This window comes from Lysinibacillus sp. 10T31, from assembly GCF_056394365.1.
The window spans coordinates 57,672-115,342 of the sequence record NZ_JBFTHS010000007.1; the positions used below are offsets into that span (position 1 = coordinate 57,672).

Consider the following 57,671-nt stretch of genomic DNA (forward strand, 5'->3'; position numbering starts at 1 on the left):
TTTTTTTGTGCAAGCAAATCCAATAAACTTTCTCCAAATAATATAGAAAGGGAAGACGGCAATTTAGCATTAGTTTCGATTAACCTTTCCATAAGTAAATGCGGTTTATGAAAAGAACCACCTAGAACGTTGGAGTGTCAACGTTTTAGGTGGTTTTCATTTATCCAAATTCAATAATGTCAGTTTTTAATAAAGGAGGGTAGTAACTTTTGTACATCTTCTAATGTTGAAAAGCGATTTTCGTTTGAAAAAATATCTGTTATTGGAAAGACACTTTTATAATTCCGCCTGAAATTGCTTCTTAATCGCATAGGCAACACCATTTTCACTAAAGCAAGTTGTCGTGTAAGTACTCCGCTTTTTTATCTCTTCTTCTGCATTCCTCATAAAGAAAGCTCAAGTAAAACCCCATAATTTTTTTAGCTATTTCTTACTTTTTAAAACCTGTTTATTTTCCCTGTCCGAATCGGTGGATGTTCAACTTTCGATTAAAAAAATGCAATGGTTCTTACCTTGATTACGGGAAGTGCCATTTTGCTAATTCGATGATTAATGATAAAGGCTGCTTACTTTTTTTATTTACAAAAAGGGTTTCTTAACTTTCATAAACTATGAAAACGGTTTTCATCCGAATATGATAGACACGTAACAAAGCAAAGGGAGATAAAAAATAGTATAACATGCGAGAAAATTGGAACCGCTTTCTGCAATTAACGGAGAAATTGGTAAAATAATCGATTCAATCGAAGTTATAAAACTATTTTAGGAGGGGTAAAAATGCAAATTCCAATTAAGAAAACGCTTGATAAAATTCCAGGTGGAATGATGGTTGTCCCACTTTTTTTAGGGGTATTAACAAACACATTTTTTCCGGAAATTTTAAAAATAGGGAGTTTTACAACAGCATTATTCAGTAAAGAAGCATCATCAACTATTTTGGCATGTTTTATGTTTTTAATTGGTTCACAAATTAATTTCAAATTAGCACCTAAGGCAATAAAAAAAGGTGCAATATTAATAACAGGAAAATTTATAGTGGGTGCTGGAATAGGTATAACTGTAGCAATGGTTTTTGGGCCTGCTGGAATACTAGGATTATCACCATTAGCCATCCTAGCAGCGTTATTAAATGCTAATGGTGGATTATATGCATCTCTTGCCTCATCGTATGGTGACGAAACTGATGTAGGCGCATATGCTGTATTTTCTTTAAAAGATGGTCCGTTTTTTACATTAGTTGCATTAGGTGCATCTGGCCTTGCCACAATTCCTTTTCAAACACTTATAGGAGTATTAATTCCAATAGTAATAGGAATGATTTTAGGGAATATTGATTCTGATATGAGAGAGTTCCTTGGAAGCAGTAAATTATTATTAATCCCATTCTTCTCATTCCCATTAGGTGCTGGGATGGATCTTTCAACTATTATTAAAGCGGGAGGTCCTGGCATACTACTAGGATTAATAGCTGCATTCACTGGAATAGGAGCTTACCTACTTTTGAAGTTATTTAAAGAAAACCCTATAGTTGGACTAGCAACAGGATCAACTGCAGGAAATGCTGTAGCTACACCAGCTGTTGTTGCAGCAGCAGATCCAACCTTAGCTCACATAGCACCAGGAGCTACCGCACAAGTTGCAGCAGCATGTGTAATATCTGCAATACTCTGTCCGATTATTGTTAATTATGCATATAAAAGATCCGAAAAGAAAAAAGCTAAAGAATCAATTGCAAGGGCGACATGACAATAAAGTAAAGTTTACGGTTATCCCGGCCATTAAAATGAAACAAAGCAGTCAGCGGTTTCACTGTCTGCTTTGTTTAGTTCAAAAAAGGGTCATTATGTTAACAAAATAATGGATAAGGAAAATTTTATTAACATGGTTGCAGTATTGTCGGAATAGCTATTTTAAGATAGAAGGAAGGAAACACCATGAATATACCTAATAATGTTATTATAACTACAATAAAAGGAAAAGAAGTTCTCTCCAATCCTTTTTTGAATAAAGGAACAGCTTTTACGAAAGAAGAAAGAGAAGACCTTGGACTTGAAGGTCTGTTACCGCCACAAGTACTCACCCTTGATGAACAAGTTAATAGGGTCTATGAACAATATTCGACGCGTACGACGAATCTGTTCAAAAACGGTCTGCTTTTTGATTTATATAACCGCAATGTTGTCTTGTTTTACCGTCTTTTGAAAGAACACCTGGCAGAAATGCTCCCTATCATCTACACTCCTACTGTCGGTGATGCAATCCAGTCATACTCTCAAAGCTACAGTCGACCAGGTGGCTTATATCTTTCCATTGATGATCCTGAGGGCATTGAAAAGGCATTTTATAATTTAGGGAAACAAAAAAATGGTATTGACTTAATCGTCGTTACAGACTCTGAAAGCATTCTTGGTATTGGAGACCAAGGGATAGGCGGTATTAATATTGCGATTGGTAAACTTGCCGTGTACACGGCTGCAGCTGGCATTGATCCAAGCCGTGTTCTGCCAATCGTGATGGATGTTGGCACGAACAATCAGGCTTTGATTGCAGATCCTATGTATATCGGAAATAAAATTGCACGTGTCCGCGGTGATCGTTATGATCAATTCATTGATTTATTCGTTCAGACTGCAAGAAAGTTCTTTCCAGAGGTTCTCATTCACTGGGAGGATCTTGGCAATGTCAATGCGCGAAAAATCTTGGACAAATACGGTGACAAAATCCTTACCTTCAACGATGACATCCAGGGGACAGGTGCTGTTACTCTGGCTGCTATTATGTCTGCTTTGAAAGTAACAGGAGGATCCCTAAAGGACCAGCGCGTTGTTATTTTTGGACCAGGAGCTGCCGGCATTGGTATCGCAGACCAAATGGTAGATGCCATGGTTCTAGAAGGGTCTACCAGAGAAGAAACCTGTGATCGTTTCTGGGCTGTAGACTATCGGGGTCTACTAACAGATGAAACACCAGATGTTCTTAACTTCCAGAAGCCTTTTACAAGAAAGATGGATGAAGTTAAGGACTGGGATAAGAATGAGGAAGGGATCATTTCATTAACGGAAGTAGTTCAAAGGGTGAAGCCGACCATCCTGATTGGTACTTCCGGACAAGCCGGCGCGTTCACTGAGGAAATTGTTGAAGAAATGGCCAAGCACGTTGAGCGTCCTATCATCTTGCCTATGTCCAACCCTACAGCACTGACAGAAGCAGTGCCGGAAAACCTGATGAAGTGGACCGATGGCAAGGCTCTGATTGCAACCGGCAGCCCGTTTGCCAATGTTGAATACAAAGGTGTTTCCTATGAAATTGGACAGTCAAATAACGCATTTGTATTTCCGGGCCTAGGCTTGGGAGCGATTGTTGCAAAAGCTGAACTGGTCTCAAAAGGAATGTTTGCAGCTGCTACTTATGCGGTTGCAAGAATGTCAGACACCAGTAAACCTGGAGCCTCCCTGCTGCCATCTATTGAAAAGCTTCGTGAAGTTTCAAAATACGTAGCCATCGAAGTAGCTCATGCTGCAATACACGAAGGAATTGCAAAAATAGATATTCAAGATGTTGAAAAAGCTATTGAAGATTCTATGTGGAAACCTGAGTATAAAGAAATTAAGAGTGTAGGTATTTGGACAAAGATTAATTCCCAAGCATATTAAATAGTTAAATAAAATGCCTGTTCTCCTGGTAATTTATCGAACTTTCGGTATTCCAGGCAGTGACAGGCATTTTTGAAATGAACAAGATTAACGGGGTCAATCTTTTTTGGGGGAAGTTTTTCATTTATACGGATTATTGTTGAGTCTTGGAACGTGAATGACGCGAAAAAAGATAATAGCATGTCATGGCTAGCGGGAGTCTCTAGCATAAATCCTCAAACTCCCACCATTCATCTAAAATCGCTATTTTGATTTTGGAACACCTCAACATTTCATTAATTGGTGAATCCCTTTTTCAGTTTGATCGAGTGGAATACCGCCATATCCGAATAAAAAAGTTGGACATTGATATTCAATTGGACTAAATAGATAATCGCTTACCGGGTAGATGACAATATTGTTTTTTCCGCCATCGCTCATGTAGTCAGCTAAAATATGTTAGTATATTGGCGCAATGGTACAGGCAACACGTCAATGAGGTTTTTAATGTTCTAGATAGAAGTCAAAGGAAAAGCTAAAAACAGGTAGTCCTGCATAATAAAACAGAGCCTAAATATTTAATAAAAAAAAATAAAGATGGAGCAATAGTTTTACGTTGACTCCATCTTTATTTCTATACCATACCTTGCTTACCCCAATCATGACGGTGCAATTTTTCTAATAAGATGATTTAATATTGAGATTGAGACTGCAAAGCTCTTCCAGAAAGCTTCGCTGTCTCTATGAATGTAATGGATAAAACTTATTCATAATATAATTAAGCAGATAACCTGGAGGAGATTATGAAAAAGGGCAGATTTAGTTTACAAGTCATCATTATTATTTTTGTATGCCTTGTCGTCGCTTTGTCACTCGGTATAACCGATTTGCTAATTAGTAAGAGAATTACCTCCAGTGTTGAAGAGACACAGAAAGAAAAGGCACTCAATATTGCAAAGATGGTTTCCATTAGCCCGCAAGTGATTAGGTCTCTTGAGGAGGAAACAAATCCGAAAGAAGTACAAGCTTTTGCCAATCAAATAAAAGTTTTAACGCATGTTAACTTCGTTGTTGTCATGGATATGAAAGGAATCCGACTTTCTCACCCGGATCCAGGTGAAGTGGGAAGGAAGTTCAAGGGAGGAGATGAAGGACCAGTCCTTCATGGGAAAGAGTATGTATCCATCTCGAAGGGTATTCTCAGCCCCTCCATGCGGGCATTTACCCCAATAAAGAATTCACTTGGAAAACAAGTCGGCGCAGTTGCTGTGGGAATTTCTTTGGAAAACGTAACGGAGGCTGTACATAAAGGTCGGATGGGTATGGTGATTGGGACATTAATCGGAATACTTATCGGAGTAACAGGTGCAGTGGCCTTGTCCAGGGTTATCAAAAAAATCCTTTTGGGACTCGAGCCGTTCGCTATTGCCAGGCTGCTTGAAGAGCGGAGTTCCATGCTCCAGTCTGTACGTGAGGGCATTATAGCCATTGACCAAGAAGGAAAAATTACACTTGTAAACAGGGCAGCCAGAAAGCTTTTTAAAAAAGCTGGTTTAGAAGGGAATCCAATGGGACTCAAAATAGAAGATTATTTACCTAGTACCCGATTAACCCATATTTTAAAGTCTGGAGGAACTGAGTTTGACCAGGAACAGGATCTGCATGGGGTTACTATTTTAGTAAACAGGGTACCGGTAGTAGTGGATAATCAGCCGGTTGGAGCAATCGCTACATTCCGTGATAAAACAGAAGTTCAGTTATTGGCCGAACAGCTCACAGGTGTACGTAATTATGCGGATGCCCTACGTGCCCATGCCCATGAATTCATGAATAAGCTGCATGTTATTCTTGGACTTGTCCGTACTGAGCAATATAATACACTTGCGAACTATGTGAGTGAAACGGTTAACCACCGGGAAACGGAAATGGGTTTTGTAACCGAGAATGTCCAAGATCCAGTTCTAGCCGGATTTTTGATTGGCAAGCAAAGCTTTGCAAGAGAATCAGGTGCATCACTATCATTTGATTGCTCCAATAAGCTTCCCAAGCCTGTGAACCAAGAAATCACCAATGACATGATAACGATTATTGGAAATCTCGTCAATAATGCAATGGAAGCGATAGCGGACAGTCCTATCAAAAAAGTTGACTTAAAGCTCGATTACGCAGAGGATATTTTAACAATTGAGGTTAAGGATACAGGGATGGGAATGACGAAAGCCATGCAAAATAAAATATTAGATAAAGGCTTCTCTACGAAAGGAGATAACCGTGGGCTCGGGCTATATCTTTTAGCTCAGGCTATTGAAAGACTAGAAGGGGACCTACTCATTTCTTCAAAGCCGGGAAAGGGAACGAATTTTGCGGTATATATACCTTATAAAGCAGAGGATGAAGAGGCATGATCAATGTAATGATTGTCGAAGACGACCCTATGGTGGCAGAAATCAATAAACGATACCTTTCTAAGATTGGTGGGTTCCGTTTGGCTGCAATAGCCAATTCAGTAGATGAGGCTATTTGTTTGCTCGGAAAGGAGGAAATACAGCTTATACTTCTGGATATTTTTATGCCGGGTAAGCAGGGCCTGGAGCTATTGACGTATCTCCGGAAAAATGAACTTGAAATCGATGTAATCATTATTTCCGCTGCATCGGATCTGGAACGAATCAAGAGGGCAATAAGGTACGGCGTTATAGATTATTTAATAAAGCCTTTTAAATTTGAAAGGTTCAACGCTGCTCTTGTCAGCTATCAGCAAAAGTCCCGGCTTACTGGAAAACTGGAAGCGGTCAGCCAGCAGGAGCTCGATAATTATTTTTTGCACAGGGATGAAGTTGCAACAGTTGAAGAGCTCCCAAAAGGGTTGACTAAAGATACCTTAAAGCAAGTCTGGGAAGCGGTTCAGGAATTGAAAGAAGGGCCGTTTTCCACCGAAGAAGTGGCAAATGTTGTGGGCATTTCAAGGGTCTCTGCGAGAAAGTACTTAAATTTCTTAAAGGATATAGGAATCCTTAATGTCAAGGTTATATATGGGACCATCGGAAGGCCTGTTTACCAGCATGAATATAACCAAATTAAAGAGTATTTAATAAAAAACTTTCTTTAAAAAAGGGATTCCAATGAATGTTCTTGAAAATGTAATTCTTACAACATTAAAAGGAAAAGAGGTTCTTTCAAATCCTTTTTTGAATTAAGGAACCGCTTTACTAAAGAAGAAAGGAGAGAGTTTGGACTCGACGGCCTGTTGCCGCCTCAGGTACCGGAGAACCGAATCATAAGTAAATGAGTTTTTTTGAAAAACAGAGAGACAGCACCATTCCATTACATGTGGATGGTGCTGTTTTTGGTAATCAGCTTCAATCTATCATTTAATTCATCATCGTGCAATTCTTTTCATGGAATGTTACAAAAAGAACCTCTAGTAACAAATGTTTATAAAAAATAAAAATAAAATCAACAGTAAATTAACATTCATATAGTTTAATAGAACTGTAGAAAAGAAACCTACTAGGGGGATTAATTAGATGATTAATAACAAACTTGTGAAAAAAGGTGCTACTTTAGCACTTGCACTAGCTATTACAGTTCCAGCATTGTTACCGACAGCAGTGAATGCTCAGAAAAATATAACAATTGAAGCTGTTAAATTTAATGGAATGAAGTCACCATCTACTATTGAAGAAATGGTAAAAACGTATACAACCGCAACAGTTGATGTGAAATATAGCAATGGAAAAGTAAAAACATTTCCTTTGTCGTACAACTACCTATTTAAATCAGAAGATAAGGTAGCAACTGTAAAAGGGAAAAAAATCCCTGCAGGTACACCAATTGATGTAAAAGGAAATCCAATTAAGGATCCAAGCAGCACAGACGGAAAATACTTTGTTTCCGATGCTCCGGATTCAAACAGCTTAATGCTTCCTATTAATGGAAAACTTTATATGGTTACACATTATGAATATCAAACCATTGATGCTGCTGGAAAATCTGCATACGGTTTAGTTCCTGCATCTATGTCTTTAACTGAGTTGGAACAGGACAAAAAAACAGGTGAATTGAAACCTATAAAAGTAGAAAAAATTGATTTTAAATCAGTAAATGGACTTTGGATTCCATGTAACGGATCATTATCCCCTTGGAATACACATTTAGGTTCTGAAGAGTACGAACCAGATGCACGTCTTTTCTTAGATCCAACTTCGAAAGTAAGAAGTCAAGTTGAAACATTCTCTCAATTCTATTTTGGAGATAAAGCAAAGGCTAATCCTTATTTCTATGGGTATACTCCTGAAATTACAGTAGAAAAGAACGGGAAAACATCAGTTGTAAAGCATTATAGTACAGGACGCTTCTCTCATGAGTTAGCGAAAGTCATGCCTGATAACAAAACTGTTTTTTACGGGGATGATGGCGCTAATACAGGAATGTTTATGTATGTGGCAGACAAAGCAAAAGATTTATCTTCAGGTACATTATATGCAGCCAAATTTAAACAAATTGGTACTGAAAAAGGTGGTTCAGGAGATTTACAATGGATTAATTTAGGACATGCAACCGATAAAGAAGTGAAAGCTACTATTGATAGCGGCATTACATTCAATGATATTTTTGAAACTTCTGATGTTCCTAAAGAAGGTTTCACAGCTATTAAAACATACTCAAATGAAGGAAAGGTAGAGTACCTAAAACTTAAACCGGGGAAAGAAAAAGCAGCAGCCTTCCTTGAAACTCGCCGTTATGCGGCTATGCTCGGTGCAACTACAGAATTTAACAAAATGGAAGGTGTTGCACTAAACGAAAAGGATAAAAAAGTATATATCGCAATTTCCGATCAAAGTAAGGCTATGGAAAAAGATTCAACAGGAAAAGACCCAGCAGACCATATTCAATTACCAAAAATTAAAGCTGGTGTAACTTATCAATTAGATTTGCAAGGTGGTCAAAAGGATAGTAGAGGGCAGGCAATTAATAGCTCATATGTAGCACAATTGATGTCTGGATTAGTTGTTGGTGAGGATTTAAAAGAAGCTGATTCATTTGGTAACACTGCGAATGTAGATAAAGTAGCAAATCCAGATAACTTAAGTTACTCTGAAGCAATGAGAACCCTCTTTATTGGTGAAGATAGTGGAGCTCACACTAATAACTACGTTTGGGCTTATAACGTTGATACGAAAGAATTAGATCGTATTCTATCTGTTCCAGCAGGAGCGGAAGCAACTGGATTATTTGCTGCAGATGACCGCAATGGATTCTCATACATTCTCAGTAATTTCCAGCATCCTGGTGATGAAGTGGATGCTAAGTCAATTACAGCTGTAAATAAAGATGAATTACTTAAAGCTGTTGACGAACAAATTGGTATTAATAAAACAGGCGGTATTGGTTATATCTCTGGTCTGCCTTCTTTTACAAACATGCCAAATTTCACTGCACCTGATGTTCCTAAAGTAGATAAAGTAACAGAAAAATCTAAATCAGTTACAGGTACAACTGAAAAAGATGCTACTGTACAAGTTTATAACGGGAAAACATTATTAGGGGAAGCAAAAGCAAATTAAAAAGGGGAATTCACTGTGAAGATTAAAGCCCAAAAAGCAGGCATAAGCCTAACTGTTGTAGCTAAAGATAAGGATGGAAACGAAATTGAGTCAACAGTCATAGAAGTTGCTTCTAAATAAATGTAAAAAATGAAAAGGGCTGTCATAAAAGTGACTTTTGTGACAGCCCTCATTCTATCCCATAGTTTTCCATAAGAATGGATTAACTCCAGAGAATTCTATAATGTAGTTTTAGATATCGAACAACTTGAACAAAGAATAGAATTGCATTTTGAAGTACCGCTTTGATCGGACTCTTATAATGGAAAAAAGGTAGCTGACGAATTCATCAGCTACCAATCTTATTTTTCAAGTTTCGTTAATGTTTTACCGGTCCAACCAAAAATAATCGTCAAAATTGGCCCGAGTAAACAGAAGAAGGTAAATGGTAGGTAAGTTGTTGTTGGTATATCTAGTACACTAGCAATGAAAATACCACAAACACTCCACGGAACAAGAGGATTGACTACAGTACCTGCGTCCTCCATGACACGGGATAAATTTTTAGGGGCAAGCCCTACCTTCTCAAATTGTGCTTTAAATGCCTCACCAGTAAGTAGGATGGATAAATATTGCTCACCAATTAATGTGTTAACACCAATCCCCGTAATGGCAGCTCCTGTAATAACAGAGCCGGCACTTTTAAAGAGGCTCTCTACCTTCGCTAAAATACTTTGAATAATGCCAAGCGTAAACAATAGACCGCCCATTGTTAATGCTAATAAGACTAAGGCAATTGTAAATAGCATACTGTTCATACCACCACGACTCAATAATGCATCCACACCTTCATTACCCGTACTAGATACATAGCCTTCAAAAAGGATTTTAAAGACATTTGATAATGCAATCGGTTCTTGTATATAGGCAAGCCCAACACCAATAATAGAGACGACTGCGAGTGTGATGAGTGCAGGCGCTTTATAAAAAGTCATAATAACAAGGACAACAATTGGTAATAATGTATACCAATGAATAAGTCCAGTTGACAGTAAACCTTCTTTAAATTGCTCAACTGTTTCAAAAGAAGTATTTGCATCTGTTGGCGATAATATTGCATAAAGAACGAATGAGATTGCGAATGCTGGAATCGTTGTCCAGCTCATATTTTTAATATGCTCGAAAAGATCAACGCCAACCGTACCAGATGCAAGATTTGTTGTATCCGATAGCGGAGACATTTTATCCCCAAAGAAAGCTCCTGAAACAATCGCACCAGCCGTTATCGCTAAAGAGATGTCCATTGCACCAGCAATTCCCATAAAGGCAACGCCCACAGTTGCTACAGTAGTTAAAGAACTACCAACAGAAACACCAACGATACTACAAATCAAAAATACGATTGCAAAGAAAAAGCTTGGTGAAACCGTTAAAAAACCGTAGTAGATAAGTGTTGGAATCGTGCCGCCCATAATCCAACTCGAAATTAAAATACCAATAAAGAAGAAAATAAAAACTGCTCCAAGTCCAGCACTTGCACCTGCAACCATCCCAGCTTCAAGCTCACGAAAAGGAACTTTTTTTAGTAATCCATAGGTAATTAAAAGTGAAATGATAAGTAAAATAGGTATATGGGGTGTCGCTTTTAAATACCCAATACTGAATGCCATCGTGGCAATTATTAATATAATTATAAAGCTTGCCTCAATAAATCGAGGGTTACTCTTTGCTTCTATCCGAAACATGCTAATCCTCCTAATACTTACTTCTTCGCTTCAACGCGGTGAAGCCTAAAAGTATTATAGCACGCTAATAAATTTTGTCAATTGGCTAATAAATTTTTGTTGATGAAAATGGTAATATTCCACTTAATGGATGCTGAAATAATCCCATGCATTTTTGACAATTAATGTACAAGTCATAATGATAAAAATAATACGCATCATTTTTGTCCAACGTTTCAGCGCAAATTTTGAATCCTTTATCGCACCGAAAATCATGACGAAGCCCATCGGTAGACCGTATAAAAAATTAACTTTTCCTAATAGTAAAAACATAGCAAGCGCGGCTAAGTTCGACGTGAAATTAAAGGCTTTTGCATTACCCGAGGCCTGCAAGAAATCATTTCCTATCATTAATAAAAGGAAAATAAAAAAAGAACCAGTGTCAGGTCCGAAGAAACCATCGTAAAAGCCATTAGCAGCAAAAACCCAAAGGCTATTTTCTTCACAGTACTTAATGTCCGTTCTTCAGACTGCTGACCCCAATCTTTTTTGAAAACCGTATAAGCTGTTACTAGTACGAGCATAACAAGCATTAGAGGCTTTAAAATAGCTGGCGATACGAGATGCACAGTATATGTACCAATAAATGAACCAATAAAAATAAAAGGCATTATTTTCTTATTTTTCTTAACATCAACCCTGCCAGCTCGTAAAAAAGTTAACATGCTAGTCCCATTGCTAATTGTATTGGCAAGTTTGTTTGTAGCAATTGCTGTACTTGGGGATAAACCAACAGCCATAAGCGCAGGTAATGAAATTAATCCTCCGCCACCAATCGCGTTTAACTTCTTTCAGCAAATGTCTTTTGTAGCGAAAGCAAAGTGTCAGTTACAGGTTTTAAGTCACTTTCCAGTGGGTGTCCAAACAGCTGCTGAAAGAAGTTAATGCCTCCGGCGGATGTCACGGAATCGGAAAGGAGTTCATAAAGGATGTTAGCCTAAAAATCATCGCATCCATGCGATAACGGCTAACTGACCTGCATCGGTAAAAACGCCACGTCCTGTGGCATTACCGAAATGACCGACATCGTGTCGGCCCTCGTGCAAGCCCAAGCACAAAGCCGATTCCAGACGCAATTATGCCGAGGCATAATTGATATAAGATGCGATAAAGCCAAGTACTAGAAGGTTTACAAGTGATAGTAAATCGATGTCCATATGTACGATACTCACATCCTTATTTGTAAGATACACTTTTCTTATAAAAGTACGGCGAATAGTAATAAATGACAATGGAGGAATGTAAATATCATTTACAATTCCTTAACATTGAAAACGGTGAAAAAATAAAAGAAAAAAATGTTTTTTCAAGTATTTTTATAAAAATGAAAGAAAAAACGGTAATATTTAAAGAAAAATCGATAATTTTTGTTATCGAGTTTCCAACGTTTTCAACTTGGAAAAGTACCTAAAAATAATTGTGGCAAATTTTATATTACATTTTTGTAAATTCAACTCGTTTATGTTTAAAAATCTGTAGAATTATGTGAAAGTTTTGTTATGATGATTGCAGAAATCGACAATATTCATTCAACAGGAGGAACAAGATGTTCAACTCAAACAAGCAAGATCCATTTTTTAAGGCATTGTTAAATATTTCTAAAAACGTTAAAGAAGGTATTTATTACGCTCATAACGCACGTATTGAAAATATAGATTCACTAAAAGAAATCGCAGACACAATGAAGCGATATGAAACAAGTGGAGATAAATTAATTCACGAGCTTATCGTCATGCTCAATAAATCATTTATGACACCTATCGAGCGTGAAGATATTTTATCACTTGCCAATAAATTAGATGATGTTATTGATGGAATGGAAGGCTGTATTGCTCATTTTGACATGTACAATTTAACAGAAGTTACAGACCCGATGCGCCAATTCTTAACATATATTGCGAAAAGTACAGACGAAATGGTCCAAGCAATGGAGCTATTAAATAGTAAAAAGCTTGTTGAAATGCGTAAACATGCTATTCAAATTAAGGACTATGAGCGTGAATGTGATGAAATTTTCCGCTCGTCTATGAAGCAATTATTTATTCAAGAAAAAGATCCGATGCGCATCATCGTGTTCAAAAGTATATACGAACAATTTGAAGATATTGCAGACTACTGCCAAACTGTAGCAAACACAATTGAAACAATAATTATGCGTAACGCGTAAGATGGAGTGTAAGAAATGAATACGATATTACTGATAACAATATTAGTCGTTATGTTCGCACTTGTGTTTGATTTTATTAACGGCTTCCATGATACAGCTAACGCAATAGCAACTTCTGTATCAACCAGAGCATTGAAGCCACGTACGGCAGTATATATGGCTGCCCTTATGAACTTCGTTGGAGCTATTACATTCACTGGGGTCGCAAAAGCATTAACAAAGGATATTGTAGACCCATTCAGCTTAAATGCTTTTGATGGAGATATTACAGGTTCTGTCGTTATTTTAGCGGCATTATTATCAGCGATTACTTGGAATTTAGTAACATGGTACTTTGGAATTCCGTCTAGTTCATCGCATACATTAATCGGTTCAGTGGCGGGTGCTGCCATTGCGGCTGCTGGCTTTCATATATTGAACTATAGCGGCTTTATAAAAATTCTTCAGGCACTTATTTTCTCGCCATTACTTGCGTTTGCAGCCGGTTTCTTAATGATGACTTTAATGAAAGTTTTATTTAAGGATACAAATTTATATCGAACGAATAAAGGCTTCCGAAAAATGCAAATTGGTACAGCCGCTTTACAATCATTTACACACGGTACAAACGATGCGCAAAAAGCGATGGGGATTATTACGCTCGCATTAATTGCAGGAGGCTTGCATCACACAGATGACATTCCTTTCTGGGTGCGTTTTGCAGCAGCATGTGCGATGGGTCTTGGTACATCTGTAGGTGGATATAAAATCATCAAAACAGTCGGTGGCAAGATTATGAAAATCCGTCCAGTAAACGGGGTAGCAGCAGATCTTGCTTCTGCATCCATTATCTTCGGGGCAACATTAATTCACTTACCAGTTTCTACAACACATGTTATTTCTTCATCCATCATGGGTGTAGGAACAGCACACCGTGTAAAAGGTGTTAAATGGGGCATGGCACGTAAAATTGTAACAACATGGGTAATCACCATGCCAATTTCCGCAGTCATGGCTGCAGCTATTTACTTTATTTTAAGTTTATTTTTCTAACAGAATGATGGAAGGAATGCACAACTTGCGTGCATTCCTTTTTTTATTTGATTAATCGGGTAGAAGGCGACGGAATGGCCGGGTAGAACGACGGATAGAAAAGGCGAAGCGACGGAAAGTCAGAGCAGAATGACGGATGGGAAAGATGGCGACGGAAAGCCCGAGCCGACCGACGGAAAGAAAAGGCGAAGCGACGGAAAGCCCGAGCCGACCGACGGAAAGAAAGGGCGAAGCGACGGATAGTCCGAGTAGAACGACGGATGGGAATGATGGCGACGGAAAGCTCGAGCAGAACGACGGAAAGAAAAGGCGAAGCGACGGAAAGGCCGGGCAGAATGACGGAAAGAAAGGGCGAAGCGACGGATAGTCAGAGCAGAACGACGGATGGGAAAGATGGCGACGGAAAGCCTGAGCCGACCGACGGAAAGAAAGGGCGAAGCGACGGAAAGTCCGAGCAGAACGACGGATGGAAAAGAAGGCGACGGAAAGCTCGAGCCGACCGACGGAAAGAAGGGGCGAAGCGACGGAAAGTCCGAGTAGAACGACGGATGGGAAAGGTGGCGACGGAAAGCCCGAGCCGACCGACGGAAAGAAAAGGCGAAGCGACGGTAAGGCCGGGCAGAACGACGGATGGAAAAGAAGGCGACGGAAAGCTCGAGTAGAACGACGGAAAGAAAAGGCGAAGCGACGGAAAGTCAGAGCAGACCGACGGATGTGAAAGATGGCGACGGAAAGCCCGAGCCGACCGACGGATAGTCAGCCCAAACCGACGGATACAACAGAAGGAGAAGGATACCTCATCCTGTCCGACTAACATAAAACGAGAAGTGACGGATAACCAAATCTATGGTAATTATAAAGAAAGTGTAAAGTTCAGAAAAAATGTCTTTTTACATAGTAAGGTTAGTACAGGAGGAAAACAGATGAAAGAAAAGCTATTACTGATTGAAGATGATACGGCGATTGGACGTATTGTGAAGGATACGCTTGAGCAAGAAGGTTACCAAATTACTTGGGCAACAACAGGACTTGAAGGGCTAGCTGATTTTCAAGCAGATACGTTCGATTTAGTGTTAGTCGATTGGATGTTACCTGAGATGGATGGTCTTACGGTTTGCCAAAATATCCGTTGGGAAAGTGATGTACCTATTTTAATGATGAGTGCGCGTAAGGAAGAGGCAGATAAGGTTGAGGGCTTGCAGGGCGCTGACGATTATATAGCAAAACCGTTTAGCTTAGAGGAGTTAAAGGCACGTGTAGCCTCACACTTACGTCGCTGGAAACGTTATACGAAAAAAGAGATAGCAGAAGATGTTACATCCTTTGCACACGGCTTAAAAATTGATTGGCAAAAGGAAACAGCGCACCTTGATGATCAAGAGATTGCCTTAACACAGAAGGAATTTGCTCTGTTAAAACTACTTGCGAAAAATCCAAGCCAAACCTTTTCAAAAGAAGAGCTCTATCAGCATATTTGGCAACAGGCGAGCGTAGATGAAACACATACAGTCACAGTACATATAAAGGCGCTACGAGAAAAGCTAAAAGACCCAGTCAAATCACCGTATTATATACAAACAGTATGGGGCAAGGGTTACCGCTTTATCGGTGAACTATTATGAAGATTAAAACATGGTTACTCATCACTTTCTTCATCGTGATGGTTTTACCGATAACAGGTGCTTATAGCCTTTATGTGTGGATTAATGCCTATTATCAAGATAAAAACGTTGGTGAGTATTTCGAAAAATTAACAGAGCTTAATCAGGTAAAGTCTGTTCTCGAAAATCCCCTGTATTATACAAAAAATGCGGATGTAAAGGATATTGAAGCACTAACGAATGAGCATCTTGCAATTACTCTTTACTCGAAATCAGGCTTGATTTTGTATTCCTCAAATCCATTGAAACAGGTGTTTGATTCTAAAGATAGAATTTTTAAAGGTTTATATGAGCTAAAACAAAATTACAATGCCTTTACTTATAAAGAACCTGTTTATCAAGATGGGGAATTACTTGGGGTTTATGAGATTCAATTAGTTAGGACGGATTGGGTAAAAGGTGTTGAAAGTCGTTCTTGGCTTGTAATAGCTAGTTCTATAGTATTGTTTCTCCTTATTTATTTTGCAGTTATAATGCTGCTTAACCGAAAATTAAATCGACCTTTATATGAACTGATGCGGCAAATGCGTGCTTTTGCAAAGGGGGAGCATGTGGAATCAAATTTAGTGTCAAGAAAAGATGAAATTGGGGAACTTGCTCAAACCTTTCTTGCCATGCAGGACGAAATTGAAACTGCTCGTACTCACTTAAAAGCTGAACAACAGCAAAAGGAGTTAATGATTGCAAGTATTTCCCATGATTTAAAAACACCTCTTACAGCTATTCAAGCATATGCTGAATCTTTACAAAGCAAGGCGTTATCAGAAGAACAGCAAGACGAGTACCGAAAAATTATTTTAACAAAGTCTGAAACGATGAAGCATATGTTAGAGGATTTACTAATGTACACTTTACTGCAATCGACAAGCTATCATTTAGAACTTGCTGCAGTTGATGGGGCCGAATTTTTTGAAATGGCACTGTCTGATTATGAGCAGCTATGCAAAGATCAAGGATTTATGCTTGAAGTTACTTGTGACATAGCGGGTATGTATGCAGTGCATCCGAAGCAGCTTCAACGGGTGATCGACAATTTAATGAGTAATGCTTGGCGCTATGGAGCAGTAGGTACAACGATAGGTTTAGCAGCCGTGAATGCTGGACAGTGTCCTATAGGGGGCTTTGATTTTGTATCGCCAGCACTGAATAAGCAGAACGGTATGTATATCATTGTGCAAAATAGCGGGCAAGGTGTCAAAAAAGAGGATATTGAGAAGTTATTCGAGCCCATGTACCAAGCAGATACAGCACGAACAAAGGCTGGGGAGCGAGGCACTGGACTAGGATTAAATATAGCAAAACAAATAATAGAAAAACACGGTGGGACAGTAGAGCTTGTATCGAAAGAAGGCTATGGAACAGCTGTACTTTGCTGGTTGCCACCATTTAAAGGAGAGAATTCATAATGAATTGGAAAAAATCATTACGTGCAGCAGGTTTAGTTGCCGCACTAACATTTAGCTTAGTAGGTTGTAATACAGAGGGGTCATATTCACCACAGGAAATTATTGATCATGCATTACAGGAAACGAAAGAACCACCTGCTTATTACGGTGAATACACAATGGATTTGGGCGAGGCTGGTGGAAAAGTTCAAGTCAAATATTGGACTAAAGATGGTAAACGACGTGTTGAGTCAATAGCTGAAAATGGTGAGCATAGCATCGCAGTCAACGATGGCTCACAAGTAATTATGTATGATGTTGTTAAAAACACTGTTCATAAAATAGATATTAGCAAAGGTGAGTTAGACGAAATCCCATCACAAAGAGACCAATTAGAATTACTATTTAACTCAGTAAAGGATACACATGATGTGAAAATGGCAGGAGAGGAGAAGATTGCTGGAAGAGATACGTATAAAGTTGTAGCGAAAGCTAAAAAAGATGATACTTTAATAGGTGATATTGAAGTATGGGTCGATAAAAAAACCTGGGTAACGTTAAAAACAATAACAAATAGTGCTGGAAATAAAATGACAACAGAGTATACAAAAATGGATGAAAATGCAAAAATTGATGATGCACAATTTACACTTGATATTCCAAAGGATGCAAAAGTAGAAGAAATAAATGTACCTGAATCTGAGTCAGTGACACTGGATACAGTGAAAGAACAACTTGGCGAATTTTTAATGGTGCCAGAAGGAAATGGACTAACTTTGGAAGAAATTTCATTAGATAAAGGGATGGAAGATCGTTCAGAGTATACTTTTACTTATGCGAAGAATGGTCAGCCAGATATTTCAGTAACAGTTTTTAAAGCAAATAGTAATGCTAAGAAGGTAGAGCCTATTAAAGGTGAAAAGGAAATGGACATCCGAGGTCAAAAAGGCACTGTAATGGACGAAAATAAATTCCATTGTATTAGCTGGCAGGAAAACGGCTATCAATATAGCATGTTTATTGTAGACTCTAAGCAAACAATTGAAGATCTTGTAGCCAATGCAAAACAAATGACCATCGTTAAATGAGGTGAATTGTAATGAAAAGAAATGAATTTATAAAATGTCTCGCATTGTTTTTATTTAGCACAGTTTTTTTATACGGTGTAGGCGAAACATATGGCGTTCCATGGCTGCAATTTCATTTCTTAGGACAATACAATGATGGGGGTTTTTATTTTAGTCTTAGTTCTTTAACCCCTATACTTGGTGGCTTGCTAATTGTTGCGTTATATGAAACGAAGATTAAGCGACTTATTTAATATGAGGAAATCCACTTTGAAAAAAGAGTGGATTTTCTTTTTTGTCTTGATTGTGTAATGACAATAAAATAATTTAATATTGAAGTCTAAAATAAGCATTAGTCCGCAAATGTGGACGGATGCGATTCAAAAGCTCATACGAAAATCTAAGGGTACTCCGTTTTCTACTTGTTCAACAAACGGGCCATTTAACGGAATAAATCTAACCATTTCCTTAAGAAACGGTTAGATTTACGTGAGAAAGTTTATTCACTCGTATTTCTTTAAAACAATAGCCGCATTATGACCACCGAAACCGAATGAGTTAGACAAACCCGTATTTATATTCACTTGGCGAGCAATAGATGGTACATAATCGAGATCACATAATGGATCATGATTTTCTAAGTTAATTGTTGGAGGAATTATACCTTCCTTTAAACTCATTGCTAAAGCAATTGCTTCAACCCCACCTGCTGCCCCTAACATATGACCGAGCATAGATTTATTAGCTGTTACTGGAATCTGATAAGCATGTTTACCAAACAACTGTTTAATAGCCATCGTTTCGGAGATGTCTCCCACTTTTGTACTTGTTGCATGGGCACTAATAACATCAATTTCTTCAGGCGATAAATTTGCATTTTTTAATGCTGATTTCATTGCAAGATAGGCCCCTTTACCTTCCGGATGAGTAGCTACGATATGGTGTGCGTCTGAACTTGCTCCGTATCCAATGACTTCTGCATAAATCTTTGCCTCTCTATGTAAAGCATGAGATAAAGATTCTAAGATTAGAATTCCAGCTCCTTCTGACATGACAAATCCATCTCGTTTTTCATCAAAAGGACGACTAGCTTTAGTGGGGTCATCGTTTCTTCTTGATATTGCTGTAGCATTACTAAAGCTTGCTATTGATAAGTCTGTTATAGCTGCCTCAGTTCCACCTGCGAACACAACGTCAACTTCTCCAGAACGAATTAGTCTAAAGGCTTCACCAATAGCTGTATTTCCAATTGCACAAGCGGAAACGGGCGACATAGAAGGTCCCATTGCGTTCCACTTGATACTAATTTGTGCAGCAGCAGCATTAGAAATCATGGCAGGTACTAGGCTCGGGCTAACTCTTCTAGGCCCTTTCTGTCTAAGCACATCAATATTTTCAATCAAGGTTTCAATTCCCCCAATACCTGAGCCTACATATACGCCTAATCTTTCTCCATCTATACGATCGAGGTCTAACTTAGAATCTATCCAAGCTTGTTCAGCTGCAGCCAAAGCAAATTGAGAAAAACGATCTAAACGTTTAGCTTCGTTCATTCCTAAAACTTCAACTGCATCAAATCCTTGGACGATACCTGCAATTTTTGTCTTATGATTAGTAACATCAAATGTATCAATAGTGGATATACCAGATTCCCCATTAATCAAATTGTTCCAAAATGTTTGGATGTTGTTTCCTAAAGGAGACACTATCCCCATACCTGTAATCACAACTCTTTCCACTTTTCATACCTCCAAATAAACGATTTACTTGTATTTTACATCTCTATTATCCTATTACAAGTGATTGTTTATCCTGGTATAATTACTAATAGAATAAATAGATAAGATGAGGAGTTTTAAAAATGAATGATAAAACTAGGCTTGAAGCTTTGTCGACATTCTTAAAAGCTAAACGTGCTCAAATCAAGCCAGAGACTGTTGGTTTACCTGCCGGAACTCGCAGAAGGACCCCAGGATTACGGAGAGAAGAGGTTGCACAATTAGCAGGTGTAAGTACTACTTGGTATACATGGCTAGAGCAAGGAAGAGATATTAAAGTTTCTTCAATCGTACTTGATTGTATTTCTACAGCTCTACAATTAAATAATGATGAAAGAGACTACTTATATGACCTGGCATTAGGGACAAAATCAGAAATTACAAATCAAAAAAAGAATCAATCAGAGCTTAGCCCTTCTTTAAAGCGAATACTAACTGAATTAACATATTGTCCAACTATCATTACAGATCGACATTGCCATATAGTAGGCTGGAATCCGGCAGCGGCTCATGTTTTTTTAGATTTTGAACAAATACCGAATGATCAAAGAAATTTGATTCGTTTAGTGTTCACTAGAAAAGAATTCAAAGCATTGGCCGTCAATTGGGAGCATTTTGCGAAAGGTTTTCTTGCCATTTTCCGTACCTATTATGGACACTATTTAGGCGATGAATGGTACAACCAATTTATTAATGAAATGAGTCATTCACATTCAGAATTTCAGGATTTGTGGCAAGAAAGTCAAGTGAGTAAAGCTCCAGAAATGATAATTGAATTCAGACATGCTAAAGCAGGCAAAATGTTGTTTAATTTAACTTCTCTTCAAGTTCAAGGTGAGATGGATTTACGCTGTAGTGTCTATACACCAGTAGAGGAAACGGATACAGAAAATAAATTAAAGCGATTAATGAAAAAGGTTTCGGTTAAAAATTAATAAAGTATTTTCGTTATTCCATTATAAGGAGCGATTGCTGACAAGAAGTAAAAGGGTGATACATATTATTGATAACTAATATATATTACCCTTTATTTTTTATGGCTTTTTACGATTTAGGTCTTGATAATAAATTAAACAACTTTATTTTCACGAAACATTGATTTATCTTCCAGTATGAATGCTATAATATGTAAAAACTTCTAGTGGGAGCTGGAATGGAGCGGGAGATTGTAGAAACAAAATATTTTACATTGCATACTTTATGTGACGGTGTATTTGCTGCTATTGCTAAACCAGGTCAAGGTGYTTGGAGTAATGCAGGAATAATTGATTTAGGTGACGAACTTCTAGTTTTTGATTCGCTAAGTACTCCTTCAGCGGGGGAAGAGTTAAGACGCCAAGCTGAAAGTTTAACGGGTAAGAAAGTAAAGTATTTGATGAACAGTCACTATCACGGGGATCACGTTTTTGGAAATCAAGCATTTTCAGATACAACGATTATTTCTACATATGTAACGGAGAAATTGTGCAAAGAAAAAAATAAGATTGAAGATTATGAGAAGGAAAAGCAGGACATGAATCATTACCTTCTTCAGCTAAAAAATCAAATCGATTCAACAGAAGACACCATTATAAAAGCGAGTTTAATTAACCAATATCAAGAAATGTCCAAGGTGTTGGATGATTTATCTCAATTAAAAATTGTGTTACCATCCTTGTTGTTTGAAGAAAAATTGACCATCACTGGTGCCGATAGAACTGTGGAATTATACTGTTTAGGCGGAGGACATTCACCGAGCGATACATTTATGTACCTACCTAAAGAAAAAATAGCTTTTATGGGTGATTTAGCGACAGAAGATTTACATGTACCTATCTATAATCCTGAAGAATTTTTGACTATATTAAAACGAGTTAAACAAATCGATATAAATGTAATTGTACCTGGTCATGGTAATGTGGCAAATTTGACTTTATGCGATACATTAATTGATTATTTATCTTTCATGATTCAACGAGCAAAAGAGGCTCTTCAACGAAAGGTGTCACTGGAAGATTTTGTTTCTGAATTTGATTTACCTAATAAGTATAGTGAGTGGAAGGGAGTAAAAGGTATTAAAGGTAACCTTACAACGATCTATAATTACCTTCATCAACGCTAAAAAATCCACTTTTAAAAACGTGGATTTTTTAGCGTTGATGAAATACAGACAATAAAATCTCATTAATAATAATTAGTATGGCAAATACAATAGCTAATTGTGTTCGTCCTGTAGCATACAGAGCTATGACGGCTAAAGAGAATATCATAAATTCAAGCATAAAATGCAAAGTCCCATTCAATGGAAATGTTGCTTTAGGTGAACCAAACATACTCCAAATAACTACGAACAAAGCTGGTGCTCCAATACCAAGTAAAAGCTTGAAGAACATACCTTTCCCAGTTTGTATACCCCAATATCCATATGCCATTAACACGCAAATTTCTAATAGAAAGCGAAGAACTAAATTCAATACCATATTATTCCTCCGAAAAATTGGTTTTTGAAAGGGTTAATAGAATTGCTGATACAACGTCAAACATCGCTGATAAAAGTACGAGAATCGCTGATAAAGCATCGAACATCGCTGATAAAGTTAACAAAACCCCCGATAGGATCGCAACTTCGATCTCAAGCTATTTGTTGTATATGAGTTTTAGTAAAGGCTTCATCATATTTTAATCCATAGCCTAGTGCACGATCTAAAAATATATGGGCTAGCCAAATAATAGAGGTCATTAGTAGCGGTGTTGATACAGTGACAAAGCCTAAAATCAAGAGAATTACTGGGACAACTAAACTATGACCAATATTGTAGAATAACGCGCCAATTTTAGTATTTACAATGTAGCCTAGCATGCTTATATCAGGTAGTAATAAAAACAATGCAAAAAATAGGAATGAAAATTCAAAATGCCAGTAGAAAAATACACTTCCTAAAAATGCTACTAAATATTCCAATGAGATAATTTTACGTAGTTTCATGTTGAGCACTTCCTTCTTGTAATTTGGTATACATATCCTCGATAAGGGAGCCGATGACTAACTCGTTTTCTGCGTATTTTCCTTCAGCTATTAACGCTTGAGTGAGTTGTAAGGATTGTAATGCCTGCTGATAAAAAAATAACTGCTGCTCAATGTGGATGATCTTTGCAGAGAATAGCTGTACGGTTTCTTGATTGCAGGAATCTGAGATAGGCTTTTGCCCTAGTGTCAGAAGCTGTTTGATTTCCTGTAATGTAAAGCCAACCTGTCTTAATACTAAAATAAACTTTATTGTATGTTCACAAGTGACATCATACACTCGATAGCCATTATCCTGTTTATGTGGGTGTAGTAATCCTTCTTTTTCATAGTAACGTACAGTATCGGTTGATAAATTATACTTAGCTGCAAATTGTTTGATAAGCATGTGAGCACCTCCTAAATTTATCCTAACATTGGAGTGTGCTCCAAGGTCAATACGATAATTGAAAATTTTAAAAAATTAGTGAAACGGTCGTTTAATGGCAGTCGTTTATAGTGTAAGAGGGGGAGGTGGACCGCATACTTGAAAAAATTATGGATGAACATGCAGAGCATTTATTGCGTCTCGCCTATTTTTACGTGAAAAATAGACACGCAGCAGAGGATATCGTGCAAGAGGTTTTTATAAAATTTTCACAGCATGGTTATGAGGAACGAGGACAGCTACGTGCTTATTTATCTAGGTTAACGATTAATAAAAGCAAGGATTATTTAAAAAGCTGGCATTATAGGAAATTAATTTTACAAGAAAAAATATTTCCGGTGAAGGCTAACATGCAGCGCGATACACTGATTGAAGCGGAGGAAAGATCGCATATTGGGGCAGCTATTTTAAAGCTTCCATTAACATATAGAGAGCCAATCATCCTTTACTATTATGAGGAAATGAAGATTGCCGACATAGCACAAGTACTAGGTATTGTAGAAAACACTGTGAAAACAAGGTTAAAAAGGGCGAGAGAAGCCTTAAAGTCTCAGCTAAAGCAGGAGGAATGGGAGGTGCTTGGACATGAATGAATGGCAAAAGGAATTGGTGAAAGTAGCAGGGGATATGGATGAGAGTAAGGAGCGTGTCAAAAAACGTGTCTTACAGCAGCAGAATATCAAACCTAAAAAACCCATTCGTTTCGCGCTTTTAACGGCAATTGTGACGCTTTGCTTAGTTGGATTTGTCATGGTACAGCTATTAAATAAGGAAACGAAACAATCGGCAAACTTGTTTAACGATACACAGCTTACTCATTTTGAAAAAATCACACGTATCAATTGGGGCAAACAAGACGAGGAATTTTTCTCAAAAGAGGCATTTGAACGCTACAAGGGGGTAGTTGCCGCCTATCATTATGCGAAGTCACTTGGTCTTCAATATTCTGAGGTAGAGCTAAAGGCTGTGGGAAATGAGCATTATGACGAGCTTGTTAAGTTGCAACAAATACCTGAATATGCTGATCTTTTTAAAGAAAAGGGAGTAGAAAAATATTTTAAGACGTATATAGAGCCGTTGTTACCGATGTATACAGCTAAAAAAAAGCTTGATACCTTTTATCAAGAAAAATATCCTACTTTCCCGAAAGGTATAGTACAACAAATAGGTGCTCAAGATGCTCTCCGTTATTTTGATAAACATTTCGCAGAGCAGGCAAAAACGTTTCAGGAACAAAATGGCATCAAGAATTATAATAGTAGCTCTTCTGGAACTACGTATATGGGAACAGTCATAAAAGTAGAGGTAGAATCCAATGCTTTTCTATTTGTTGAAGGAGTTGTTCCGAAGGACTTAGAAAACCTTTCTCAAGAGCAAATCATGAAAAAGTATCCAAAAGTTACTTGGTATCCAATTATGGATGATTTTACCTTAAACCAAGGAAATTATGTTAGAATAGAATCAAATAGTAATCAGTCAATTGATGAAAATGGAATTGTCACACACTATGGCGTATTAAACAATATAGAAATTAGTGAACCAACAGTCACTACTAACCTCAACATTCAAAATGAACGAGAAGTCATACAATTCTTTCGACAAACAGAGTGGCAGCTTACAGAAGATATGGAAACCCCTCCAGATTATTCATTTATGTTAGAGGGAGTTCGTATAGATGTCTGGTTAAGTTACGGTCAATCACTCTATTTGTATAAAGAGGGTTACGGTATTGTTCACCTTAGTCAAAAAAGATCAGAAGAGCTAAAGAAGATATTAGGTATTGAAGAATCTTAACAAACAAATCTTTAAATGGATTATCACCAAAAGTTAGGTTGTCCCTAGAAAGTAGATGAACAAAGAGCATCACGTATTGTGATAACGTATTCGTGAGCCATTCTTTTGGCCAAGACGGCTTATCGGACGTCCCTAACAAAGGGTTAGCTTGAACGTAAATCAATCCCACGTTATGGTGATGGTCCACATTAATTTATATTCATTTAAACATTCTTCAAGTCTCTTTAAAGAAGAGGCTTGTTTTTTCTTTGTTGGGAAATTATAGTTTTTGTACTGTCATAATTATACTCCTTATAAAAAGAGTCGTTTTTACAGGGATGTATATCATCTTTTTAGGATAAATGAATCATCATATGTTATTTTAAGGTTAATTTTACTCATTAATTTCAAAATAAATGAGTCTGAGGAATTGTAATATTATGCACATAAAGATAGTATTAAAGAAGTAGGGGTTAATATAAGGAGGGGCGGTATGAACACACAGGAGTTTGAAGAATTATGGATTACACTAAATGAATTGTATGATGCGAATCGCTTTATAGAATATATAGAATTAAGTAGTGCCGCAATTGAGAGTGCTATTGAGCTTGGTATGTATAAAAAAGCAATCCTGTTATTACGCTATAGCTGTGCTAGCTATTTCCAAACAGGTGATTTGCAAGTTTCCATTAGTGTGCTAGAGCAGTATCGCGAATTAACCTTTCAATATGGCGATGATATCGATTTAATCCACCATTATATTTTAGCATCCATTTATTGGGGGACGTTTGGCCATATAAAGAAGTCTAAAGAGTTTATGATTAAAGGACTAAAGATTGCTGAGCGTATTCAACATATAGATAGTATGGGGAAAATTTATAATAATTTGAGCGACTTAGAAAACTCTTTAGGGAACTATCAAAAAGCGAAGGATTTTGCATTAAAGAGTCTATACTATGCTAATTATTTTGAGACAAAGCATGAAAATCCATATTCAGGGGTTATTTATTCAAAAATAAACTTAGCTGTTGCACAAATTTGCTTGGGGGAATTTGATGAAGCAGATGAATTATTGCAAGAGCTGTTAATGACGATTCAGAAACCACCTTATTCCAAGGTACAATTGGAGGTTATGAATGCCTATGCTTTACTTTGTGAAAAACAGGGACGCATTGGCGAGGCCATTGATTTGTACCAAAAGTCGAAGCACTATGCCTTACAAAATAATGATTTATCTATGCTTCAAATAATCTACAATTCATTAGTGAAGCTAATAGAAGAGCAAGGTAATAAACTTGTATTGTGCTCGATACAAAAGGAATATATTAACATTTTACTAGAGATTCAAAGGGAAAATTATACTCATTTATTATTTGAGATGGAGTACAATGACCAGAAAAAACATTTTGAAAGAACCTCTAACATTGATCCATTAACGAATATTTATAATCGACGCTATTTTGATGAGAATGCAGAGAAAATGGTGGAGAAAGCCTCAATAGAAAATCAGCAATTAGCATTAATGATGATTGATTTAGATCATTTTAAAGAAATCAATGATACAAATGGTCATTTATTTGGTGATGATGCTTTAACGATTACTGCAACTACATTAAAGGACTATTTTCAACCATTTGAGTCGATAGTTGCTCGTTTTGGCGGGGATGAGTTTATTGTGCTTTGTCGAATACAGGAAGGTGAATCCGTTCAAACGATGACGGAAAAACTCTATCACACATTAAACTCTATATCCTTAACAATCAATGATGAGACCGTTCAGTTGGAATTTAGTATTGGTGTAAGTACAAATAAACATGGCCAGATTACCGTTGTCGAAGAACTGATTCATAACGCGGATACAGCACTATATACGTCCAAACGCAATGGTCGAAACCAAATCACGTTCTTTAATCAATATAGTGATGTGGGAAATAGTAAATAAACAGGCCAGCTGATGGTACTGATGGATTTTAAATTGTGGGTTTTGGCTGACAAGGGAATATTTCCAATCATGAAGGATCTGCTTCATTTCAACGAAAGTCGTTGGAGTTTTGCAGATTCTTTTCTTTTTGTTCTGTGTAATTACGGTGTTGATATTCGACTATAAAATCATTTTAAGATATAGCTGATAATAATGTTCGAAGGGGTGGAGGTTATGAAGGTAGTTGTGATTATCACTGAAATTACGCAACGAAGAAAAATGATAGCATAACAAAGTTTTTGGAAATATTTATAGAATGATAATATTAATGAAAGAAACATAAGTAACCTTAGTTAATAAAAGGGGAGGATTACGAAAAAAAAGGCGAATTAAATTTGAAAAAAATTTTATTAATATTAAGTTTGTTATTATTAGTTGCGTGTTCAAATGATGAAGTTAAATATGATGGAGCACCTTTAAAAATTGCTGTAGTTGGTGATATTCCTGAATTAAATAACGAAAAAATTCATTTCGAACCAATTTCATTAGATGAATTTAGTGAAGATACATTGCATATTTCAACAAATTTTAATGCAGTTATGATAACACCAGTGATATTTGAAGAAGCATCAGATGATAGATTTGTTGAAGTTTATAAAAATTCTAAAATGCCTTTTATTTTTTTTGATTCAACAAAACGTCATTTTCCATTTACAAGAGAAGGGCTTACCTATGAAACAGCTCATTGGGAAGCATTAAATAATGGTTCTCATACGACAATTTATTTAACTGATAACGATGCAAATAGAGAAGATGCTTAGTATTTCTATTTGAAAGATGAAAAAGAGTTAGATATCCTTTACAAAGAGATTTTTCAAAAAATTGAAACGTTATAATGGTAGATTTTTATGTATCTGCCACTTGAAAACCAGCGTATTCGAAAATTCTCGAATACGCTTTTAATATGATAAAAACAACAATCAAGTCAAACAGAGTCTTTCTTTTGAAAAAATTTTAAAAAAATGAATCGGAAATGAAGCGGCGTCCGTCAGTAGTTTAGAAAGAAGGTGAGGACAACGATGGATATCGAAAATATTATTGCAGAGCACGGTGACTATTTACTAAAAGTTGCTTATTTATATGTGAAAAATGAGGCAACAGCTGAAGACATTGTGCAGGATGTGTTTATCGCCTTTTATCAAAAGCAGGAGCAATTTCGTCAAGAATCATCATTACGTACATATTTAGTGAAAATGACGGTCAATCGAAGCCATGATTATTTGCGTAGCTGGAAAAGTAAACGACTGACACTCTTTGAAAAAATAACAGGGCGTACAACCGCAGTCACGCCTGAAAAAGAATTTCTTGCAAAGTCTACAAAACGAGAGTTAGTGGAAGCTTTGTTTACATTATCTGTGGCATATAGGGAAGTACTGATTCTTTATTATTTTGAAGATATGACAACAGTGGAAATTGCACAGCTCGTATGTTGTCCAGAAGCAACAATACGTACAAGATTACAGCGTGCGAGAAAGCAACTTGCAACAGCAATCGGTGATTATGATTGGGAGGTGTTACGCCATGAATCAATTTAAAGAAGATGTGCTAAATGAACTTCGAGATGTAAAGCTTACAGATGAAAAAAAACTAATGATTGCTCAAAAAGCTCGTAGTAAAACTAAACAAAGAAGAAGTAGTCCGTGGCAATATCGTGTGGTACTAGCAACGTTTACGCTTTTTGTCATTGGTTTTAGTTATTTATTATCACACAATAAAAATTCAGGAAGTCATCAGGCTGCTAGCTTACAGCAAGAAACGGATACATGGAGCTTATGGACGTTTTTACAATACGATTTAGTAAGAGGTATATTGCTTTTTAGTTTTTTCGTAGGTATTGCCTTTATTATTAAACGTGTGTTAATCAAGAAAGGATATGGTCTACCGGTGTGCATTGAGTGCGGGGAAACTTGGTCAGAGAAGCATGCTCGAAAAATGTACCGAAAAAATGGACAACTTGAATGTCCTTATTGTGGGAAAAAACAATATCGTACAAAAAAATCTATGCAAATGGGTGGCATTTTAGCATTTCCGTTTCCTTTTATTTCTTTAATGCATTTTATATTTAATAATATTACGATTGGGATTATTTTCCTTGTAGTTGCAGTTCTTATTTATTATCGTCTATTAGCACCGTATGTATTTGATTTACAAGAAGATGATCCTATCAATGATCCGCTTTGGTAATTTGTGAAGAGAAATTGCTAGTTCACTATAGCAATTTCTTTTTTTATAGCAATTCTTCAAAATAGATTGACAATGGTTTTCATTTGCTTTATCTTTGTGTTAACTTATTTACACTATGAGTTAACATACAAAGGGAGGCAATTTAGTTTGAAAAAGAGTAGTACATATAATTATGTGTTAGCGGCATTTGGGGCAGCGATTATTGCTGTTCTTGCGCAAGTAACGATTCCGCTACCACTTATTCCAATTACAGGACAAACATTAGCAGTAGGCTTAGTCGTAACGATTTTAGGGACAAGACTTGGTACGTTATCAGTACTGCTTTATATTTTACTTGGTGCAGCAAGTCTTCCAGTATTTAGTGGTATGTCTGGTGGAATTGGTATTTTAGTTGGTCCTACAGGTGGCTATATTGTCGGATTCCTTGTTACGGCAATTATTATGGGCTTATACTTAGATAAATTTGGCATTACAATTTTCCACGCAATTGTTGCTAACATCATTGGAATGATCGTGACATTAGCGTTTGGAACGACTTGGTTAAAAATTGTCGGAGATTTAACTTGGACAGCTGCATTTATGGGTGGTGCGGCACCATTTATCATTGTAGGTATTGTGAAAGCTGTTATGGCAGCATGGTTTGGCGTAATTGTTCGTCGTCGCTTAGAACAAGCACATTTAATTTCTTTCAGCGGGGTCCAAACAACCGCTGAAAGAGGTTAAAGCCTCCGCCGGATGTCACGGAATCGGAAAGGAGTTCAATAAAGGATGTTAGCCTAAAATCATCGCATCCATGCGATAACGGCTAACTGACCTGCATCGGTAAAAACGCCACGTCCTGTGGCATTACCGAAATGACCGACATCGTGTCGGCCCTCACGCTGGCCTTAGTACAAAGCCGATTCCGGACGCATTGTTTATCAGTAGCGGAAGCAAAGCGACAGCTACAATTATGCCGAGGCATAATTGATTAGAAGCGATTGCATAGGAGGAATTGTTTTGGCAACGTTATGGACAGGTGGAAAAATTTACACGATGGCGCAAGTTGGCGAAACAGTTGAAGCAGTCCTTGTAAAAGAAGGAAAAATTGTGGCGACAGGCTCAGTAGATAGCTTGTCGCCACAAGCTACTTCAATACGACATTTACAAGGAAATGTGATGTATCCGGGCTTTGTCGATAGTCATTTACATATTATTGGCTACGGGGAGAAATTAAAGCATATTGATGTCTCGAACGTCAGAAGTAAAGACGAGCTACTGGCAATTATTCGTGAGCGCATGCTAGAAGATTCCGCTGATGAGTGGGTAATCGCGATAGGTCTTAATGAGACACAATTTGAAGATCCTATTTTCCCAACATTAGCGGAGCTTGATGCTCTTGGTGAAGTACATTTAATAATTAAGCGAAGCTGTCATCATTTAATTTTGGCTAATTCTAAGGCGCTGGCATTTGCGGGAATAACAAAGGACACACCATCACCAGAAGGTGGCGTCATTGATAAGGTGGATGGACAACTAACGGGAATCTTAAAGGATGCAGCATTGTATATGATTGTGAACCATATGCCCCATATTACGCCCGAGTATATTGAGGATGCTCTCGAAAAAGCGGTAATATCCCTACAATCATATGGTTTAGTGGGTGGCCATTCGGAGGATTTAAGCTACTACGGGCCACCGCTTCAACCAATAAATGCATTTCGCAAGATTGTCGAGGCAAAGCAATCGTTTAAAGTTCATTTATTACAACACCACACGGTATTTGAGGAAGTTGCCAAGATGGAGGAACCATCTTCTCCATATCTAGAATTTGGTGCAATGAAGATCTTTATCGATGGTGCCTTTGGAGGACGTACTGCTGCCCTACGAGAACCATACTGTGATGAGCCAGGTAATTACGGTATGCTTGTACATTCAACAGAACAATTAGAGGAATATGTTCAACTTGCACGTCAGCATGGACAAACAGTGGCAGTTCATGCCATTGGCGATTTAGCTATTGAAACAATTTTAAAAGTATTTGCCGCCTATCCACCTCGTGAAGGTCAATTAGATCGTGTTATTCATTGCAGCTTGGTCGATGAAGATATTTTAGAAAAACTTGCTTCGCTGCCAGTCGCAGTAGATATGCAGCCACAATTTGTGCAGGGAGAGTATATGGCGGAACTAGCTAGGCTAGGCGAGGAACGAGCAAAAGGCTTGCATCCGTTAAAATCGCTGTTAGATCGTGGATTAGTTGTTGCAGGAGGCAGTGATGCCCCAATCGAAGTGCCAAATCCTTTATTTGGTATATATGCTGCAGTAACAAGACGGAATTTTGGTGAATCCCATAATGGTTACGGCCCAAAAGAGAAGATTTCACGCTTTGAGGCAGTAAGACTCTATACAGTAGGAGCTGCACAAATAATAGCGCAAGACCATGTTCGAGGAAAGATTGAAAAGGGCTATACAGCGGACTTCACTGTTTTAGAAGAAGATCTTTTTACAATAGATATTGAGAACATTCCACAAGTAAAAATCGCATATACGGTTATTGATGGCCGTATCGTTTATGAAAAACGCTGTAAAGAATAAACTTTACAGCGTTTTTTCATTCACCAAAAATTTTTTAGGAGCTAACGTCTTTCTGATAAATTTTTCACTTGATGCTCTAGTGTCGTCACTCGAGTTGTTAAATCATCTACTTTTTGCTGAAGTGTTTCTTGGGGAGGCAAAGGAGCAGTCGATTTCATTTTTTTAATCGTATTAATCATCACGAAAAATATGGCGAAGAAAATTACAAGAATCAAGGTTGTACTAATGATATCTCCGAAGTTAAACATTGTTTGTCTCATAATTATTTGGCCCCTTCAAATTGTATCTGTTGTCTTATTTACCGAGTAACATACAAAAAAGTTTCAAGAAAATATTTATAGACAATAAAAATACAGAAATCATATCATTTTTCCTCGCATATTATATGGAACAAATTGTATTTCAAAAGCAGAAGATAATTGAAATAAATGACTTTACATATCATATAGGAAGAGCTTATAAAAATCGTAAAGATGCTTAAGATAGGGGATACGATAGGTATGACTGGGGTGAGTAAATGCACAAAGAGGGACAAGTAATGCGACAAGCCTTCTACAATATTTATATGTATCGCATCGATTATATACAGGTTTTGTCACTGATAAAGTTATTACAGTTTTTATTAATTGTTCCTATGATGGCCATCGTATTTAAGCTAATGCTACGAGTAACGGGCTACACACATATTACGGAGCTAAATATTCAAAGTTTTATGGCGCATCCCTTTGTCATCTCGATGATCATTCTTTTGACCATGCTCATGTTGTTATTTATTTATTATGAAATGGGCTTTCTTTTTTTAATGGCCTTTTATCAACAACGGGGAATTCGCTATCGATTTCTACACATATGGCAGCAGCTCAATCGCAAAGTTATTTCTTTTTTTAGTATTCAAATCATTTTTTTATTTATTTATATTGCACTTTTTTTGCCATTAGCTTCATTTATATTTCCACTAACGTTAACCCAAGCAATGTCCATTCCGCATTTTTTGACAGATGAAATAATGAGCACTCGATCTGGTCGTTTACTATATGCTGTTGTGGTAATAGTTTTAATAATAGTGGGTATACGAAGCATTTTGGCTTTGCCGATTTTTGCAATCCAGCCCAAAATATCATTATTTCGTTCTTTAATACAGAGTTGGCGTTTGTCAAAGCAGGGCTTATTTAAACTCCTTGGTTTATTAGCTATGCTTGTTACGGTTCATTTACTGATGATGCTTGGAATTACACTTATAAGCACCTTGCCATTATATATTTTGGAGCGTTTGATACCGAGTACAGCACTTGTCACAGCGGCGATTACTCTGGCTTTTTTAGAAATGGTCTTCGTCGTGTTATTTAGTATATTGCAAGCAATGTTTTCACAAGTATTGGTGGCTTTTACCTATAATACGCCTTTAGGCAAGTCAAGGTTTACACCGAAATTTCGAAGAAGGCGCTATAAGCCATTGTTATTCATCGTATTGGTTGTTTTCATCGCATTAAGTGTGATAAATGTTATTTCGTTAGAGAAAAGTGTCTATGCACCAGATACCAAAATTATTGCTCATCGTGGCTACACGGAGGGTAATGTCGAAAATACAATCAGTGGCCTTGTCAGCGCGGCAAGTGCTGGTGCAGATCTAATCGAGGTCGATATTCAGCAAACGGTAGATGGACAATTCGTTGTATTTCATGATCGAACATTAAGAAGACTTACAGGTAAAAATGGTGTTATTGCCAACATGACGCTCGGTGAATTAAAGACGTTAACGATTCATGCGAATGGCTTTAACGACAAAATTTCATCTTTAGATGATTTTATTGAAATAGCAAAAGCACTAAATGTTTCCTTACTGATCGAATTGAAAGTTCATGGTAAAGAAACGGAAGATATATTACCCAAGTTAGTAGAAAAACTAAAAGCTTATAAGGTGCTCGATACGTTCTATGTGCAATCATCAGATCCACAAATGATGACACAGTTAAAAAAATTGGCACCGAACTTACGTGTTGGGATTGTCTATGCATTAAACATCGGGCCGATGGTTGAAACAGTTGATTTTATATCACTTGAGGAAGCATGGGTAACAGATCAGCTAATCTCAGAACTGAAACAACAAAAACTTGATTTGTTTGTATGGACATTAAATAAAGATCAATCATTACACGAATTTATTAGGAAAAATGTCAATGGAGTCATAACCGATCTTCCAGATATGGCTCTGAAAATAAGGAAAAAACAAAATGAACGTGAATATTTTTTACAGCGTATATTAAATTTACTTCAATTTATGTTTTAAATTTATGTGATTTATGCAATACCTGCGGAAGGTGAGTGAATACTCGCGGAAGGTGAGAGAATACTCGCGGAAGGTGAGAGAATACTCGCGGAAGGTGAGTGAATACTCGCGGAAGAAGGGTGAATACTCGCGGAAGAAGAGTGAATACTCGCGCGAAATAGGGAAATACTCGCGGAAGAAGAGCGAATACTCGCGGAAGGTGAGTGAATACTCGCGGAAGAAGAGCGAATACTCGCGGAAGGTGAGTGAATACTCGCGGAAGAAGAGTGAATACTCGCGGAAGAAGGATGAATACTCGCGGAAGAAGGGTGAATACTCGCGGAAGAAGAGTGAATACTCGCGCGAAATAGGGAAATACTCGCGGAAGAAGAGTGAATACTCGCGGAAGGTGAGTGAATACTCGCGGAAGGTGAGCGAATACTCGCGCGAGGTAGGAAAATACTCGCGGAAGACGAGTGAATACTCACGGAAGACGAGCGAATACTCGCGGAAGACGAGTGAATACTCGCGGAAGAAGAGTGAATACTCGCGGAAGGTGAGCGAATACTCGCGGAAGGTGAGTGAATACTCGCGGAAGAAGAGTGAATACTCGCGGAAGAAGAGTGAATACTCGCGGAAGAAGAGTGAATACTCGCGGAAGAAGAGCGAATACTCGCGGAAGGTGAGTGAATACTCGCGGAAGAAGGGTGAATACTCGCGGGAAGCAGGGAAATACCCGCGGAAGGTGAGTGAATACTCGCGGGAAGCAAGGAAATACTCGCGGAAGACGAGCGAATACTCGCGGAAGAAGAGTGAATACTCGCGGAAGAAGAGTGAATACTCGCGGAAGAAGAGCGAATACTCGCGGAAGGTGAGTGAATACTCGCGGAAGGTGAGTGAATACTCGCGGAAGGTGAGTGAATACTCGCGGAAGAAGAGTGAATACTCGCGGAAGAAGGGTGAATACTCGCGAACTGAACAAAATACTCATCCAAACAGCATAAGAGAAAGCTGTGATTCTTCATCAAATAAGAATCACGGCTTTTTTTTGCGAAATGAAAAAAATGTTGGCAATGTTGTAACCTTTTTCTTTTATAACCGACTACTACTATGAATTCGTGAAATGAAGGAGATGCTTTTTTATGAAAATGACGAAAGTCGTACCATTTGCCATGTCAGCATTATTAATCGGGGGCGCTGTAGTAGTTCCAACTGCATCAGCAAACGAAGGGACAGCTGTTGTGACGAACGCTACTGATAATAATGAGCAAAATCCACAAGTTCAACCTATTTTTATTAAAATAGCTGGAACAATTGAGAATGTTGAAAAACGTGAGGATTCAACATATTACACTGTAAAAGAGGATGAAAACACAAATGTTTTTGTCGTAAATGACGATACACTAGTTTTCGATAATACTGGTAAAGAAGTTAAACTACAAAAAGGTGATAAAGTAACGGCTTACACGTATGCAAATAAGCCAATGTTAATGATTTATCCTCCACAATATAACCCAGAGGTAATTATTGTTGAAACAAAAGAAATGGGAACTGTAGAAGTAGACTTTTTCAATAAAGAATTAGTGAATACTGATAATACGTTAAAACTTAATGTTGGTAAAGAAACGGAATTACTTAGCCTATCTGGTAAAAAAGTAAAGGCTGAGGATTTAGCAGAACAACATTTACTAGTGTTCTATACAATCGCAACAATGAGCATCCCAGCACAAACACCACCTTCAAAAGTTGTCGTTTTAGATACGATTGCACAAGAGCCGGGTGAGGTTGATCCTGGTGAAACGGATCCGTCTAAGGCAGCTGTGCAAGAAATTATTAACAATGACTTTTATGAGGTTGATGGTACTAAAATGGTACCACTACGTTTAATTGCCGAAGAGTTAGGCTTTAAAGTAGAATCAACAGGAAAAGGCGCTATTATCTCTAAAGGCGCATTATCTTATACAATTACTCGTGGTCAAAAAGAATATGGCTATAATAAAGCCCTTCGTTATTTTAAAGTAGCACCAGCTTTATTAGAACCAACAAAAACATATGTACCAGTTGAATTTGTTGAGGAATTAATGAAATAAAACAATTGAACTTCTCCTTGTCACGTGACGGAGGAAATAGTAAAAAATATTTTGAGCGGCTTAATCCCTTTAAACTAATGGGCTTAAGCCGTTTAATCGTTTTTGGTAACGTTCGTTATTACAATGTCTCCTACCATCAGAAAAATATTTGCGGTAGAAAAAATCGATAAAGGAGAAGACTCTTCTGATGCAGAAAATACATATAATATACTTTATTAGGAGGCAATTATATGTTTATCGTTAATGTTGAAGCTGCAATATACAAAAATAAAAAATGGCTGTTAATAAAACGTAGTGAAAAAGAAGAACATGCAGGGGGAGTATTGTCTCTTGTTGGTGGCAAGGTCGAAAAGGAAGGGTTCTCAACAAATATTTTAGAAAGAACACTTATAAGGGAAATTGCTGAAGAAGTTGGGGTGAAGGTTTCAAACATAAGATATGTTAATAGCTCCTCCTTTTTGACAGATGCAGGTATTAGTGTAGTAGACATCGTATTTCTTTGTAATCATCAGTTCGGAGAAGCCTTTGCAAAGAGTCCTGATGAAGTTGACAGTGTCGTGTGGATGACAACTGAACAAATACTCGATAATTCTTCTATACCTATTTATTTAAAGGAGAATATAAAACTTGCTGATAAATTAGTACTTGAAACCCAGGGGTAGAGGAAAACATTACATCCTGTGATAACGATTTCATACCTACATTGTTTTTCCTCAAGTGGCTCATCAGCGCCCACCTGAACAAGTTCATCTAAAATGAAAATCTACCTTTTTTCTCATAATTCTCTTTAAATGGAAAACTTATTTTTGTACAATAAGAGAATTAAAGTCAGATTCCTAAAGGAGAACAATATGAAGCAGGCATTAATTATTGTGGATATTCAGGAAGCATTCTTTTTGGATAGTGAAAACTACTTATTTGATTATGAAAAAGTGTTAGAAAATATCAATATGTTAATAACTTGGGCGCGCCACAGCGAAGTTCCGATTATTTTTATCCAGCATACGGATTCAAATAAAGAAGACGATTTTGCGTATGGCAATCCAGGCTGGGATCTATATCACGGGCTTCTACGACTACCAGAGGATAAAGTAATTCAAAAAACAACGTGGGATGCATTCTATCAAACGGAATTAGCGCAATACTTACAGGAACAACAAGTTGAGCAGCTTATTTTCGCTGGTGCTCAAACAGAATTTTGTCTTGATACGACCATCCGAAATGCCTATAGTCGTGGATACCAGCATAATATTTTAGTTGAAGGTGCACATACCACACTAGATAGTCACGTATTAAATGCACAGCAAATCATAAAGCACCACGAGTCCGTTTGGCATAATCGATTCGTGATCATTCAGCCAAGTACTTTTTTTCAAACTAAGTAAAAGGGGTTTCAATAATGCGCATAAACAGCCAAGAATTTAATGTAAATGAACTTCATTATATTATTAGATCTGCCAATATAGAAGATGCCCAAGCATTATCAGATTTAAGGTTACAGCTTGATGGTGAAACGGAAAACTTCGATAGAGAACAAGGGGAAGGCTTCATCGATACGACAGGATTTGAAGAGATCATTAAGGAAGACACGGTAAGTCCAAGAAATTTGTGTTTAGTAGCAGAAATTGATAATCGCATTGTCGGATTTTCTAGATGTGCGGGGTCTCCATTAAAAAGAATTGCTCATAAAGTAGACTTTGGTGTAGGTGTTTTAAAAGAATTTTGGCGCTATGGGATAGGAAAAAACTTCTTAAAAGCATCAGTAGAGTGGGCTGACGCTAATGACATAAAAAAAATGGCCTTGACTGTTGTAGAGACAAATGACAAAGCGGTTTTGCTCTATAAAAAGCTTGGCTTTGAAGTTGAAGGTGTCTTAAAAAATGATAAGCTCCTTTCAGATGGCAACTATTATAATACGATTGTCATGGGTAGAATTAAGGCATAATTTTAAAATAAACCCAGCTAAGCAAATAGGTGCTTAGCTGTTTTTTTTTACAACAAAAACAACTTGCTTCTCAAATTGGCTACGAAAAAATGACCTGGATAACAGCTCGATTAGTTTTTTTGTGAAATTAAAAAACTCTTAAAGCAGAAAATATTGCATATTTTTAGCTAAAAATGACTCATTTATAGAAAATGCCGTTATTTACAATCCCTTCACTGAATTTTCTGATTATAATTAGAAAGAACAAATTATAAGGGGTTGATAGAATGTCAGTAAAGGTTAATGCAAACGTTGAGCTAAGCCACCCATTATCACCATTATCTGAAGTAGAAATTGAAAAAGCTGTTCAAATAGTTAAGGAACAGCAACAGTTGTCTGAACATGTACGATTTATGTCGGTGATGTTACATGAACCTAAAAAATCAGAAGTACTAAATTACAAACCAGGTAATACTGTTGATCGCCAAGTATTTTTAGTGATTTTAGATGATAAAGAATTGAAAACATTTGAAGCAGTTGTAAATTTAACTTCAGAAAAAGTTGATTCCTACGAACATATTCCTGGCGTACAACCAAATGTAGCCTTAGAGGAATTTGAGCAATGTGAAGAATTAGTAAAGAGCCACCCTGATTTTGTAGCAGCTATACAGAAACGTGGCATTGACAACCCTGAGTTAATCATGGTGGATCCTTGGTCAGCAGGGAATTTTGGTGTTCAGGAACATGAAGGTAAACGTTTACTTCGTGCGATTTGTTGGCAAAAAAAATCACTAGAAGATAACGGATATGCTTACCCTTTAACAGGTATTGTAACGTATGTAGACCTAAACAAAATGGAAGTTTACAAAGTAGAAGATCATGGAGTACGTCCAATCCCAACAACATCAGGTAATTACCATCCTGAAGTTGATGAATCAATTGTGTTTAGAAATGACTTAAAACCATTGGAAATCATTCAACCTGAAGGTCCAAGCTTTACAATTGAAGGTAATTTGATCAAATGGCAAAAGTGGAGTTTCCGCTATGGATTTACACCACGTGAGGGCCTTGTATTATACACAATTAATTACCATGACAAAGGCAAGGATCGTCCTGTTCTTTATCGTGCAGCATTATCAGAAATGGTTGTCCCTTATGGTGAACCAACATTTTCGCATAACACACAAAATGCCTTTGATGCTGGTGAATATGGAATGGGTCAATTAGCCAATTCGTTAGAATTAGGTTGCGACTGCTTAGGCGAAATTCAATACTTTGATGGTGTTGTAGCTGATGTTAAAGGAAATGCGCGTACGATTAAAAATGCGATTTGCTTACACGAAGAAGATTACGGGATTGGCTGGAAACATACAGATTGGCGTACAGGCCATGTAGAAGTTCGGCGCTCACGTCGTCTAGTGATTTCATTCTTCTGTACAGTTGGAAATTATGATTACGGCTTCTATTGGAGTTTCTACCAAGACGGTACGATTGAAGCTGAAGTCAAACTAACAGGTATTTTAAGCACTGGTACATGTGAAGATGGCATCCAAACAAAATATGGATCTGAGATTTCTCCAGGATTAAACGCATCACATCATCAACACTTCTTTAATTTCCGACTTGATACGATGTTAGACGGTGAAAATAACTCAGTAGTTGAAACAGAAACAGTATCAGAAACATTGGGAGAGCACAATCCGAATAGTAATGGTTTCTATCCTCTTTCACGTATCTTTAAAACGGAGAAGGAAGCGTTACGTAATTTAGATTTAAAAAATCAGCGTACTTGGAAAATTATCAATAAAAACTCACTTAACCGAGTGAATCAACCTGTTGGATATAAAATTTTGCCTGGCGAAAATTGCTTCCCATTTGCTCATGAAGAATCAAGCGTTATGAAACGTGCTGGTTTCCTTAAACACCATTTACACGTAACGCAGTTTGATGAAAATGAAAAATATGCAACAGGTATGTATCCAAATCAACATGTTGGAGGAGATGGACTTCCAAAATACGTTGAGAATAACCGTTCAATTGATGATGAAGATATTGTCGTTTGGTACACAATGGGCCATCATCATATTCCGCGCCCTGAAGATTGGCCTGTAATGCCAACTGCATACATCAATTTCCAATTAAAGCCAGTTGGATTCTTTGATCGAAACCCAGCAATAGACGTTCCTAGACCGGACAAGAAGTGTCACACAACTTCATCTTGTCATATACAATAAACCTCTTAAAGGAGTGATTATATGCTACCATTCCTAAGCATGTTAGTGATTGTTACTTTTACGGTAATCACTAACCGTTTATTAAAACAGCGTTTTGCCAATCATGGCATGGCCAAGTGCTGTATAATGCTGATTTCTATGACAATGAGTACTGCTGTTGGGATGAATATGGCTACCTGGCTTCCCGATATGGTACTAGGTGCAATAGCATCTATTATTATTTCTATTGCATTAGGCTATTTACTGTCAATAGGCTTACCAATGTACCTATTCATGGAAAGTGTAGGATCTAGTTTTATGGGAGCAATGATGGGCGCGATGCTAACATTAATGACCACCCAATATTTAACGTTAAGCATTATCTTTTTTACAATGATGTTTATTGTAAGTGCTATCATTTCTATCGGTGTATGGAATCGTGAGATGTTTCCTATCTTTATAAAAGCCATTCCAAAGCATATTTACATTGTGGCTGGTTTAATGATTTGTGTACTAGTATTAAGTAGTTTTGAGATTCAACATGAGGTACCTGCAAAAGAAGAACAACAGCATCAACATCATCATTAAAGGGGTCGATAATTATGCTAAATGTTAAACCGAATATTAAAGAATCTGGCATTCAATTCAAAAAGAAATATGACAATTTTATTGGTGGTGAATGGGTAGCACCTGTAAATGGAGAGTATTTCGATAATATTACGCCTATCACGAAAGAAGTATTTACACGTGTAGCTCGTTCAACAAAAGAAGATGTAGAGCTAGCATTAGATGCCGCTCATGAAGCCCAAAAAACTTGGGGGAAAACACCCATAGCAGAACGGGCACGTATCTTATTAGCCATTGCTGATCGTATGGAAGAAAACCTTGAAAAAATTGCAAGGGTAGAAACTTGGGATAATGGGAAAGCGATTCGTGAAACTATGTATGCTGATATTCCATTGGCAATTGATAATTTCCGCTATTTTGCAAGTGCCATTCGCGCACAACAAGGGCAAGTGACACCTTTTGATGAGGATACAGTAGCTTATCATTACCAAGAACCTATTGGTGTAGTTGGCCAAATCATTCCATGGAACTTTCCTATTTTAATGGCAGCTTGGAAATTGGCGCCAGCACTTGCTGCAGGAAATAGTGTTGTATTAAAATTAGCAGAACAAACGCCGGTATCATTCTTATTCGTTGTTGAACTTATTCAAGACCTATTACCAAAAGGTGTATTAAACGTCATTAATGGTTTTGGTGTAGAGGCAGGGAAAGAGTTAGCTTCAAGCCCACGTATTGCCAAAGTGGCCTTTACGGGTTCTACAGCTGTCGGCAAACTGATTATGAAATATGCATCTGAGAATCTAATTCCTGTTACACTAGAGTTAGGTGGCAAATCTCCTAATATCTTCTTTGAAGATGTCATGGATGCTGATGACGGATATCTAGATAAGGCGATTGAAGGATTAGTTATGTTTGCTTTAAATCAAGGTGAAGTTTGCACTTGTCCATCTAGAGCCTTGATCCATGAGTCAATTTATGATCGTTTCATGGAAAAAGCCATTGAACGAGTAAAGCAAATTAAAGTTGGTGATCCATTCGATCTTGAAACAATGATGGGTGCACAGGCTTCAGAAGAACAACATAAAAAAATTCTTTCTTATTTTGAAATTGCCAAACAAGATGGCGCAGAATGTTTAATCGGTGGCGCCGAAAATCACCTTGATAATTTAGATGGTTATTATATTAAACCAACTATTTTTAAAGGCAATAACAAAATGCGTATTTTCCAAGAAGAAATTTTCGGTCCTGTATTGGCAGTGACTACGTTTAAAACCTTCGAGGAAGCGATTGAAATTGCAAATGATACTATGTATGGATTAGGGGCAGCTGTATGGTCACGTAATACAAACGTTACCTATAAAGCAAGTCGAGAGATCCAAGCAGGACGTGTTTGGATAAATACGTATCACCAATACCCTGCTGGTGCAGCATTTGGCGGCTACAAAAAGTCAGGCGTCGGTCGAGAAAATCATTTAAAAGCTTTAGAATCGTATCAATCAACTAAATGTGTCTTAGCTAGTTACAATGAACAGGCGCAAGGATTCTTTTAATTTTACCTAAGAGTGAAGTGAGGGGGCGGCTTATTGAGTAGCTATTATCCAATCCAACCTGAAATGGTTCAAAAAACGTATTCTTATAGAGAACTGGCTCCAAACAGCAATTTAAACCAGGATATACTATTTTATTATGAGTTTGAACCAATAGGCATTAATAGTGATATTCATGTTATTCCTGATGCTTGCCAAGATTTAATGTTTTACTTGGGCAAAGATCAAAAGGTGGTCTTAGGGAATACCCCGACTACACGTGAAATTTATTCATTTACCCCAAAAGGGAAATATTTTGGTGTTCGTCTAAATCCAAAACAAACAGTTATTCAATACAATTGCGCATTAAAACAAATTGTTCAACAACCGTTTGTTAATGTTGAATTAGGCTGCACACTAGACTCTAAATTTTTCCAAGCTGTTTTTGAAGCAGGAGATTTCGAACAAAGAGTGCAGATTTGTAATGAGTATTTTTGTTCTCAAAAAAAGGAAAAAAGCTTGGGTGATGAAATATTCGCTACTTGTTTTGATTCTATTATTGAAAATAATGGGCTGTTCTTACCAGATGTAATTCAGCATAAAACAGGTTATTCTGAGCGATATATCCGAGAACTTTTCTACAAAAAAACAGGTTTTGGACCAAAAAAACTAAGTAAATTCATACGTATTCAACTCTTACTTCAACATTTTTCTTTTGAAGGAACACCTGTAAACATTGACCAATATGGTTACTATGATCCTTTACATTATTACAAAGAATTTAAAAGCTTACTTTTAATAACACCTGCTGAATATATAAAAGAATTTTTAGGTTGGAAAAATATAAAACGAAAGTTTCTATCTTATTAGCCCCTCGAAGCTTTCACTCTTTCTTATAAAAAACATACTAATGTTAGTATGTTTTTTATTTATTCATTCATGAACAGTATACTTTCTTCCAGAAAAAAACATATCAGTTTGACTACATTAACGATACGCTACCCTAACAGATAGTGCATATTATCGGTATTAAAGAGTATGCAACCCTAGAAATTGTGCTATGTTCTGTGGCTGTTGGTGATTAGCTCCCAAACAACCCCCATTTTTGGCGATGAACAAAACAAATAACATTACATAATATAGAAGCATGAAATATTTATCTTCATTCAGTCAAACACCTACTGAATGAAGATAAAGCCTCCGGCGGATGTCATGGATTTTGAATTGTGCTGGCACAATTCAAAATCCAGACTCAATTACGCCAAGGCGAAATTGATAAAAAAAGGATGATGTATTATTTCTATAGTAAGAACTGGTACCCTTCCTAACGGAGAAATACATGACGGCTGGGAAGATGTTGATGTTGTTTGGGACATTGATCGTTGGGAGAATGACGGCGGTAGAAGTCTTGGAACGAATTCGAGGACGTGAAAAGGCTGTCTATATAAAATGGAGAGGGAGACAAATTTGTCTCCCTATAAAAATGTGCCTTATGTAAATAGAAATGCCCTTTATGTTTGTTTATTTTAGGATTACGAACAGAAAATTGAAACTATTTTCCTTTTTTTACGTATTAGATAAGAGAAACACTGGGAGGTGAAATTTTGGAAGAAAAAGTACAGGGAAAACTAAAAAATGAGTTAGTTGAATGGATAAAGGCAATTGCATTCGCTTTATTGGTGGCGTTTGTCATCAAGCAGTTTTTATTTACGCCAGTACTCGTAAAAGGTGCTTCTATGGAGCCGACACTGGAAGAAAATGATCGTGTTATTGTTAATAAAATCGGTCCGAAATTTAAGTCAGTTGATCGATTTGACATTGTTGTTATTAATAATGTTATGATTGACAATGAAGAAAAAAATATTATTAAACGTATCATTGGTTTACCAGGAGATAAAATCGAGTATAAGAATGATCAATTATACATAAATGGAGAAAAGTACAGTGAACCTTATTTAGATCAGTACAAGAAGGAATTAAATGATACCGGGTCACTGACTTATGATTTTACGTTAGAACAAGACTTAGGCGAAACTACCGTACCAGAAGGGTATTACTTTGTATTAGGCGATAATCGTCGTAAGAGTAATGATAGTAGAAATCCCGAGTTAGGGTTCATCCCTAAAGAAAAAATAAAGGGTACAACAAGTATAATCTGTTGGCCGATCGAGCATATTGACTTCAGATTTAACTGATAGATCGAAAGCTTAAAAATTTGATAAAGATAATAATCATGACCACTCCACATTGAGTGGTTTTTTTATTGTCATTTGTTAAATCAGCATTTAGGGAAACAGTCGCCAATAGTATAAGTATCCAAGGTGAATTGGCTGAAAAAGAGGGGTCATTATGCAAACAATTGGTTTAATTGAATTAGGTAAATATAATAACATTGAATTTATGTATAGCTATATGTAAAACGTTGAATAAAACCCTAGATGAATTGCTCTAGGAGGAGTAAAACTGTGGTCTACTTATAGGATTAGAAACAATGGCATCCTGTTCAAAAAAGTATAATCTATGTTATTTTATCGAAGAGGCTATCTAGTAAACAGATAGTCTTTTTTCATTGAATCTCGAAATAAAAAAGATTGAAGCAATTTGCTCCAATCTTTTTTAAAACGAGTTTAATTCATTTTTTCCTCAAGAATAAACTTAATCGTTTAATCCTTTACCATCAAGAATTTGCTGCGTGCATTTTTCAATTCTTGACACCCGAGTTTTGGATTGTTTAGGTTGAGAAAAATGTAGAATATATGCTCTTTGACGTCCTGGCGTCAATTCTTCAAAAGCAGTTTTCAAGGTAGGCATTTCACTGAATTTATTGTGAAGTTCTTCAGGAATTATGTATTCCTTATGCTCTTTCATTGGCACTTCTATACCTGCTTTTTCAACTTCAATGGCTTCATGAATATAGTCTTTTATCATAGTTTCCATTCCAACTATTTCTTGGACGCTTGTGAAACGGATTTGGCGCGCCGCCTGTACATTTTCAGTTTGTTGAATTAATATCCCATGGGCATCCTTTAACAAGGCACCTTTGTGAAACAGAAGTGCACAATAATCTTTAAATCCATGTATTAACACGATGTTTTTTTTCTCAAGCGTATAACAAGGATGCATCCATTTAAATTCTTCAGTCAGTTCACAGTCAAGAACGATATTTCTCAACACCGAATATTCTTCCTGCCACTTTTTAGCTTTACCTAAAAATTCATCAACCTTCGGATTCATTTTACTATTTGTCACTCAAGGAACACCCCTCTACCATTTTTTAATCAGCTGATATCAATTTCTCTAATCGTTTTATAATAAAACAATAATTAGTGTCATGTCTAGCTAAAAATAGGGATTCAGATCGCAAATCTACAAAGAATAGCGACAGCTTTTTTTGAAAAAAATTCTTAATAAAAAAAGATTGAAGCATTTCGCCTCAATCTTTTTTGTACCAGGGTGTTGTGTGTTTAGCTTCCATTCCTGTTACTTTACATTCGGATAAATCATCGTCGCAGGGTCCACATATTCATCGAACTGTTCCTCTGTTAGTAAACCAGATGCAATCGCTGCTTCTTTTAATGTCGTACCTTCTTTATGGGCTTGCTTCGCAATTTTTGCCGCATTTTCATAACCGATATAAGGGTTTAATGCAGTTACAAGCATTAATGAATTTTGTAAATTGTGGTCGAGCACTTCTTTATTTGGCTCGATACCGACAGCACAATGGTCATTAAATGATTTCATTGTGTCTGCTAGTAGGCGAGTTGATTGTAAGAAGTTATAGATAATGACTGGCTTGAAGACATTTAACTCAAAGTTACCTTGGGAAGCGGCAAAGGCAATTGTTGCATCATTGCCGACGACTTGTGTAACAACCATCGTCATCGCTTCACTTTGCGTTGGATTTACTTTACCAGGCATAATGGATGAGCCTGGCTCGTTTTCTGGAATCGTAATTTCACCGATACCTGAACGAGGACCGCTCGCTAACCAGCGAACATCATTGGCAATTTTCATTAAGTCAGCTGCAAGAGCCTTTAATGCGCCATGGGCGACAACAGCTTCATCATGACTCGTCAGTGCATGGAATTTATTTGCGGCAGAAGTAAAATGTTTTCCTGTTAATTCACTAATTTCCGCTGCTACACGCTCACCAAATTCAGGATGTGCGTTAATACCCGTACCAACTGCTGTTCCACCAATCGCTAGTTCCTTCATATATTCAATATTTTGGACAATCATATGGTCAGATTTAGCAAGCATTGCTGCCCAGCCACTTATTTCTTGACCTAAAGTAAGTGGTGTTGCGTCTTGTAAATGAGTACGACCAATTTTAATAATATCTTTGAAATTCTCTGCTTTGTCATCGAGTGTTGCTTTTAGTAAGCGTAGCCGAGGCAGTAAATAATCTTCAACTTTTAACACTGCTGCAATATGCAAAGCCGTTGGGAAGGTATCGTTTGAGCTTTGAGATTTATTGACATCATCGTTTGGATGGATGCGTTCAGCCTCACTAGCATTTTGTAAAAGTTGGTTTGCACGGTGCGCAATTACCTCATTGACGTTCATATTTGACTGTGTACCACTACCAGTTTGCCAAACTACAAGAGGGAATTGATCATCCCATTGACCCTTTAAAATTTCATCAGCTGCTTGCACAATCGCATTTGTTTTAATATCTGAAAGCTTACCAAGTTTTTTATTGGCGATCGCAGCACTTTTCTTTAAAATGGCCATTGCTTGAATTAGTTCAATAGGCATTTGTTCTGTTCCGATTTGGAAATTTTCTTTACTGCGCTGCGTTTGAGCACCCCAAATTTTATCTGCAGGTACTTTAATTTCACCCATAGTGTCTTTTTCAATACGATAATCCATGTAAAACAGCTCCTTTATTTATGTAAATCTCTCCAATAAATCAAAGATCAATTATGCCTTGGCATAATTACGTCCGGATTTGGTTTTGTGCTTGGCACAAAGAACTCTAAAAGTTAAAAAACGGATATTCTTAGTCTGATGTAAGAATATCCGTTTGATACATGCTTATTTCAAAAAAATAGGGGGATTCTGAACTAAGCATTGCGGAGTAAAGAAATAATCTATTGATAATGATAATTGTTATCAATTAAAAAGTCAACATGAAGACATTTATTTTAGTGAGAATAATTCTCGATGGATTTTTTTCTTAGAGTTTGATTCCCGCTTTTTTAAAAGTTAAAACGCCATCATTATATGATAGCGTCGGAAGGTAAATAGGGAAGAGCTATCTCTTTTTCTTGCCAATTTCTTTTAATGGTTGTTTTTTAGGCACTTTTTCAAAGATAATACTCACTTGATAGTTGTTGTCGTCTATTTGAACAATCTGAACAACTTTTGCTTTACGTCCTTTAATTTTAATGTTCTCTTCGACAGTAGGTAAATTTACAAGCAGCTGACTTAAAACGGACGTCTTGTTTTCATAAAAATGAGTTACAAACATAATTTTTCTCCTTATAACTTTTTTTATTGAACCTAGAAAAAAAGTCCTTCCTTAATTGCTCGTATGTAATGTAAATGAGATAGGGTTTTTATGAGGATAATTAGTAGGGGAAGGTTTTACTCAATGTATGAAAAGAACTTATAATATAGAACATTTGATATACTGCAGGGGAATATATTTTGGATAGTTGCTTGATGAAAAAGTTGAAATGAACTATGATGTATCGAAAATAAATTAACAATGATTGGAAGTAGTAATGAATGTAGTTTGCTTTAGAGAGGTGATGGCTGGTGAAAATCATCGCAAATCATTTATGAACTCGTCCAGGAGTTTTTATGCCGAATGAAGTAAGCATAAACGGCAGCTACCGTTATAGTAAAGTGAGCTTTTTAGCTAATCAGAGTGGTACCGCGGAAAACTTCGTCTCTATATTTATTTGAGATGAAGTTTTTTTAATTTCTTTCAGCAAATGTTTTATGTAGCGAAAGGCAAAGCGTCAGCTACAAATGTTTTATGTAGCGAAAGCAAAGCGACAGCGGCAATTATGCTGAGGCATAATTGATTTGGGAAATTGAGAGACGCTCGAATAGCGGATCGCTCAGAAAAGCTGAATTGCTTCATCGACAAAATTCTCAGTCTGTATGTGTTTATAAAAACAAATAGGAGGAAATATATGGAGATTACAAAAAAACAGGCAACAACAGTAGGATTAGTAGCTCTTGTATTATCAGCACTTTTAACATCGATAAGCCAGGTTTTCTATGCAAAGCAGGTGCAAGAAGTACCGACATTTTTATTTACTGGTATTAGTTTTTTCATTACCGCTATTTATTTCTCTTTTTTTGCACGCAAGCATAAACGAGCTAATCTGTGGAAGGGAAATATTAATTATGTAGTGAAGCTGAATGTAGCATCCGTGTTAGCATTTATGGGCTTTTATTTCGCTTTAACTTCTTTCAGCGGTTGTTTACCCACTGAAAGAAGTTAAAGCCTCCGGCGGATGTCACGGAATCGGAAAGGAGTCTTTGTACAAGTACAAAGCCGATTCCGGACGCAATTATGCCAAGGCATAATTGATAATATGCAGAGTCAGCGATTGTATGTGCACTTGAGATGGGCATTGGACCGCTGTTTGTCTTGGTGTTAGCTGTTTTTGCAAAGAAGTCAATTCCGAAATCACAATGGGTAATTGCCATGGGGACATTTATCGCTTGTACTATATTAATATTAGCGGTCGTAAGTGGGAAATCAGTTGTTCAAATGGACATAACTTTGCCCGTGATCTTAGCGTTAATAGCGAGTGTTGGTTGTGGGATTGGGGCTGTACTTTGTACGATGTATTCTAAGAGATTAAGTGAGGCCGGTTGGACTACTTCTATGATTTTAGTTAATCGTTATTATGGCATAATTTTATTATCTTTTTTCGCGACTTTCGACATATTTTTCAAGTATTTCTCGGGAAATATTTCATGGATAATCGCAGTAACAGCAGTGGGCGTCGTGCTTCCTATGTATTTATTGCAGATAGGTATTCAGTATTGTTCACCTTTAATGATAATGATGAGTTTATGCTTTGTTCCGATATTCACATTTTTCTTTCAGATGTTTGACTCAAGGCTATCATGGTCGCCCATTTCCCTTTTTGGAATAAGTCTATTATTTATTTTAGGGGTGTGTAGCTTGTATTTTGAAAAAAGGTCGGTTTCAGAGTAGCGTAAGCGCGATATAATAGTAGTAAGGGAGGAAATAAAATGTATTTAAAATCATGTAAGGTATTACAGAAAGATATTGATAAAGACCAGTATCCCTTTAATATACCAAGTTTGCAGGATTTACAGGAGCTAGAGTTTCCTACGAACGTGACCTTCTTCGTAGGGGAAAATGGCTCTGGGAAATCAACGCTATTGGAGGCTATAGCTGATCGCTGTGATTTTAATACAGCGGGGGGTGGCCGACAAAATTTATATGAAGTACATAAAGCGGAATCTGCACTTGGCGAATTCATCCGTTTATCCTGGTGGCCAAAGGTTTCAAATGGCTTTTTCCTACGTTCGGAAACGTTTTATCAATTTGCGAGTCATATTGATTTGTTGGATAGTCATCCTAATAAGTATGCCGCTTTTGGTGGTAAGTCGTTACATCATCAATCACATGGCGAGTCCTTTTTATCGCTATTTATGCATCGCTTCAAAGGCAAGGCCATTTATTTATTGGATGAGCCAGAAGCGGCATTGTCACCAACGAGACAGCTGAGCCTCCTCAAAATTATCAAAGATTTAGAGCATGAGGCGCAATTTATTATCGCCACTCATTCACCTATTTTACTTGGCTATCCAAATGCTACAATCTATAGTTTTGATAATGGGGAGATTGAATCTATTCGTTATGAGGATACTATACATTACATTGTTACGAAGCGCTTTTTAAATGCACCGAACACCATTTTTTCAGAGTTATTTGATGAGGAGAGGGAATCATGAATCAACGTAAAGGCTTAGTTATGCGAGAAATTCGATTAGATGAAATGGCACAGTCAATAGACTTGCTTAATTATGTTTTTCAAATGTCTATGTCCATTCACAAGGATCGTCGCTTCGTGAATGCTAAAAGTAAGCAATTTAATGAGGGACATGCGATTGGTTGGTTCGATGGTTCACACCTTGTATCTCAAATTTTAAGCCTACCATTTGAAGTCAATGTTCATGGTAGAATCTATGAAATGGGAGGCATTACTGCGGTCGGAACGTACCCTGAATATTCTAGGCATGGTTTGATGGAGAGCCTTATTATTGAGAGTCTAGAGCGGATGCGAAACGAAGGATTGTGTATATCCTATTTATTTCCATATTCTATCCCTTATTACCGAAAAAAGGGCTGGGAAATTATGAGTGATATTGTGGAATTTCAAATCAAGGACACACAGCTCCCGCACTATGCAGGCTTAAACGGGAAAATTCGCCGTGTCGACCCGAAACATGAAGATGTTGTGACCATTTATGCCCACTATGCCAAGAAGACGCACGGTGTCATGGTACGTAACAGTATTGCTTGGAATGAAAAATTTCAAGAAGATTTTTGGGAAGAAAAATTTATCGATAGTGATGTGAACCTCCAGGCAGCAGTGTATTATGATGAGGATGATATGCCTCAAGGTTATATGTTTTATCGCATTATGGAGGAAAACTATTACATCGATGAAATTGTCTATTTGCAGGAAGAGGCGCGTAAAGGATTATGGAATTTTGTCTCAGCGCACAGCTCGATGATTTACAATGTCTATGGTAAAACGACTGGCAATGAAGCCGTTGCCTTTTTATTAGAGGATAGTGAGATTATACAAAAGGTATCCCCTTATTTTATGGCACGGATTGTAGATGTAAAAGAATTTCTGTTACGCTATCCATTTAAGGGAAATGATTTTCAGCTTCGACTCGCTGTTAGTGATCGCATTGTGGCATGGAATAATGGCACATTTGTCATAACGAAGCAGAACGGAAAAGTTGCTGTCGAAAAGGTGAGTGAGACACAGTCTGAAAATGCTATTCAGCTAACGGTTCAAACACTTGCTACGATGTTACTTGGCTATAAACGACCGAGCTATTTAGAAAAAATCGAGCGTTTACAAGGCAATGCCATTGAAATTGCATTACTAGAGACGGTGCTACCAGTAGGCATCCCAACCTTCATTGATTATTTTTAACAAAATTATAGGAATTTGCGCAGAGGTAGCGGTGCAAATTCCTTTTATATGGGTTGAAAAGAAAATTGATCGGGTCAGTGTGAGAACTGATCGGGTCCAGGAGATAACTGATCGGGTTAGTGCGAGAACTAATCAGTTCCCGAAAAAACTGCTCTAATGAATGGATTTCCTAATTAAGGAAACATCAACTCCCCTAAAATCGTCTCTATATAAACAGATTGGGGGATGCAGATGAACGATGCCGAGAAGTTAGAAAGAAAGAAAATATACAAAAAAACGCTTCTAGTGCTACTTATTTGGGTTTTGTTTTTTGCTGGTATTATAGGGTACGGTATTTATTGGGTGTTTTTTGATTGGACTAGGTTTAAACAAGAGCTGATTGCTGAATCTACATCTCCACAAGGAACCTATACAGTGAAAGCTTATGTTTCAGACGCTGGTGCGACGACATCTTTTTCTGTGTTGGGAGAGTTAGTATTCAATCATGAAAAGAGAAAGTCCAAGAAAATATATTGGCAATATCGAGAAAATAGAGCATACATTCACTGGAGCGATGATGATACAGTAAGTATTAACGGTGTGACATTGAATGTACCTGATGAAACATATGATTATCGTGATAATGAGTAGCCATAACCGATACAGTTATGGCTTATCTTTCTGTGATCCAAGCTTTTTTTAGCAGTTGCACACCGAGGATGATTTCCTCCATTTTTAACTTGCTAAAGCCTAATTGTATAATGGGCACAACGCTTGGTTGTTGTAGAAAATATAGGCTCGTAGGGTAGACCTTGACTCCGTATAGTTGTGCATTTTCAATGAGCTGCTCTTCTGAAAATTGTGTATGAACCTTGATCAATATATAAAGTCCAGATTGCTCTCCAAGAATCGTAATTTTTTCTCCGAATTGCTTGTTAAGTTCCTCTACGAGTGTATTTATTTTATGTTTATAGGTAATTCGCATTCTTTTAATATGTCGTGTCCATTCACCTTGTTCCATGAATTTCGCCATTGTTAATTGATGTAAGGATGAAGCATTATGTTCAAAATGAGCAAAGCGTTCTTTATATGGCTGAACAAGTGCTTTCGGTAGCACCATATAGCTTAAACGAATAGCTGGTAAAAATGATTTTGAAAATGTTCCCATATAAATCACACGTGACTTGTCGAGTGAGGCGAGAGCAGGAAATGGCTGTTGCGTATAACGAAATTCCCCATCATAATCATCCTCAAGTATATAGCCATCAACTTTTTTAGCCCACTGAATTAAAGCTTGCCGCTGCTGAATGCTCATAGAAACGCCATATGGAAAATGATGAGAAGGTGTGACATAGAGTAAGCGCGAATGTAAATGCTGTAAATGATCAAGCTGTGCACCGTTTTCCAACACAGGTAATGTCTCGATATGAAAGTCATGCAGCTTGAATGCTTCTCGTGCACCGTTATAGCCAGGGTCTTCTAAAATAACACTTGGGAAATCTTGCTTTAATAGAAAGCCGAGATAAATCAACATTTGTTGCGTGCTACTACCGATAATAATGTCCTCTTCATTTACATGAACGCCACGAGCTTGAAGCAAATAATGTACAAGTTGTTCTTTTAAAAGAGGCTCGCCGAAAGGGTCACCATATTTATAGCACTTTTGTAAAGGTAACACTTGATTAGCCATTTGACGCCATATTTTCAGAGGGAAATGCTGTTGATCGACTGCGCCAGCACGAAAGTCAATGATGATATCTCTACTGTTATTATTCGTTTTTGGAGTAAGGCTTGGCCGTTCCTCCTCCTGTAGAAAAACCTGTTCAAATTCATTGACAAAATAACCCTTTCGTCCTTCACCACGTATGTATCCTTCCGCTACGAGCTGCTCATATGCAGTTAAAGTTGTATTCCGACTGACACGTAAAGTTTCGGCTAGCCTTCGAATAGAAGGAAGAGAATCATTCGTTGTCAATCTCCCTTGTTCAATTAACCATTTGATTTGCTGATAAATTTGTTTATATTTTGCCTCTTCATCTGTGAATAAGAAAATAAAATCCTCCATAAAGCCCCTCCTTGACATGGTGAAATGTCGAGAACTGTTTCTTTTTAAATGTCAGTTTGTTTTTTATCATAATACTAGAATTACATATTAAAAGAAATGGGGAGAATCGATAATGAAGATTTGTACAGTAACCTTAGCAACTGTTGGGGACGTGGTGCCATTATTTAATGCTTATCGAGAATTTTATGGTCAACCATCAGACTTAGAGCAGGCTGAGCAGTTTCTCATGGAGCGTTTAAATAAGGAGGAGTCGATTATTTTTCTTGCTTATTTGGATACGCAGCCAGTTGGTTTTGTCCAGCTTTATCCTATTTTTTCATCTGTTGCAATGAAAAGGGCGTTTATTTTAAACGATTTATATGTGGCAGAGGATGCTAGGAAGCAAGGCGTAGCACAGGACCTAATTGAACAGTGTTATTCATACTGTATACAGAATGATGCGCGGTATATTGGGTTAGAAACAGCGACAGACAACGTTCGTGCTCAAAAACTATATGAGAAACTTGGGATGAAAATAGACGATGGAGTATTTCATTTTATTAAATATTGGTAAAAGGAGGTTCGAATAATGACCGTAACAATCAAACAATTAACAACGCAACAGGAGTGGATGGAAGCATATGCCGTTATGGCGCAACTTCGTACGGAATTAACAGTAGAAAAGTATCTCTTATTATTAAAAGAAATGATCCAAGATGGCTATATGTTATTTGCTTTATACGAAAACAAAAAAATGGTTGTTGTCGCCGGATTAAGTTGGAGAGTCAACTTTTACAGTGAATGCCATATTTTTGTCTATGATTTAGTAACGGATGAAAAGTATCGTTCAAGCGGCTATGGTGAGAAATTATTACATTATCTTCACCAATGGGGCAAAGAAAAAGGTGCGCACTATATTGCTTTAGAGTCTGGCGTTCAAAGGACTAGTGCGCATCGTTTTTATGAAGATCGATTAGGTTATGAAAAATGGTGCTATTCTTTTCGCAAGGCATTGTGATCTAAAAGGAATATGATTTTTTAAAACCTCACACACTAGTGGAAACATGCAGGAGGTTTAAAATGAAAGTACCATTCAAAAAATTATTTCTCACGAGTATACTTTAATGAGCTTTACACCAATTGGATATGCAAATAATGTTATTCAACAACATGCAAATGGTGAAGAAGGACAGCTTGTTTACCACGTAAAGTACGACTATGCTGCTATTTGTAAGGTTCTTGGGATCGAGCAAGAAGTGTATGATCAATACTGGAAAGAAGGACTTTCTATTGTCGATATGGCAAAAAGAGAAGGTATTGACCAACGTGAAATAATAAATTATTTTGTGACTTTCCACTATCAAGAAATGCAAAAATGGCGAAAGAAGGGTGCAATGAACGAACATCATTATTTTAATTTAGTTTATGATTTAAAAGATGAAATTACAGATTTTATTGAGCGAAATCCGAATAAAGAATGAAAGCGACTAGTATATTCTAGTTGCTTTTTTTATTATGTTTTAATTATAAAGAATAAATTTTTAACGATTATCGTTAAAAATAGATTGATTTTAACTCTGCTCTTTAATATGCTTAATATGAAGAAGGACAGCAATACTGACTACCGACGATTTTTCTAAGCCAATCGATGAAACGAGAGAGTTACCGTCGATTTCCGAAAAGAACCATTCACCGTCGCTTGTCATTCTTCATGTAAAACATTTTGAACAGGGGGAAAAATTATGGTTTTGGAAAGTGTAATTAGTGCAGTTTTTCAGGTCATTTTATTTTCGGTTATACCGTTTATTTGGTGGTTTTTCTCAACAAGAAAGGAACAATCATTTTTAAGATGGCTCGGCCTTCAAAAGCCCGTCATTGAAAATAAAGGAAATTATTTTCTATGGTTTTTATTCATTACTATTTTATTATTCGTACCCCTTACTACAATCAGCTATTTCTACCTAGACAGTTCAACCTTAGCAACCAATCGTTTTACAGGACTTGGTTTTTCAGCGCTCATTCCGGCACTTTTCCATTCAATTGTACAAACAGGGTTGTCAGAGGAGCTGTTATTCCGAGGCTTTTTATTAAAAAGATTCAAGCATAAGTTTGGTTTTCAAATGGGAAATATCATACAAAGTTTACTATTTGGTATTTTACATGGATTGATGATGTTTTCTTTTATTCCTTTTGGCGTTGTAGTATTAGTTGTTATAGCAACCGCATTTGTAGGTTATTTTATGGGGTGGATCAATGAACGAAAATCTAATGGCTCCATCCTAACAAGCTGGGGCATCCATAGCATTGTCAATCTGATTGCCGCCTTCATTGCAATGTTTAATATACTCTAATATCCTAGCTCATTTGCATTTCATCATATTCGATTGCATAATAAAGCAGAGAGGTGAAAGGAATGCAATTCATCGAGCAGGTAGTAAAAGGATGCTTGATTGTCAGTTTTATATAAACTTCTTTCAGTAGCTGAAAGAAGTTAAAGCCTCCGGCGGATGTCACGGAATCGGAAAGGAGTTCATAAAGGATGTTAGCCTAATATCATCGCATCCATGCGATAACGGCTAACTGACCTGCATCACGCAGGCCTAAGCCAAAGCCGATTCAGGACGCAATTATGCCGAGGCATAATTGATTCGGAGGGCGTATTATCACCGCAATATGCCGTTATTATAATATAGCATTTACGACTTTTTTGTTGATTATCATGTCGCCTTACTTGCTATACTATTAATAGGTATTATTGGAACAGAGATACTCAATAGACGAGAAAGGAAGGGAAGAGCATAAATGACGGAATGGCCAAAGGGCGTAGCGAAGCCTGCTATACGTGCATTAAATGCGGCAGGATATACACAATTAGAGCAATTGGAAAAGGTTGATTTATCAACGTTAAAAAATTTACACGGGATGGGACCGAAAGCATTAACGGCCATTGAAGCAGCATTAAATGAAAGTAGGGAGAACCATGAATAAACTAACATTATTATTACTGGCAATGGTGGTTTATTATATCCTTGTTGTTCTCGTAATTAGCAAGTTATTTATTATTCCTCTCATGAAGTTTATGGCGTTAGTATTTTTCCTTGGAGCTGGCTTTATTTTTTCTCGAAAAATGCGGAAGAAACTACAGTAGGAGGAATTATGAAAATTACAAAACTAACCATATTTTATTTGTGCATTTTTATTTTAACATTATTACTATCATTAGTAGGAGTTCGCCTATCCATTACAATCGGCATTATTGCTCTTATTGTGATCGTAATGATTTATAGACATATACATATTTTATTTAGGACAAATAATATGACGATGGTAGATAAACTAGTAAAAGATCGTAAAAATGATCCGTTTTTTGTCTATCTTTACGCTGTTGCTTATGGTACAAAGGAAGACCAGCTTTACTCATTAGAAACAGCCATCGTAAAATATAAGCAGCCAGCAATGAAGTATAACTGTAAATTTATAAAGGCAATCATGGAAGAGAATTTAGAGGAAGCAAAGGATGCGGCTAATAAAATAAATAAAGAGCCTTTAACTAGCTATGCAAAATGTTATATCGCTGCACTTGAAGGACGAACAACTGACATGCGAAGCGATCAGCTTACACAGCCGTGGATGCAGCCAGCAATTGAAGCGGTTTATGCATACAAAATGAAAAATGAAACATCCCTTCATCATCATGCCCAGGAAAGCGTTGAAGTGGCTCGTGGTGTACAAAAATATGTGTTAATACATACATTTGAAAATATGAAAACGGATCTTTAAAAAATTTAGGCTACTTGATACTATATGGTGTCAGGTAGCCTATTTTTTAACTTAGTAAATTTACACTTAAACATACAAATCTTGTTTACTCATTCGTCTAATAAAGTAAGAGAG

At 37.1% G+C, this 57,671-nt stretch carries 56 protein-coding genes, 2 pseudogenes and 1 other annotated feature; of the genes and pseudogenes, 46 read left to right on the forward strand and 12 right to left on the reverse strand.

Annotated elements, in window-relative coordinates; all coding sequences use genetic code 11:
• The first annotated feature begins 777 nt into the window (after positions 1 to 777).
• The 6 genes and pseudogenes from AC1DCY_RS05805 to AC1DCY_RS05830 all read left to right on the forward strand — a co-directional run.
• Complete coding sequence (locus tag AC1DCY_RS05805) at positions 778 to 1,746, forward strand: 2-keto-3-deoxygluconate permease (RefSeq protein ID WP_477348297.1); 969 nt, start codon at positions 778 to 780, stop codon at positions 1,744 to 1,746.
• A 188-nt stretch (positions 1,747 to 1,934) separates the two neighbouring features.
• Complete coding sequence (locus AC1DCY_RS05810; RefSeq protein ID WP_477348299.1) at positions 1,935 to 3,653, forward strand: NAD-dependent malic enzyme; 1,719 nt, start codon at positions 1,935 to 1,937, stop codon at positions 3,651 to 3,653.
• Between the two features lie 782 nt (positions 3,654 to 4,435).
• Positions 4,436 to 6,037, forward strand: coding sequence for a DcuS/MalK family sensor histidine kinase (dcuS, locus tag AC1DCY_RS05815; RefSeq protein ID WP_477348301.1), 1,602 nt, complete (start codon positions 4,436 to 4,438; stop codon positions 6,035 to 6,037).
• Positions 6,034 to 6,741, forward strand: a complete 708-nt coding sequence (locus AC1DCY_RS05820) for a response regulator (RefSeq protein ID WP_477348303.1) — start codon at positions 6,034 to 6,036, stop codon at positions 6,739 to 6,741. Before dcuS ends, AC1DCY_RS05820 begins: the two co-directional genes overlap by 4 nt.
• 418 nt (positions 6,742 to 7,159) lie before the next feature.
• Entirely contained in the window at positions 7,160 to 9,199 is a 2,040-nt protein-coding gene (locus AC1DCY_RS05825; protein ID WP_477348305.1) for an alkaline phosphatase PhoX, read from the forward strand.
• 12 nt (positions 9,200 to 9,211) lie between these two features.
• Positions 9,212 to 9,319, forward strand: a pseudogene (locus AC1DCY_RS05830) (hypothetical protein); the annotation flags it as partial.
• Positions 9,320 to 9,540: 221 nt separating this feature from the next.
• Here the strand turns inward: AC1DCY_RS05830 and nhaC are convergent.
• The 3 genes from nhaC to AC1DCY_RS05845 form a co-directional block, all read right to left on the reverse strand.
• The gene (gene nhaC / locus AC1DCY_RS05835) at positions 9,541 to 10,923 is read right to left on the reverse strand and encodes a Na+/H+ antiporter NhaC (RefSeq protein ID WP_477348307.1); all 1,383 of its coding nucleotides are present in this window, start codon (positions 10,921 to 10,923) and stop codon (positions 9,541 to 9,543) included.
• Positions 10,924 to 11,046: 123 nt separating this feature from the next.
• Positions 11,047 to 11,418 (reverse strand): sulfite exporter TauE/SafE family protein, encoded by a 372-nt coding sequence (locus AC1DCY_RS05840; protein ID WP_477348450.1) that lies wholly within the window; start codon positions 11,416 to 11,418, stop codon positions 11,047 to 11,049.
• The gene (locus tag AC1DCY_RS05845) at positions 11,313 to 11,702 is read right to left on the reverse strand and encodes a sulfite exporter TauE/SafE family protein (RefSeq protein ID WP_477348309.1); all 390 of its coding nucleotides are present in this window, start codon (positions 11,700 to 11,702) and stop codon (positions 11,313 to 11,315) included. The genes AC1DCY_RS05840 and AC1DCY_RS05845 overlap by 106 nt, the downstream gene beginning before the upstream one ends.
• On the opposite strand from AC1DCY_RS05845, the gene AC1DCY_RS05850 reads away from it, so the two are divergent.
• From AC1DCY_RS05850 to AC1DCY_RS05880, 7 genes are all read left to right on the forward strand, one after another.
• Positions 11,626 to 11,847 (forward strand): hypothetical protein, encoded by a 222-nt coding sequence (locus tag AC1DCY_RS05850; protein WP_477348452.1) that lies wholly within the window; start codon positions 11,626 to 11,628, stop codon positions 11,845 to 11,847. The two genes, AC1DCY_RS05845 and AC1DCY_RS05850, sit on opposite strands and share 77 nt — an antisense overlap.
• Positions 11,848 to 12,508: 661 nt before the next feature.
• Complete coding sequence (locus tag AC1DCY_RS05855) at positions 12,509 to 13,129, forward strand: DUF47 domain-containing protein (RefSeq protein WP_370082328.1); 621 nt, start codon at positions 12,509 to 12,511, stop codon at positions 13,127 to 13,129.
• Between the two features lie 15 nt (positions 13,130 to 13,144).
• Positions 13,145 to 14,161 (forward strand): inorganic phosphate transporter, encoded by a 1,017-nt coding sequence (locus AC1DCY_RS05860; RefSeq protein WP_477348312.1) that lies wholly within the window; start codon positions 13,145 to 13,147, stop codon positions 14,159 to 14,161.
• Positions 14,162 to 15,084: 923 nt separating this feature from the next.
• Positions 15,085 to 15,783: a response regulator transcription factor gene (locus AC1DCY_RS05865; RefSeq protein WP_477348313.1), complete on the forward strand. Its 699-nt coding sequence runs from the start codon at positions 15,085 to 15,087 to the stop codon at positions 15,781 to 15,783.
• Positions 15,780 to 17,228, forward strand: coding sequence for a HAMP domain-containing sensor histidine kinase (locus AC1DCY_RS05870; RefSeq protein ID WP_477348315.1), 1,449 nt, complete (start codon positions 15,780 to 15,782; stop codon positions 17,226 to 17,228). Before AC1DCY_RS05865 ends, AC1DCY_RS05870 begins: the two co-directional genes overlap by 4 nt.
• Positions 17,228 to 18,295, forward strand: a complete 1,068-nt coding sequence (locus tag AC1DCY_RS05875; RefSeq protein WP_477348317.1) for a LolA family protein — start codon at positions 17,228 to 17,230, stop codon at positions 18,293 to 18,295. Before AC1DCY_RS05870 ends, AC1DCY_RS05875 begins: the two co-directional genes overlap by 1 nt.
• Positions 18,296 to 18,306: 11 nt before the next feature.
• A complete protein-coding gene (locus AC1DCY_RS05880; protein ID WP_477348319.1) occupies positions 18,307 to 18,528 on the forward strand; it encodes a hypothetical protein in 222 nt (73 codons plus the stop codon).
• Positions 18,529 to 18,777: 249 nt separating this feature from the next.
• Here AC1DCY_RS05880 and fabF read toward each other — a convergent pair whose 3' ends face one another.
• Entirely contained in the window at positions 18,778 to 20,013 is a 1,236-nt protein-coding gene (fabF, locus tag AC1DCY_RS05885) for a beta-ketoacyl-ACP synthase II (protein WP_477348321.1), read from the reverse strand.
• Between the two features lie 122 nt (positions 20,014 to 20,135).
• Here fabF and AC1DCY_RS05890 point away from each other — a divergent pair, with 122 nt between their 5' ends.
• Positions 20,136 to 20,987: a helix-turn-helix transcriptional regulator gene (locus tag AC1DCY_RS05890; protein ID WP_477348323.1), complete on the forward strand. Its 852-nt coding sequence runs from the start codon at positions 20,136 to 20,138 to the stop codon at positions 20,985 to 20,987.
• Positions 20,988 to 21,205: 218 nt separating this feature from the next.
• The gene (locus AC1DCY_RS05895; RefSeq protein WP_477348325.1) at positions 21,206 to 22,153 is read left to right on the forward strand and encodes an MBL fold metallo-hydrolase; all 948 of its coding nucleotides are present in this window, start codon (positions 21,206 to 21,208) and stop codon (positions 22,151 to 22,153) included.
• Between the two features lie 28 nt (positions 22,154 to 22,181).
• Here the strand turns inward: AC1DCY_RS05895 and AC1DCY_RS05900 are convergent, their stop codons facing one another.
• From AC1DCY_RS05900 to AC1DCY_RS05910, 3 genes are all read right to left on the reverse strand, one after another.
• A complete protein-coding gene (locus AC1DCY_RS05900; protein WP_477348327.1) occupies positions 22,182 to 22,511 on the reverse strand; it encodes a YrdB family protein in 330 nt (109 codons plus the stop codon).
• A 152-nt stretch (positions 22,512 to 22,663) separates the two neighbouring features.
• Positions 22,664 to 23,017, reverse strand: a complete 354-nt coding sequence (locus AC1DCY_RS05905) for a DUF4260 domain-containing protein (RefSeq protein ID WP_477348329.1) — start codon at positions 23,015 to 23,017, stop codon at positions 22,664 to 22,666.
• Positions 23,004 to 23,444 carry a MerR family transcriptional regulator gene (locus AC1DCY_RS05910; protein ID WP_477348331.1) on the reverse strand — a complete coding sequence of 147 codons (441 nt, stop codon included), beginning with the start codon at positions 23,442 to 23,444 and terminating at the stop codon, positions 23,004 to 23,006. The genes AC1DCY_RS05905 and AC1DCY_RS05910 overlap by 14 nt, the downstream gene beginning before the upstream one ends.
• Before the next feature lie 125 nt (positions 23,445 to 23,569).
• Between AC1DCY_RS05910 and AC1DCY_RS05915 the strand changes: the two genes are divergently transcribed.
• From AC1DCY_RS05915 to AC1DCY_RS05950, 8 genes are all read left to right on the forward strand, one after another.
• Complete coding sequence (locus tag AC1DCY_RS05915; RefSeq protein ID WP_477348333.1) at positions 23,570 to 24,076, forward strand: sigma-70 family RNA polymerase sigma factor; 507 nt, start codon at positions 23,570 to 23,572, stop codon at positions 24,074 to 24,076.
• A complete protein-coding gene (locus tag AC1DCY_RS05920) occupies positions 24,069 to 25,277 on the forward strand; it encodes a hypothetical protein (RefSeq protein ID WP_477348335.1) in 1,209 nt (402 codons plus the stop codon). The genes AC1DCY_RS05915 and AC1DCY_RS05920 overlap by 8 nt, the downstream gene beginning before the upstream one ends.
• Before the next feature lie 472 nt (positions 25,278 to 25,749).
• The gene (locus tag AC1DCY_RS05925) at positions 25,750 to 27,198 is read left to right on the forward strand and encodes a tetratricopeptide repeat-containing diguanylate cyclase (protein ID WP_477348337.1); all 1,449 of its coding nucleotides are present in this window, start codon (positions 25,750 to 25,752) and stop codon (positions 27,196 to 27,198) included.
• A gap of 374 nt (positions 27,199 to 27,572) precedes the next feature.
• Positions 27,573 to 27,998: an amino acid oxidase gene (locus AC1DCY_RS05930; protein WP_477348339.1), complete on the forward strand. Its 426-nt coding sequence runs from the start codon at positions 27,573 to 27,575 to the stop codon at positions 27,996 to 27,998.
• Between the two features lie 258 nt (positions 27,999 to 28,256).
• Positions 28,257 to 28,772, forward strand: a complete 516-nt coding sequence (locus tag AC1DCY_RS05935; protein WP_386843101.1) for a sigma-70 family RNA polymerase sigma factor — start codon at positions 28,257 to 28,259, stop codon at positions 28,770 to 28,772.
• A complete protein-coding gene (locus AC1DCY_RS05940) occupies positions 28,759 to 29,421 on the forward strand; it encodes a TIGR04104 family putative zinc finger protein (protein ID WP_477348342.1) in 663 nt (220 codons plus the stop codon). Before AC1DCY_RS05935 ends, AC1DCY_RS05940 begins: the two co-directional genes overlap by 14 nt.
• A 147-nt stretch (positions 29,422 to 29,568) precedes the next feature.
• On the forward strand, positions 29,569 to 30,144 hold the full coding sequence (locus AC1DCY_RS05945) for a biotin transporter BioY (protein ID WP_477348344.1): 576 nt from the start codon (positions 29,569 to 29,571) through the stop codon (positions 30,142 to 30,144).
• A 276-nt stretch (positions 30,145 to 30,420) separates the two neighbouring features.
• Positions 30,421 to 31,995, forward strand: a complete 1,575-nt coding sequence (locus AC1DCY_RS05950; RefSeq protein WP_477348346.1) for an amidohydrolase — start codon at positions 30,421 to 30,423, stop codon at positions 31,993 to 31,995.
• 41 nt (positions 31,996 to 32,036) lie between these two features.
• Here the strand turns inward: AC1DCY_RS05950 and AC1DCY_RS05955 are convergent, their stop codons facing one another.
• Entirely contained in the window at positions 32,037 to 32,255 is a 219-nt protein-coding gene (locus tag AC1DCY_RS05955; protein WP_477348348.1) for a hypothetical protein, read from the reverse strand.
• Between the two features lie 257 nt (positions 32,256 to 32,512).
• On the opposite strand from AC1DCY_RS05955, the gene AC1DCY_RS05960 reads away from it, so the two are divergent.
• From AC1DCY_RS05960 to AC1DCY_RS06015, 12 genes and pseudogenes are all read left to right on the forward strand, one after another.
• On the forward strand, positions 32,513 to 34,282 hold the full coding sequence (locus AC1DCY_RS05960) for a glycerophosphoryl diester phosphodiesterase membrane domain-containing protein (protein WP_477348350.1): 1,770 nt from the start codon (positions 32,513 to 32,515) through the stop codon (positions 34,280 to 34,282).
• A gap of 13 nt (positions 34,283 to 34,295) precedes the next feature.
• Positions 34,296 to 35,375, forward strand: coding sequence for a hypothetical protein (locus AC1DCY_RS05965; protein WP_477348352.1), 1,080 nt, complete (start codon positions 34,296 to 34,298; stop codon positions 35,373 to 35,375).
• Between the two features lie 28 nt (positions 35,376 to 35,403).
• Positions 35,404 to 36,351 carry a stalk domain-containing protein gene (locus tag AC1DCY_RS05970; RefSeq protein ID WP_477348354.1) on the forward strand — a complete coding sequence of 316 codons (948 nt, stop codon included), beginning with the start codon at positions 35,404 to 35,406 and terminating at the stop codon, positions 36,349 to 36,351.
• Between the two features lie 230 nt (positions 36,352 to 36,581).
• A complete protein-coding gene (locus tag AC1DCY_RS05975; RefSeq protein WP_477348356.1) occupies positions 36,582 to 37,013 on the forward strand; it encodes an NUDIX hydrolase in 432 nt (143 codons plus the stop codon).
• A 189-nt stretch (positions 37,014 to 37,202) separates the two neighbouring features.
• Entirely contained in the window at positions 37,203 to 37,736 is a 534-nt protein-coding gene (locus tag AC1DCY_RS05980) for a cysteine hydrolase family protein (RefSeq protein ID WP_477348358.1), read from the forward strand.
• A gap of 14 nt (positions 37,737 to 37,750) precedes the next feature.
• Entirely contained in the window at positions 37,751 to 38,296 is a 546-nt protein-coding gene (locus AC1DCY_RS05985) for an N-acetyltransferase family protein (RefSeq protein ID WP_477348360.1), read from the forward strand.
• A 266-nt stretch (positions 38,297 to 38,562) separates the two neighbouring features.
• Complete coding sequence (locus AC1DCY_RS05990; protein WP_477348362.1) at positions 38,563 to 40,509, forward strand: primary-amine oxidase; 1,947 nt, start codon at positions 38,563 to 38,565, stop codon at positions 40,507 to 40,509.
• A 21-nt stretch (positions 40,510 to 40,530) separates the two neighbouring features.
• The gene (locus AC1DCY_RS05995) at positions 40,531 to 41,076 is read left to right on the forward strand and encodes a hypothetical protein (protein ID WP_477348364.1); all 546 of its coding nucleotides are present in this window, start codon (positions 40,531 to 40,533) and stop codon (positions 41,074 to 41,076) included.
• A gap of 14 nt (positions 41,077 to 41,090) precedes the next feature.
• Entirely contained in the window at positions 41,091 to 42,605 is a 1,515-nt protein-coding gene (locus tag AC1DCY_RS06000; RefSeq protein WP_477348365.1) for an aldehyde dehydrogenase family protein, read from the forward strand.
• A gap of 33 nt (positions 42,606 to 42,638) precedes the next feature.
• Complete coding sequence (locus AC1DCY_RS06005; RefSeq protein ID WP_477348367.1) at positions 42,639 to 43,451, forward strand: DUF6597 domain-containing transcriptional factor; 813 nt, start codon at positions 42,639 to 42,641, stop codon at positions 43,449 to 43,451.
• Positions 43,452 to 44,185: 734 nt separating this feature from the next.
• Positions 44,186 to 44,776, forward strand: coding sequence for a signal peptidase I (gene lepB / locus AC1DCY_RS06010; RefSeq protein ID WP_477348369.1), 591 nt, complete (start codon positions 44,186 to 44,188; stop codon positions 44,774 to 44,776).
• A 148-nt stretch (positions 44,777 to 44,924) separates the two neighbouring features.
• Positions 44,925 to 45,033, forward strand: a pseudogene (locus tag AC1DCY_RS06015) (helix-turn-helix transcriptional regulator); the annotation flags it as partial.
• A gap of 203 nt (positions 45,034 to 45,236) precedes the next feature.
• Here the strand turns inward: AC1DCY_RS06015 and AC1DCY_RS06020 are convergent.
• The 3 genes from AC1DCY_RS06020 to AC1DCY_RS06030 all read right to left on the reverse strand — a co-directional run bounded on the left by AC1DCY_RS06020 (position 45,237) and on the right by AC1DCY_RS06030 (position 48,054).
• On the reverse strand, positions 45,237 to 45,830 hold the full coding sequence (locus AC1DCY_RS06020) for a YdeI/OmpD-associated family protein (RefSeq protein ID WP_477348371.1): 594 nt from the start codon (positions 45,828 to 45,830) through the stop codon (positions 45,237 to 45,239).
• Positions 45,831 to 46,061: 231 nt separating this feature from the next.
• Positions 46,062 to 47,453 (reverse strand): class II fumarate hydratase, encoded by a 1,392-nt coding sequence (gene fumC / locus AC1DCY_RS06025; protein WP_477348373.1) that lies wholly within the window; start codon positions 47,451 to 47,453, stop codon positions 46,062 to 46,064.
• A gap of 385 nt (positions 47,454 to 47,838) precedes the next feature.
• Positions 47,839 to 48,054: a hypothetical protein gene (locus AC1DCY_RS06030; protein WP_049666100.1), complete on the reverse strand. Its 216-nt coding sequence runs from the start codon at positions 48,052 to 48,054 to the stop codon at positions 47,839 to 47,841.
• A 231-nt stretch (positions 48,055 to 48,285) separates the two neighbouring features.
• Positions 48,286 to 48,485, forward strand: a binding site (T-box leader).
• A 242-nt stretch (positions 48,486 to 48,727) separates the two neighbouring features.
• Here AC1DCY_RS06030 and AC1DCY_RS06035 point away from each other — a divergent pair.
• From AC1DCY_RS06035 to AC1DCY_RS06050, 4 genes are all read left to right on the forward strand, one after another.
• Entirely contained in the window at positions 48,728 to 49,042 is a 315-nt protein-coding gene (locus tag AC1DCY_RS06035; protein WP_477348376.1) for a hypothetical protein, read from the forward strand.
• Positions 49,043 to 49,805: 763 nt separating this feature from the next.
• On the forward strand, positions 49,806 to 50,534 hold the full coding sequence (locus AC1DCY_RS06040) for an AAA family ATPase (protein ID WP_477348378.1): 729 nt from the start codon (positions 49,806 to 49,808) through the stop codon (positions 50,532 to 50,534).
• Positions 50,531 to 51,754: a GNAT family N-acetyltransferase gene (locus tag AC1DCY_RS06045; RefSeq protein WP_477348380.1), complete on the forward strand. Its 1,224-nt coding sequence runs from the start codon at positions 50,531 to 50,533 to the stop codon at positions 51,752 to 51,754. Before AC1DCY_RS06040 ends, AC1DCY_RS06045 begins: the two co-directional genes overlap by 4 nt.
• 231 nt (positions 51,755 to 51,985) lie before the next feature.
• Positions 51,986 to 52,384 carry a DUF5412 domain-containing protein gene (locus tag AC1DCY_RS06050; protein ID WP_477348382.1) on the forward strand — a complete coding sequence of 133 codons (399 nt, stop codon included), beginning with the start codon at positions 51,986 to 51,988 and terminating at the stop codon, positions 52,382 to 52,384.
• Positions 52,385 to 52,406: 22 nt separating this feature from the next.
• Here AC1DCY_RS06050 and pdxR read toward each other — a convergent pair whose 3' ends face one another.
• Positions 52,407 to 53,798, reverse strand: a complete 1,392-nt coding sequence (gene pdxR, locus AC1DCY_RS06055; protein ID WP_477348384.1) for a MocR-like pyridoxine biosynthesis transcription factor PdxR — start codon at positions 53,796 to 53,798, stop codon at positions 52,407 to 52,409.
• A 112-nt stretch (positions 53,799 to 53,910) separates the two neighbouring features.
• Here pdxR and AC1DCY_RS06060 point away from each other — a divergent pair, with 112 nt between their 5' ends.
• From AC1DCY_RS06060 to AC1DCY_RS06090, 7 genes are all read left to right on the forward strand, one after another.
• Complete coding sequence (locus AC1DCY_RS06060; RefSeq protein WP_477348386.1) at positions 53,911 to 54,351, forward strand: GNAT family N-acetyltransferase; 441 nt, start codon at positions 53,911 to 53,913, stop codon at positions 54,349 to 54,351.
• A 15-nt stretch (positions 54,352 to 54,366) separates the two neighbouring features.
• Positions 54,367 to 54,795 (forward strand): GNAT family N-acetyltransferase, encoded by a 429-nt coding sequence (locus AC1DCY_RS06065; RefSeq protein WP_477348388.1) that lies wholly within the window; start codon positions 54,367 to 54,369, stop codon positions 54,793 to 54,795.
• Positions 54,796 to 54,901: 106 nt separating this feature from the next.
• The gene (locus AC1DCY_RS06070; protein ID WP_477348389.1) at positions 54,902 to 55,258 is read left to right on the forward strand and encodes a hypothetical protein; all 357 of its coding nucleotides are present in this window, start codon (positions 54,902 to 54,904) and stop codon (positions 55,256 to 55,258) included.
• 261 nt (positions 55,259 to 55,519) lie between these two features.
• Positions 55,520 to 56,128 carry a lysostaphin resistance A-like protein gene (locus AC1DCY_RS06075; protein ID WP_477348391.1) on the forward strand — a complete coding sequence of 203 codons (609 nt, stop codon included), beginning with the start codon at positions 55,520 to 55,522 and terminating at the stop codon, positions 56,126 to 56,128.
• Positions 56,129 to 56,579: 451 nt separating this feature from the next.
• Complete coding sequence (locus AC1DCY_RS06080; RefSeq protein WP_477348393.1) at positions 56,580 to 56,765, forward strand: helix-hairpin-helix domain-containing protein; 186 nt, start codon at positions 56,580 to 56,582, stop codon at positions 56,763 to 56,765.
• The gene (locus AC1DCY_RS06085; RefSeq protein WP_477348395.1) at positions 56,758 to 56,925 is read left to right on the forward strand and encodes a hypothetical protein; all 168 of its coding nucleotides are present in this window, start codon (positions 56,758 to 56,760) and stop codon (positions 56,923 to 56,925) included. The genes AC1DCY_RS06080 and AC1DCY_RS06085 overlap by 8 nt, the downstream gene beginning before the upstream one ends.
• Before the next feature lie 8 nt (positions 56,926 to 56,933).
• Entirely contained in the window at positions 56,934 to 57,557 is a 624-nt protein-coding gene (locus AC1DCY_RS06090; RefSeq protein WP_477348397.1) for a hypothetical protein, read from the forward strand.
• Positions 57,558 to 57,671 lie beyond the last annotated feature (114 nt).

What these genes read in the sequence shown, in the direction of transcription:
- AC1DCY_RS05805 (WP_477348297.1), top strand. Translation starts at nt 778, where the DNA reads ATGCAAATTCCAATTAAGAAAACGCTTGATAAAATTCCAGGTGGAATG.
- AC1DCY_RS05810 (WP_477348299.1), top strand. Translation starts at nt 1,935, where the DNA reads ATGAATATACCTAATAATGTTATTATAACTACAATAAAAGGAAAAGAA.
- dcuS (WP_477348301.1), top strand. Translation starts at nt 4,436, where the DNA reads ATGAAAAAGGGCAGATTTAGTTTACAAGTCATCATTATTATTTTTGTA.
- AC1DCY_RS05820 (WP_477348303.1), top strand. Translation starts at nt 6,034, where the DNA reads ATGATCAATGTAATGATTGTCGAAGACGACCCTATGGTGGCAGAAATC.
- AC1DCY_RS05825 (WP_477348305.1), top strand. Translation starts at nt 7,160, where the DNA reads ATGATTAATAACAAACTTGTGAAAAAAGGTGCTACTTTAGCACTTGCA.
- nhaC (WP_477348307.1), bottom strand. Translation starts at nt 10,923, where the DNA reads ATGTTTCGGATAGAAGCAAAGAGTAACCCTCGATTTATTGAGGCAAGC.
- AC1DCY_RS05850 (WP_477348452.1), top strand. Translation starts at nt 11,626, where the DNA reads ATGCTAGTCCCATTGCTAATTGTATTGGCAAGTTTGTTTGTAGCAATT.
- AC1DCY_RS05845 (WP_477348309.1), bottom strand. Translation starts at nt 11,702, where the DNA reads ATGGCTGTTGGTTTATCCCCAAGTACAGCAATTGCTACAAACAAACTT.
- AC1DCY_RS05855 (WP_370082328.1), top strand. Translation starts at nt 12,509, where the DNA reads ATGTTCAACTCAAACAAGCAAGATCCATTTTTTAAGGCATTGTTAAAT.
- AC1DCY_RS05860 (WP_477348312.1), top strand. Translation starts at nt 13,145, where the DNA reads ATGAATACGATATTACTGATAACAATATTAGTCGTTATGTTCGCACTT.
- AC1DCY_RS05865 (WP_477348313.1), top strand. Translation starts at nt 15,085, where the DNA reads ATGAAAGAAAAGCTATTACTGATTGAAGATGATACGGCGATTGGACGT.
- AC1DCY_RS05870 (WP_477348315.1), top strand. Translation starts at nt 15,780, where the DNA reads ATGAAGATTAAAACATGGTTACTCATCACTTTCTTCATCGTGATGGTT.
- AC1DCY_RS05875 (WP_477348317.1), top strand. Translation starts at nt 17,228, where the DNA reads ATGAATTGGAAAAAATCATTACGTGCAGCAGGTTTAGTTGCCGCACTA.
- AC1DCY_RS05880 (WP_477348319.1), top strand. Translation starts at nt 18,307, where the DNA reads ATGAAAAGAAATGAATTTATAAAATGTCTCGCATTGTTTTTATTTAGC.
- AC1DCY_RS05890 (WP_477348323.1), top strand. Translation starts at nt 20,136, where the DNA reads ATGAATGATAAAACTAGGCTTGAAGCTTTGTCGACATTCTTAAAAGCT.
- AC1DCY_RS05900 (WP_477348327.1), bottom strand. Translation starts at nt 22,511, where the DNA reads ATGGTATTGAATTTAGTTCTTCGCTTTCTATTAGAAATTTGCGTGTTA.
- AC1DCY_RS05905 (WP_477348329.1), bottom strand. Translation starts at nt 23,017, where the DNA reads ATGAAACTACGTAAAATTATCTCATTGGAATATTTAGTAGCATTTTTA.
- AC1DCY_RS05910 (WP_477348331.1), bottom strand. Translation starts at nt 23,444, where the DNA reads ATGCTTATCAAACAATTTGCAGCTAAGTATAATTTATCAACCGATACT.
- AC1DCY_RS05920 (WP_477348335.1), top strand. Translation starts at nt 24,069, where the DNA reads ATGAATGAATGGCAAAAGGAATTGGTGAAAGTAGCAGGGGATATGGAT.
- AC1DCY_RS05925 (WP_477348337.1), top strand. Translation starts at nt 25,750, where the DNA reads ATGAACACACAGGAGTTTGAAGAATTATGGATTACACTAAATGAATTG.
- AC1DCY_RS05935 (WP_386843101.1), top strand. Translation starts at nt 28,257, where the DNA reads ATGGATATCGAAAATATTATTGCAGAGCACGGTGACTATTTACTAAAA.
- AC1DCY_RS05940 (WP_477348342.1), top strand. Translation starts at nt 28,759, where the DNA reads ATGAATCAATTTAAAGAAGATGTGCTAAATGAACTTCGAGATGTAAAG.
- AC1DCY_RS05955 (WP_477348348.1), bottom strand. Translation starts at nt 32,255, where the DNA reads ATGAGACAAACAATGTTTAACTTCGGAGATATCATTAGTACAACCTTG.
- AC1DCY_RS05960 (WP_477348350.1), top strand. Translation starts at nt 32,513, where the DNA reads ATGCACAAAGAGGGACAAGTAATGCGACAAGCCTTCTACAATATTTAT.
- AC1DCY_RS05965 (WP_477348352.1), top strand. Translation starts at nt 34,296, where the DNA reads ATGCAATACCTGCGGAAGGTGAGTGAATACTCGCGGAAGGTGAGAGAA.
- AC1DCY_RS05970 (WP_477348354.1), top strand. Translation starts at nt 35,404, where the DNA reads ATGAAAATGACGAAAGTCGTACCATTTGCCATGTCAGCATTATTAATC.
- AC1DCY_RS05975 (WP_477348356.1), top strand. Translation starts at nt 36,582, where the DNA reads ATGTTTATCGTTAATGTTGAAGCTGCAATATACAAAAATAAAAAATGG.
- AC1DCY_RS05980 (WP_477348358.1), top strand. Translation starts at nt 37,203, where the DNA reads ATGAAGCAGGCATTAATTATTGTGGATATTCAGGAAGCATTCTTTTTG.
- AC1DCY_RS05985 (WP_477348360.1), top strand. Translation starts at nt 37,751, where the DNA reads ATGCGCATAAACAGCCAAGAATTTAATGTAAATGAACTTCATTATATT.
- AC1DCY_RS05990 (WP_477348362.1), top strand. Translation starts at nt 38,563, where the DNA reads ATGTCAGTAAAGGTTAATGCAAACGTTGAGCTAAGCCACCCATTATCA.
- AC1DCY_RS05995 (WP_477348364.1), top strand. Translation starts at nt 40,531, where the DNA reads ATGCTACCATTCCTAAGCATGTTAGTGATTGTTACTTTTACGGTAATC.
- AC1DCY_RS06000 (WP_477348365.1), top strand. Translation starts at nt 41,091, where the DNA reads ATGCTAAATGTTAAACCGAATATTAAAGAATCTGGCATTCAATTCAAA.
- fumC (WP_477348373.1), bottom strand. Translation starts at nt 47,453, where the DNA reads ATGGATTATCGTATTGAAAAAGACACTATGGGTGAAATTAAAGTACCT.
- AC1DCY_RS06030 (WP_049666100.1), bottom strand. Translation starts at nt 48,054, where the DNA reads ATGTTTGTAACTCATTTTTATGAAAACAAGACGTCCGTTTTAAGTCAG.
- AC1DCY_RS06035 (WP_477348376.1), top strand. Translation starts at nt 48,728, where the DNA reads ATGGAGATTACAAAAAAACAGGCAACAACAGTAGGATTAGTAGCTCTT.
- AC1DCY_RS06040 (WP_477348378.1), top strand. Translation starts at nt 49,806, where the DNA reads ATGTATTTAAAATCATGTAAGGTATTACAGAAAGATATTGATAAAGAC.
- AC1DCY_RS06045 (WP_477348380.1), top strand. Translation starts at nt 50,531, where the DNA reads ATGAATCAACGTAAAGGCTTAGTTATGCGAGAAATTCGATTAGATGAA.
- AC1DCY_RS06050 (WP_477348382.1), top strand. Translation starts at nt 51,986, where the DNA reads ATGAACGATGCCGAGAAGTTAGAAAGAAAGAAAATATACAAAAAAACG.
- pdxR (WP_477348384.1), bottom strand. Translation starts at nt 53,798, where the DNA reads ATGGAGGATTTTATTTTCTTATTCACAGATGAAGAGGCAAAATATAAA.
- AC1DCY_RS06060 (WP_477348386.1), top strand. Translation starts at nt 53,911, where the DNA reads ATGAAGATTTGTACAGTAACCTTAGCAACTGTTGGGGACGTGGTGCCA.
- AC1DCY_RS06065 (WP_477348388.1), top strand. Translation starts at nt 54,367, where the DNA reads ATGACCGTAACAATCAAACAATTAACAACGCAACAGGAGTGGATGGAA.
- AC1DCY_RS06070 (WP_477348389.1), top strand. Translation starts at nt 54,902, where the DNA reads ATGAGCTTTACACCAATTGGATATGCAAATAATGTTATTCAACAACAT.
- AC1DCY_RS06075 (WP_477348391.1), top strand. Translation starts at nt 55,520, where the DNA reads ATGGTTTTGGAAAGTGTAATTAGTGCAGTTTTTCAGGTCATTTTATTT.
- AC1DCY_RS06080 (WP_477348393.1), top strand. Translation starts at nt 56,580, where the DNA reads ATGACGGAATGGCCAAAGGGCGTAGCGAAGCCTGCTATACGTGCATTA.
- AC1DCY_RS06085 (WP_477348395.1), top strand. Translation starts at nt 56,758, where the DNA reads ATGAATAAACTAACATTATTATTACTGGCAATGGTGGTTTATTATATC.
- AC1DCY_RS06090 (WP_477348397.1), top strand. Translation starts at nt 56,934, where the DNA reads ATGAAAATTACAAAACTAACCATATTTTATTTGTGCATTTTTATTTTA.